Annotated in this window: 59 protein-coding genes, 1 tRNA gene and 1 riboswitch (2 of these 61 cut by a window edge); of the genes, 30 read left to right on the top strand and 30 right to left on the bottom strand. The window is 70.3% G+C overall.

Annotated features, from left to right (window positions below; genetic code table 11):
• The 5 genes in view from ABGB01_RS16370 to ABGB01_RS16350 are tightly spaced (at most 29 nt apart) and all read right to left on the bottom strand, a layout consistent with a single transcriptional unit that may run on beyond the window.
• Positions 1-609, bottom strand: partial view of a methyltransferase domain-containing protein gene (locus tag ABGB01_RS16370; protein ID WP_347774162.1) — the 5' portion only. The gene continues 3 nt to the left of window position 1, outside the view; the window shows 609 of its 612 coding nt (coding positions 1-609); its start codon is at positions 607-609; its stop codon lies beyond the left edge, outside the window.
• A complete protein-coding gene (locus tag ABGB01_RS16365) occupies positions 606-1,220 on the bottom strand; it encodes a TIGR04282 family arsenosugar biosynthesis glycosyltransferase (protein WP_347774161.1) in 615 nt (204 codons plus the stop codon). The genes ABGB01_RS16370 and ABGB01_RS16365 overlap by 4 nt, the downstream gene beginning before the upstream one ends.
• 29 nt (positions 1,221-1,249) lie before the next feature.
• Entirely contained in the window at positions 1,250-1,624 is a 375-nt protein-coding gene (locus ABGB01_RS16360) for a hypothetical protein (RefSeq protein ID WP_347774160.1), read from the bottom strand.
• Entirely contained in the window at positions 1,621-2,724 is a 1,104-nt protein-coding gene (locus tag ABGB01_RS16355) for a molybdopterin-dependent oxidoreductase (protein ID WP_347774159.1), read from the bottom strand. The genes ABGB01_RS16360 and ABGB01_RS16355 overlap by 4 nt, the downstream gene beginning before the upstream one ends.
• A complete protein-coding gene (locus tag ABGB01_RS16350) occupies positions 2,721-4,046 on the bottom strand; it encodes a glycosyltransferase 87 family protein (protein WP_347774158.1) in 1,326 nt (441 codons plus the stop codon). The genes ABGB01_RS16355 and ABGB01_RS16350 overlap by 4 nt, the downstream gene beginning before the upstream one ends.
• A 130-nt stretch (positions 4,047-4,176) precedes the next feature.
• Between ABGB01_RS16350 and ABGB01_RS16345 the strand changes: the two genes are divergently transcribed.
• Positions 4,177-5,157, top strand: a complete 981-nt coding sequence (locus ABGB01_RS16345; RefSeq protein WP_347774157.1) for an NAD-dependent epimerase/dehydratase family protein — start codon at positions 4,177-4,179, stop codon at positions 5,155-5,157.
• Positions 5,154-5,810 carry a glycosyltransferase family 2 protein gene (locus ABGB01_RS16340; protein WP_347774156.1) on the top strand — a complete coding sequence of 219 codons (657 nt, stop codon included), beginning with the start codon at positions 5,154-5,156 and terminating at the stop codon, positions 5,808-5,810. Before ABGB01_RS16345 ends, ABGB01_RS16340 begins: the two co-directional genes overlap by 4 nt.
• Positions 5,811-5,822: 12 nt before the next feature.
• Here ABGB01_RS16340 and ABGB01_RS16335 read toward each other — a convergent pair whose 3' ends face one another.
• From ABGB01_RS16335 to ABGB01_RS16325, 3 genes are all read right to left on the bottom strand, one after another.
• Positions 5,823-6,404: a hypothetical protein gene (locus ABGB01_RS16335; protein ID WP_347774154.1), complete on the bottom strand. Its 582-nt coding sequence runs from the start codon at positions 6,402-6,404 to the stop codon at positions 5,823-5,825.
• A 148-nt stretch (positions 6,405-6,552) separates the two neighbouring features.
• Positions 6,553-6,774 (bottom strand): hypothetical protein, encoded by a 222-nt coding sequence (locus ABGB01_RS16330; RefSeq protein ID WP_347774153.1) that lies wholly within the window; start codon positions 6,772-6,774, stop codon positions 6,553-6,555.
• A gap of 336 nt (positions 6,775-7,110) precedes the next feature.
• Positions 7,111-7,980 carry a hypothetical protein gene (locus ABGB01_RS16325; protein ID WP_347774152.1) on the bottom strand — a complete coding sequence of 290 codons (870 nt, stop codon included), beginning with the start codon at positions 7,978-7,980 and terminating at the stop codon, positions 7,111-7,113.
• 399 nt (positions 7,981-8,379) lie between these two features.
• Here ABGB01_RS16325 and ABGB01_RS16320 point away from each other — a divergent pair, with 399 nt between their 5' ends.
• Positions 8,380-10,041: a serine/threonine-protein kinase gene (locus ABGB01_RS16320; protein WP_347774151.1), complete on the top strand. Its 1,662-nt coding sequence runs from the start codon at positions 8,380-8,382 to the stop codon at positions 10,039-10,041.
• 79 nt (positions 10,042-10,120) lie between these two features.
• Here ABGB01_RS16320 and ABGB01_RS16315 read toward each other — a convergent pair whose 3' ends face one another.
• Positions 10,121-11,467: a hypothetical protein gene (locus ABGB01_RS16315; protein WP_347774149.1), complete on the bottom strand. Its 1,347-nt coding sequence runs from the start codon at positions 11,465-11,467 to the stop codon at positions 10,121-10,123.
• Between the two features lie 305 nt (positions 11,468-11,772).
• Between ABGB01_RS16315 and ABGB01_RS16310 the strand changes: the two genes are divergently transcribed.
• From ABGB01_RS16310 to ABGB01_RS16295, 4 genes are all read left to right on the top strand, one after another.
• Positions 11,773-13,590, top strand: coding sequence for an NAD(P)/FAD-dependent oxidoreductase (locus ABGB01_RS16310; RefSeq protein WP_347774147.1), 1,818 nt, complete (start codon positions 11,773-11,775; stop codon positions 13,588-13,590).
• A 14-nt stretch (positions 13,591-13,604) separates the two neighbouring features.
• Positions 13,605-14,036 (top strand): hypothetical protein, encoded by a 432-nt coding sequence (locus ABGB01_RS16305; RefSeq protein ID WP_347774146.1) that lies wholly within the window; start codon positions 13,605-13,607, stop codon positions 14,034-14,036.
• Positions 14,037-14,106: 70 nt separating this feature from the next.
• Complete coding sequence (locus ABGB01_RS16300) at positions 14,107-15,264, top strand: histidine kinase (RefSeq protein WP_347774145.1); 1,158 nt, start codon at positions 14,107-14,109, stop codon at positions 15,262-15,264.
• Positions 15,255-15,896: a response regulator transcription factor gene (locus ABGB01_RS16295; protein ID WP_347774143.1), complete on the top strand. Its 642-nt coding sequence runs from the start codon at positions 15,255-15,257 to the stop codon at positions 15,894-15,896. The genes ABGB01_RS16300 and ABGB01_RS16295 overlap by 10 nt, the downstream gene beginning before the upstream one ends.
• A 67-nt stretch (positions 15,897-15,963) precedes the next feature.
• On the opposite strand, the gene ABGB01_RS16290 is transcribed toward ABGB01_RS16295, so the two are convergent.
• Complete coding sequence (locus tag ABGB01_RS16290; RefSeq protein ID WP_347645908.1) at positions 15,964-16,395, bottom strand: VOC family protein; 432 nt, start codon at positions 16,393-16,395, stop codon at positions 15,964-15,966.
• 31 nt (positions 16,396-16,426) lie between these two features.
• On the opposite strand from ABGB01_RS16290, the gene ABGB01_RS16285 reads away from it, so the two are divergent.
• From ABGB01_RS16285 to ABGB01_RS16270, 4 genes are all read left to right on the top strand, one after another.
• Positions 16,427-17,224, top strand: a complete 798-nt coding sequence (locus tag ABGB01_RS16285) for an MBL fold metallo-hydrolase (protein ID WP_347774142.1) — start codon at positions 16,427-16,429, stop codon at positions 17,222-17,224.
• Between the two features lie 68 nt (positions 17,225-17,292).
• Positions 17,293-17,865, top strand: coding sequence for a PadR family transcriptional regulator (locus ABGB01_RS16280; RefSeq protein ID WP_347774141.1), 573 nt, complete (start codon positions 17,293-17,295; stop codon positions 17,863-17,865).
• A gap of 110 nt (positions 17,866-17,975) precedes the next feature.
• Complete coding sequence (locus ABGB01_RS16275; RefSeq protein WP_347774140.1) at positions 17,976-18,353, top strand: SgcJ/EcaC family oxidoreductase; 378 nt, start codon at positions 17,976-17,978, stop codon at positions 18,351-18,353.
• 82 nt (positions 18,354-18,435) lie between these two features.
• Positions 18,436-19,389 (top strand): GNAT family N-acetyltransferase, encoded by a 954-nt coding sequence (locus ABGB01_RS16270; RefSeq protein WP_347774139.1) that lies wholly within the window; start codon positions 18,436-18,438, stop codon positions 19,387-19,389.
• Here the strand turns inward: ABGB01_RS16270 and ABGB01_RS16265 are convergent.
• Both ABGB01_RS16265 and ABGB01_RS16260 read right to left on the bottom strand, forming a co-directional pair.
• Entirely contained in the window at positions 19,368-20,894 is a 1,527-nt protein-coding gene (locus tag ABGB01_RS16265) for a HAMP domain-containing sensor histidine kinase (protein ID WP_347774138.1), read from the bottom strand. The two genes, ABGB01_RS16270 and ABGB01_RS16265, sit on opposite strands and share 22 nt — an antisense overlap.
• Positions 20,891-21,562, bottom strand: a complete 672-nt coding sequence (locus tag ABGB01_RS16260) for a response regulator transcription factor (RefSeq protein ID WP_347774137.1) — start codon at positions 21,560-21,562, stop codon at positions 20,891-20,893. The genes ABGB01_RS16265 and ABGB01_RS16260 overlap by 4 nt, the downstream gene beginning before the upstream one ends.
• Before the next feature lie 124 nt (positions 21,563-21,686).
• Here ABGB01_RS16260 and ABGB01_RS16255 point away from each other — a divergent pair, with 124 nt between their 5' ends.
• Positions 21,687-22,121 (top strand): hypothetical protein, encoded by a 435-nt coding sequence (locus ABGB01_RS16255; protein WP_347774136.1) that lies wholly within the window; start codon positions 21,687-21,689, stop codon positions 22,119-22,121.
• Between the two features lie 110 nt (positions 22,122-22,231).
• Here ABGB01_RS16255 and ABGB01_RS16250 read toward each other — a convergent pair whose 3' ends face one another.
• Positions 22,232-22,669, bottom strand: a complete 438-nt coding sequence (locus ABGB01_RS16250) for a hypothetical protein (protein WP_347774135.1) — start codon at positions 22,667-22,669, stop codon at positions 22,232-22,234.
• A gap of 221 nt (positions 22,670-22,890) precedes the next feature.
• Here ABGB01_RS16250 and ABGB01_RS16245 point away from each other — a divergent pair, with 221 nt between their 5' ends.
• The gene (locus ABGB01_RS16245) at positions 22,891-23,430 is read left to right on the top strand and encodes a peptidylprolyl isomerase (protein ID WP_347774134.1); all 540 of its coding nucleotides are present in this window, start codon (positions 22,891-22,893) and stop codon (positions 23,428-23,430) included.
• Between the two features lie 237 nt (positions 23,431-23,667).
• On the top strand, positions 23,668-24,531 hold the full coding sequence (locus tag ABGB01_RS16240; protein ID WP_347774133.1) for a rhomboid family intramembrane serine protease: 864 nt from the start codon (positions 23,668-23,670) through the stop codon (positions 24,529-24,531).
• 35 nt (positions 24,532-24,566) lie between these two features.
• On the opposite strand, the gene ABGB01_RS16235 is transcribed toward ABGB01_RS16240, so the two are convergent.
• Positions 24,567-24,812: a cell division protein CrgA gene (locus ABGB01_RS16235; RefSeq protein WP_132505902.1), complete on the bottom strand. Its 246-nt coding sequence runs from the start codon at positions 24,810-24,812 to the stop codon at positions 24,567-24,569.
• A 157-nt stretch (positions 24,813-24,969) separates the two neighbouring features.
• Between ABGB01_RS16235 and ABGB01_RS16230 the strand changes: the two genes are divergently transcribed.
• From ABGB01_RS16230 to ABGB01_RS16220, 3 genes are read left to right on the top strand one after another with little or no spacing between them, the layout of a single operon-like run.
• Positions 24,970-25,587, top strand: a complete 618-nt coding sequence (locus tag ABGB01_RS16230) for a class E sortase (protein WP_347774131.1) — start codon at positions 24,970-24,972, stop codon at positions 25,585-25,587.
• Between the two features lies 1 nt (position 25,588).
• Positions 25,589-25,747, top strand: coding sequence for a hypothetical protein (locus tag ABGB01_RS16225; RefSeq protein WP_347774130.1), 159 nt, complete (start codon positions 25,589-25,591; stop codon positions 25,745-25,747).
• Entirely contained in the window at positions 25,744-26,316 is a 573-nt protein-coding gene (locus ABGB01_RS16220; RefSeq protein WP_347774128.1) for a gamma-glutamyl-gamma-aminobutyrate hydrolase family protein, read from the top strand. Before ABGB01_RS16225 ends, ABGB01_RS16220 begins: the two co-directional genes overlap by 4 nt.
• A gap of 141 nt (positions 26,317-26,457) precedes the next feature.
• On the opposite strand, the gene pknB is transcribed toward ABGB01_RS16220, so the two are convergent.
• The 7 genes from pknB to ABGB01_RS16185 form a co-directional block, all read right to left on the bottom strand.
• Positions 26,458-28,323, bottom strand: coding sequence for a Stk1 family PASTA domain-containing Ser/Thr kinase (pknB, locus tag ABGB01_RS16215; protein ID WP_347774127.1), 1,866 nt, complete (start codon positions 28,321-28,323; stop codon positions 26,458-26,460).
• An 83-nt stretch (positions 28,324-28,406) separates the two neighbouring features.
• Entirely contained in the window at positions 28,407-29,765 is a 1,359-nt protein-coding gene (locus tag ABGB01_RS16210) for a protein kinase (RefSeq protein ID WP_347774125.1), read from the bottom strand.
• Between the two features lie 21 nt (positions 29,766-29,786).
• Entirely contained in the window at positions 29,787-31,247 is a 1,461-nt protein-coding gene (locus ABGB01_RS16205) for a penicillin-binding protein 2 (RefSeq protein WP_347774123.1), read from the bottom strand.
• Positions 31,244-32,638: an FtsW/RodA/SpoVE family cell cycle protein gene (locus tag ABGB01_RS16200; RefSeq protein WP_347774122.1), complete on the bottom strand. Its 1,395-nt coding sequence runs from the start codon at positions 32,636-32,638 to the stop codon at positions 31,244-31,246. Before ABGB01_RS16200 ends, ABGB01_RS16205 begins: the two co-directional genes overlap by 4 nt.
• Positions 32,639-33,937 (bottom strand): Stp1/IreP family PP2C-type Ser/Thr phosphatase, encoded by a 1,299-nt coding sequence (locus ABGB01_RS16195; RefSeq protein ID WP_347774120.1) that lies wholly within the window; start codon positions 33,935-33,937, stop codon positions 32,639-32,641. It lies immediately after the preceding gene.
• Positions 33,934-34,404, bottom strand: a complete 471-nt coding sequence (locus tag ABGB01_RS16190; RefSeq protein ID WP_132590700.1) for an FHA domain-containing protein — start codon at positions 34,402-34,404, stop codon at positions 33,934-33,936. The genes ABGB01_RS16195 and ABGB01_RS16190 overlap by 4 nt, the downstream gene beginning before the upstream one ends.
• Positions 34,405-34,421: 17 nt before the next feature.
• Positions 34,422-35,162: a DUF3662 and FHA domain-containing protein gene (locus tag ABGB01_RS16185; protein ID WP_132630681.1), complete on the bottom strand. Its 741-nt coding sequence runs from the start codon at positions 35,160-35,162 to the stop codon at positions 34,422-34,424.
• Between the two features lie 199 nt (positions 35,163-35,361).
• On the opposite strand from ABGB01_RS16185, the gene ABGB01_RS16180 reads away from it, so the two are divergent.
• Positions 35,362-35,444, top strand: a tRNA-Leu gene (locus tag ABGB01_RS16180).
• Positions 35,445-35,988: 544 nt separating this feature from the next.
• On the opposite strand, the gene ABGB01_RS16175 is transcribed toward ABGB01_RS16180, so the two are convergent.
• Both ABGB01_RS16175 and ABGB01_RS16170 read right to left on the bottom strand, forming a co-directional pair.
• Positions 35,989-37,005: a hemolysin family protein gene (locus tag ABGB01_RS16175; protein ID WP_347774119.1), complete on the bottom strand. Its 1,017-nt coding sequence runs from the start codon at positions 37,003-37,005 to the stop codon at positions 35,989-35,991.
• On the bottom strand, positions 37,002-38,348 hold the full coding sequence (locus ABGB01_RS16170) for a hemolysin family protein (RefSeq protein WP_347774118.1): 1,347 nt from the start codon (positions 38,346-38,348) through the stop codon (positions 37,002-37,004). Before ABGB01_RS16170 ends, ABGB01_RS16175 begins: the two co-directional genes overlap by 4 nt.
• A 290-nt stretch (positions 38,349-38,638) precedes the next feature.
• Here ABGB01_RS16170 and ABGB01_RS16165 point away from each other — a divergent pair, with 290 nt between their 5' ends.
• Positions 38,639-39,904, top strand: a complete 1,266-nt coding sequence (locus ABGB01_RS16165; RefSeq protein WP_347774116.1) for an LCP family protein — start codon at positions 38,639-38,641, stop codon at positions 39,902-39,904.
• Positions 39,905-39,909: 5 nt separating this feature from the next.
• Here ABGB01_RS16165 and ABGB01_RS16160 read toward each other — a convergent pair whose 3' ends face one another.
• Positions 39,910-40,569 (bottom strand): GPP34 family phosphoprotein, encoded by a 660-nt coding sequence (locus ABGB01_RS16160; RefSeq protein ID WP_347774115.1) that lies wholly within the window; start codon positions 40,567-40,569, stop codon positions 39,910-39,912.
• A 23-nt stretch (positions 40,570-40,592) separates the two neighbouring features.
• Here ABGB01_RS16160 and ABGB01_RS16155 point away from each other — a divergent pair, with 23 nt between their 5' ends.
• The gene (locus ABGB01_RS16155) at positions 40,593-41,198 is read left to right on the top strand and encodes a transcriptional regulator (protein WP_347774114.1); all 606 of its coding nucleotides are present in this window, start codon (positions 40,593-40,595) and stop codon (positions 41,196-41,198) included.
• Positions 41,199-41,244: 46 nt separating this feature from the next.
• Complete coding sequence (locus ABGB01_RS16150; RefSeq protein WP_347774113.1) at positions 41,245-42,123, top strand: DNA-formamidopyrimidine glycosylase family protein; 879 nt, start codon at positions 41,245-41,247, stop codon at positions 42,121-42,123.
• 130 nt (positions 42,124-42,253) lie between these two features.
• On the opposite strand, the gene ABGB01_RS16145 is transcribed toward ABGB01_RS16150, so the two are convergent.
• Positions 42,254-43,771, bottom strand: coding sequence for an MFS transporter (locus ABGB01_RS16145; protein ID WP_347774111.1), 1,518 nt, complete (start codon positions 43,769-43,771; stop codon positions 42,254-42,256).
• Positions 43,772-43,846: 75 nt separating this feature from the next.
• Here ABGB01_RS16145 and ABGB01_RS16140 point away from each other — a divergent pair, with 75 nt between their 5' ends.
• The 3 genes from ABGB01_RS16140 (at position 43,847) to ABGB01_RS16130 (ending at position 46,850) form a co-directional block, all read left to right on the top strand.
• Positions 43,847-44,281: a helix-turn-helix domain-containing protein gene (locus tag ABGB01_RS16140; protein ID WP_347774110.1), complete on the top strand. Its 435-nt coding sequence runs from the start codon at positions 43,847-43,849 to the stop codon at positions 44,279-44,281.
• Between the two features lie 410 nt (positions 44,282-44,691).
• Entirely contained in the window at positions 44,692-45,015 is a 324-nt protein-coding gene (locus ABGB01_RS16135; protein WP_347617580.1) for a rhodanese-like domain-containing protein, read from the top strand.
• A gap of 397 nt (positions 45,016-45,412) precedes the next feature.
• Positions 45,413-45,525: riboswitch (TPP riboswitch) on the top strand.
• On the top strand, positions 45,516-46,850 hold the full coding sequence (locus ABGB01_RS16130) for a cytosine permease (protein WP_347774109.1): 1,335 nt from the start codon (positions 45,516-45,518) through the stop codon (positions 46,848-46,850). Its footprint overlaps the riboswitch before it by 10 nt.
• Here ABGB01_RS16130 and ABGB01_RS16125 read toward each other — a convergent pair.
• Positions 46,813-47,388 (bottom strand): methylated-DNA--[protein]-cysteine S-methyltransferase, encoded by a 576-nt coding sequence (locus ABGB01_RS16125; RefSeq protein ID WP_347774108.1) that lies wholly within the window; start codon positions 47,386-47,388, stop codon positions 46,813-46,815. The genes ABGB01_RS16130 and ABGB01_RS16125 overlap by 38 nt on opposite strands.
• A gap of 96 nt (positions 47,389-47,484) precedes the next feature.
• Here ABGB01_RS16125 and ABGB01_RS16120 point away from each other — a divergent pair, with 96 nt between their 5' ends.
• Positions 47,485-49,365 (top strand): PAS domain-containing sensor histidine kinase, encoded by a 1,881-nt coding sequence (locus tag ABGB01_RS16120; protein ID WP_347774107.1) that lies wholly within the window; start codon positions 47,485-47,487, stop codon positions 49,363-49,365.
• Positions 49,366-49,484: 119 nt separating this feature from the next.
• On the top strand, positions 49,485-49,922 hold the full coding sequence (locus ABGB01_RS16115) for an ATP-binding protein (RefSeq protein WP_347774105.1): 438 nt from the start codon (positions 49,485-49,487) through the stop codon (positions 49,920-49,922).
• On the opposite strand, the gene yidC is transcribed toward ABGB01_RS16115, so the two are convergent.
• The 3 genes from yidC to ABGB01_RS16100 form a co-directional block, all read right to left on the bottom strand.
• A complete protein-coding gene (yidC, locus tag ABGB01_RS16110; protein WP_347774104.1) occupies positions 49,906-50,547 on the bottom strand; it encodes a membrane protein insertase YidC in 642 nt (213 codons plus the stop codon). The genes ABGB01_RS16115 and yidC overlap by 17 nt on opposite strands.
• A gap of 81 nt (positions 50,548-50,628) precedes the next feature.
• On the bottom strand, positions 50,629-50,829 hold the full coding sequence (locus tag ABGB01_RS16105; RefSeq protein ID WP_347774103.1) for a DUF6412 domain-containing protein: 201 nt from the start codon (positions 50,827-50,829) through the stop codon (positions 50,629-50,631).
• A 4-nt stretch (positions 50,830-50,833) separates the two neighbouring features.
• Positions 50,834-51,007 (bottom strand): hypothetical protein, encoded by a 174-nt coding sequence (locus ABGB01_RS16100; protein ID WP_161714338.1) that lies wholly within the window; start codon positions 51,005-51,007, stop codon positions 50,834-50,836.
• Between the two features lie 94 nt (positions 51,008-51,101).
• Between ABGB01_RS16100 and ABGB01_RS16095 the strand changes: the two genes are divergently transcribed.
• Both ABGB01_RS16095 and ABGB01_RS16090 read left to right on the top strand, forming a co-directional pair.
• Positions 51,102-51,800 (top strand): response regulator transcription factor, encoded by a 699-nt coding sequence (locus tag ABGB01_RS16095; protein WP_347617574.1) that lies wholly within the window; start codon positions 51,102-51,104, stop codon positions 51,798-51,800.
• Positions 51,800-52,933, top strand: coding sequence for an ATP-binding protein (locus tag ABGB01_RS16090; protein WP_347774101.1), 1,134 nt, complete (start codon positions 51,800-51,802; stop codon positions 52,931-52,933). The genes ABGB01_RS16095 and ABGB01_RS16090 overlap by 1 nt, the downstream gene beginning before the upstream one ends.
• Before the next feature lie 12 nt (positions 52,934-52,945).
• On the opposite strand, the gene ABGB01_RS16085 is transcribed toward ABGB01_RS16090, so the two are convergent.
• On the bottom strand, positions 52,946-53,395 hold the full coding sequence (locus ABGB01_RS16085) for a hypothetical protein (protein ID WP_347774100.1): 450 nt from the start codon (positions 53,393-53,395) through the stop codon (positions 52,946-52,948).
• 144 nt (positions 53,396-53,539) lie between these two features.
• Between ABGB01_RS16085 and ABGB01_RS16080 the strand changes: the two genes are divergently transcribed.
• On the top strand, positions 53,540-53,887 hold the full coding sequence (locus ABGB01_RS16080; protein WP_132328427.1) for an STAS domain-containing protein: 348 nt from the start codon (positions 53,540-53,542) through the stop codon (positions 53,885-53,887).
• A 30-nt stretch (positions 53,888-53,917) separates the two neighbouring features.
• Positions 53,918-53,920, top strand: partial view of a glycosyltransferase gene (locus ABGB01_RS16075; protein ID WP_347774099.1) — the beginning only. It continues 726 nt past the right edge of the window; 3 of the gene's 729 nt are visible here — the first part of the coding sequence; it begins with the start codon at positions 53,918-53,920; its stop codon lies off the right edge, out of view.

Here is a 53,920-nt window from a genome sequence, read left to right as displayed (position 1 = left end):
GTGCAGGCGTGCCAGCCAGCGGCCGTGCGCGGTCCAGCAGTCGGCGTCCGCGAAGCCGGCGGCCAGCCCGATCCGCCGGACGTCACTTGCGGAAACCGTCGCCCAGCCGAACCATTCCCCGGCCAGCGGCCCACGGCGCAGCCGGAGCCGGTCCACCCGGCTGCGTGTTCCTGGCGGCGCGACCTCGGCCACGATCGTGCCGCCCGGCCGCAGGAGCTGCCTGACCCTGTGCAGCAGCACTTCGGGGTTGCCGCCGATGCCGATGTTGCCGTCGGCGAGCAACGCCGTCGCATAGCGGCCGCTGCCTGGAACGTCGTCGAAGACGTCCCTGAGCAACGCGAAGCCTCCGGCGCGGCGGGTCAGGGCGACGGCGCGCGGTGTGATGTCGATGCCGAGCGCGCGGATCCCGCGCCGGGTCAACGCCGCCGTGAGACGTCCGGGACCGGAGCCGACGTCCAGCGTGGGGCTGGAGCAGCGGCTCAGGAGCTCCTCGTCTCCGTCGATCGGCTCGAACCAGCGGGCGGTCTCCAGCGTGGAGCGGGTGCCGTCCACGTATTCGAGCTCGGCGTTCTCCCCCGCGAGGGCGTCGGCGTACAGTTCCCCGATCATCGGCTCAGCTCCCGCAGCGCGGCGGCGAAACAGGACGCGGGCGCCCCGGCGGCGACGGCGGCGGCGTCCGCCGCGGTGTCGACGTCGGTCAGCTCGGGCAGGTGGTGTACGGCCAGCCCGGCGCGATCGAGCCGGTCCAGCTGGAGCTTGCCGGTCTCCGGATGTGACATGGGCACCCCCAGGAGCAGCTCGGGCTCAGGCCGTCGCAGGCCGAGCAGCCAGAAGCCGCCGTCGGCGGCCGGGCCGTACACCGCGTCGTGCTGCTCCAGAGCCTGCCCGGCCTCGCGCAGCAGCGCGGGGGTGACCTGCGGGGTGTCCATGCCGATCAGTACGACGGGGTCCGGCCGCAGCCGATGGGCGTCGGCGAAGGCCGCCGCAAGGCGCTCGTCCAGGCCGGCGCCGCGCTGCGGGATCACCACGAACCCGGCGGGCAGCCACCGGCCCGGCAGCCCGTCGAGGGCGAGCACGCGCTGGGTGGCCGGCGCCGCGGCGACGGCGCGCACGCTGTCGCGGAGCGCGGCCTGGGCGAGTGCGGCGGCCTCGGCCGGGCTGTACGGCGGGGTGAGGCGGGTCTTGACCTTCCCCGGCAGCGGTTCCTTGGCGATGACCACGATCTGGAACGGGTGATGGCTCAGGGTGCTCAGTCCTTCCTGGAAGCCGACAGCAGGTGATCCCCCACCGCGAGCAGGGTGATGGCTGCGAGGACGATGACGAGGTTGACGCCGTACGACAGCGGGAGGATCGACGGGTTGTCAGCCCGACGGCCCAGCGCCAGCACGGTGGGGAGGGTGGCGAGCACCAGGGTCGCCGCCAGGATCAGGGCGGTCCGCAGGGACCGGGGCCACCGGCCGATCACCGTGCCGGCCGCCGCCACACCCGGGGCGAGCAGGGCGTCGTGGACGACGAGCACCCCGCCGAACCACAGAGCCCACCCGATCAGCACGCCCTCCAGCGCGAGCCCGGCCAGTCCCAGGACGATCAGGGCGCCGCCGGCCGCGTAGCCGACCCATTTCATGTCACCTTCACTTCCTTGACCCACTTGGTCTGCAGGGCGCCCGGCCGATTCGGTGCGATCAGGCGCACCGGAAAGCCGTGGTCGGCGCTCAGCGTCTCCCCGTTGATCCGCAGGGCCAGCAGCGTCAGCGGATCGCTCCAGTGAGGCGGGCGGATCTCGCTGCTGCGATACCCTCCCGCCCGCTCCAGGGACTCGACGACGACGAAGGCGTCCGGGGAGGCGCCGGCGGAAAGGAGCAGGTCACGCAGCCGTACGCCGGTCCACTCGCACTCCACGCTCCAGCCCTCCACGCACGCGATCGGCAGGCGTACGGTGTGCTGGGGCAGCCGTAGCAGGTCGGCGTAGCCGAGCGACGCGGGCGTGCGTACGGCGCCCGTGACCAGCAGCCGGTAGTCGTCGGGGACGGTGGCCACGCCGGCCGCGGCCGCCGACCTGTTGACGGGCGCGCCCTGAGGGCCGACGCGGGGATCGCGCGGGGCCAGGACGGCCAGCCGGGCCAGCGGGGTGACCGCCTCGCCCGCGGTGACCAGGGCGGTCAGGCCGCAGGCCGCGGCGACGGTGAACAACAGGCGTCTGCGTTCCTGGCTCTCCACGCGGGTCCACAGGTTCCGCCTGACCTTCGCCCACTCGTTGGCCACGTGGATCAGCAGCGCGCCGTAGACGACGTACGCCGTCCAGTAGTGCGCCTGGAGGAAGCCGAACGGATACGGGTAGACGTAGGCGATGTTCAGTGTCCCGGTGACGAGCTGGAACAACGCGCCCGCCACCAGGAGCAGCACGCACAGGCGTTCGACGGCGTGGCCGGCGGAGCGGAACGGCGGCCACTGCCACAACTTCGGTTGGACCGCCCAGAGCTTGGCCAGCAGCAGCGGGACCGTGGCGATCCCGCCGATGACGTGCAGCCCCTGGGTGACCCGGTAGAGGTTGACCGGCCGGGAAGGCCACAGCAGCCAGGCGGGCGGGTGCTGCATGAAATGGCTGAACAACCCGGTGACGAACGCGACGGTGAAGCTCACGCCCAGCCAGATACCCAGCTTGGCGGCCATCTGCTCGGAGCGCAGTCCGCTGGTGAACTTGGCGGAGATGGTGCTGAGGTTCATGGGCGTACCTCCGCGGGACGAGGCCTCCGTACGGCCCAGCCGATCAGCACGGCCAGTACGGCGGCGGCGTAGAAGGGGGCGCCGAGGTTGTCGGGGTCGGCCGGGCCCGCGGTGTAGGCGACCGCGCCCGCCAGGGCGGCGCCCAGCCATTCCCCCCGCCCGTCCATGGCGACCAGGGCGACGACCAGCAGCGCGTACCAGGAGTACCCGGGGGTGAACAGCAGCAGGAGCGAGCCGCTGACCAGCAGCGCGCCCTGCCAGGGACGGGTGGTGTCGCCGTACCGCAGGACGAGGAGGGCCACCAGGACGAGCAGCGCGATCGCGGCATAAGGGGCCCAGGAGTCCGGGAGGAGCAGCCGCAGGACGGCGTAGCGGTTGCCGTGGCCGGCTCCGTCGTAGCGCTCCTCCTCGAGGTAGCCAGGCAGGTATCCCAGGACGGCGGTGCCCGAGGCCAGCACGTAGGGGAGGTAGGACAGCGCCACCACGAGCACGGCGGGCACCATGGTGACGAGGAGGCGCCGCCACGCCACGCCGTTCGCCAGCACGCCGGACAGGGCGCCGGGCAGCGCCGTAGCGGGCAGCAGCTTGGCCGCCACGGCCGCGCCGAGCAGCGTGCCGCGGGCACGTCCGGCGCCGGCCGCGCCGACCGCGCCGAACGCCAGCACCACCAGCAGCACGCCGAGCATGTCGACGTGCGCGTTGTTCACGGCCTCAATCGGCACCGCGGGACACCACGCCCAGTAGGCCGCCCGCCGCGCGCCCGCCGTCCGGCACAGCGCCACCAGCGCGAGCACGGCCATCACCCAGCCGCCGAGCTGGAGGACCTTGTGCCGGGAGCCCTCCGGCGAGAGCCAGTGGACCAGCAGGAAGTACCCCTGCGCGACCGGCGGGTAGATCGTGGGCTCGGCGGGGCGGTTGATCCTGGTGCAGCCGTCGCCGGGCAGGGGCCACAGGCGGGGCGCGTCGCAGGCGGGCGGGAAGAGCCAGTCGTCGCGTAACCCGGCCAGCGCGGGGTCGGCCGGCGGGTGGTCGTAGGGGGAGATGCCCGCGGCCTGCACCCGGCCGTCCCAGGCGTACCGGAAGGAGTCGGTGCTGCTGCTCGGCGGGGCCGCCAGCCCGGTCGCCGCCAGCAGGATCCCGCCGGCGACGACCAGCGCGCCGAGCCGCCGCTCCGGCACCCGCCTGACCAGCCACAGGGCGGCCGCGAAAAGCGCCCAGGCCGCCAGGGTCCAGCCCAGGCCGGGCGGCCCGGCGACCATCCTGAGCAGGACGGCCGCCAGGGCGGCGAGGGTGCCGCAGGCGAGGAGCAGGCTTCGGTTCACGAGCGGCAGCCTCGCATCCCCGAGCCGCTCCCGGACTCCGGCGGCGACGTCTGTTCGCCGTCCGTAAGAGCCCTTACGAACCGCTTACGTCTCTTCGGCGCGGCCGGGGTTACGGGCTAGCGTCGGCGGCGTGAGAGTGATGGTCACCGGCTCGGCCGGTTTCATCGGCGGGCACGTGGCCGAGACGCTGGAGGCGGCGGGTCACGAGGTCGCCGGCCTGGATCTGCGCGACGGCGCCGACGTGCGTGACGCGGCGATCCTGGACACGCTGCTGCCGGGCGTCGACGTCGTCGTGCACCAGGCCGCCAAGGTGGGGCTCGGCGTGGACGTCTCCGACCTGCCCGGCTACGCCTCGGTCAACGTGTACGGCACCGCCGTCCTGCTGGCCGCCATGGCCAGGCACGGGATCGGCCGCCTGGTGCTCGCCTCCTCCATGGTGATCTACGGCGAGGGCGACTACGAGTGCGTACGGCACGGCCGGTTCCGGCCGGGGCCGCGTACCGTGCCGGACCTGGAGCGGCGCCGGTTCGAGCCGGCCTGCCCGCAGTGCGGCGAGCCGGTGCGCTGCGCCTCCATCGGCGAGGACGCCGCACCCGATCCGCGCAACGCCTACGCCACCAGCAAGCTCGCCCAGGAACACCTGAGCGCCAACTGGGCAAGGGAGACGGGCGGGAGCGCCGTGGCGCTCAGATACCACAACGTGTACGGCCCGCGCATGCCCCGCGACACCCCCTACGCGGGAGTGGCCGCGATCTTCCGCTCCGAGCTGGCGGCGGGCCGCGCTCCGAAGGTGTTCGAGGACGGCCGCCAGCTCCGGGATTTCGTGCACGTGCGCGACGTCGCCCGTGCGAACCTGGCGGCGGTCATGGCCCCGTCGCAGCCCGGTGCGCTGAGGGCGTACAACATCGCCAGCGGCGCCCCGCACACCGTGGGCGAGATGGCGGACGCGCTGGCCGCCGAGCAGGGCGGGCCAAGCCCGGAGATCACCGGAGGCTACCGGTTGGGCGACGTCCGCCACATCGTGGCCTCACCCGAACGGGCCGGCCTCGAACTCGGCTTCCGTGCCGAGATCGGCTTCGACGCCGGTATGAAGGAGTTCGCCCGGTCATGACAGTGGATGTGATCCTGCCCTGCCTGAACGAGGAGGCCGCGCTCGGCTGGGTCCTCGGACGCATGCCCGCCGGCTATCGCCCTGTCGTGGTCGACAACGGCTCGACCGACCGCTCGGCCGAGGTCGCCCGCGAGCTCGGCGCCCACGTCGTGCACGAGCCGCGGCGCGGCTTCGGCGCCGCCTGCCACGCCGGCCTGCTGGCCGCGACCGCCGACGTCGTCTGCTTCATGGACGCCGACGCCTCACTCGACCCTCGCCAGCTCCCCGCGGTGGTGGCGCCGGTCACCGGCGGCCACGCCGACCTGGTGCTCGGCGCCCGCCGGCCGCGCACGGTGGGCGTCTGGCCCTGGCATGCCCGGCTCGGCAACGCCGTCCTCGCCCGCATTCTGCGCCGCCGCACCGGGGCCCCGCTGCACGACCTCGGGCCGATGCGGGCCGCCGGGCGCGAGCGGCTCCTTGCGCTCGGGCTGGCCGACCGCCGGTTCGGCTATCCGTGCGAGATGGTCCTGCGTGCCGCCGCCGCCGGCTGGCGGATCACCGAGACAGAGGTCGACTACCTGCCCAGGACGGGACGCTCCAAGGTGACCGGGACCGTTCGCGGCACCCTGCAGGCCGTCTCCGACATGCGGCGCGTCATGGCCGAACTCGGGTGATCCCGCAGTGCTTCACAGCTTGCCGTCGAGGAACACGACGCGGTGGCCGGCCAGGCGGGCGGTGATCCCGTCGACGAAGCCGGTGCGGAGCGGCGGCCAGCCCCAGAACGTGAAGCCCAGGTGGCCGAACGCGAAATAGTCGTCGGCCCACCGCCAGCCGGTCGGTTCGACCGGCCGGCCGCAGGACGGGCAGGGGATGACGACGTCGCGCCCCTCGTCCCAGTCGTGCACGACGTCGCGGAAGGGCTCCCACGCCTGGTGGTCGAGCGTGAAGTCGTCGCCCATGAGCTCGACCGTCGCCGAGCAGTGCGGGCAGGTCACCGCCGTCGGGTCGCCCTGCCCCGCGTCGAAGACGGTGCGTCCGACCTTGATTGCCAGGCCGCCCTGCCACGGCCCGCTCCAGCCGGAGGCGTCCACCACCTCGCCGGCGCGCGGGCCCGACGCGTGGCCGAGCTCGGCGCCCAGAACGCAGTCGGTGCGCTCGGCGGCGACCACGCCGGACGAGACCAGCCAGCTCAGCACGCCCTCCGCCAGCGCGCCCGCCTCCTCGGGCGACGCCTCGACGTCCACGATCGTCTGGAACCAATCTCCCACGTGGCTTCCCTCCTGCTCGTCCTGCCAGCTAAACGACGTGAAGCGTACGGCCATCCACCGACATTTCGCTTCGTTTCGCCGGCGATGGAAGCGCCGGCCCGCGTGCCTTCTCCGGCGACCTGGAGGAGCCGTCCCGGGCCCACTGGCGTCAGCGGCGTATTGTGACCCCCTCGTCCGCGTGCCCGGGGGCGGTGAACGCGGCCCTGTGCTCGGCGACGAACTCGGCGAACGACCGGGGCGGGCGCCCGGTCACGTCGGGAACGGTGCTGGTCACGCGGTCCTCCGCGCCGCGCCGGATGTCCTCGTCGAGGGCGGCGAGCAGGGCGGCGTACCTGGGGGACAGGCCGGTGGCGGCGAACCGCTCGGCCATCGCGGCGGCCTCGACGGGCCGGTGCCGTACGGGCCTGGGCCGCGTCCGACCGTGAGCTCGCTCTCCGGCAGTGGCCGCTCCTGCTGTCGGCCCTGCGTCCCGCGGTCGGCTGACCTGCGGCCCGCCCGGCGATCAAGGAAAGGACGTCCCTGATCGCCGGGAGAGGGGGATGGCCGCCGCGGCGTCGGGGGGATCGGCGCGCCGCACCCCGCTCGTCCCGCACGCCGGTCACGCGCAGTCGGCAGGTCGGGCTCCGGCGAGGTGGCGTCGGGCGCGCGCTGAGGATCACGGGGGCCGCGGCTTCACCGGGATCCTCGGGCCCTCACGGGCGAGTCGTCAGCCCTTGCTCCAGATCGCCGCGAAGGTGCTGCCCGCGGTGTCCAGGACGACAGGCTTGTAGCCCAGGGCCTTCATCTTGGTGTTCTGCAGGGTGTAGGTCACGCGGGACAGCTGCAGGTTCTCCTTCAGGCCGCTCGTGGGGCCCTTGCTCCACACAGTGGTGTAGAGCTGGCCGGGCTCGATGGCCATGAGGACGGGGCGCAGGCCCTGCCTGGCCATCGCCAGGAGCTCCTTGCCGCGCTCCTCCACGGTCTGGCCGAGGCTCACCTTGACGGCTCCGGTGGCCGCGCCGGCGACCCAGACGGCCGCGTAGAGCGGCTTCTCGACGGTGCCGTAGACGTCGACCGAGGCGAGGCCGAGGCCGGCGGCGCTGAGCTGGGCGTTGAGCTTCTGGAAGGCGTCCTTGGTCAGGTCGACCTTGGCCTCGGCCTTACCGGAGGCCTTCTTCTCGAAGACCGCCGCGAAAATCGCGCCAGGGCCCGAGCCGGTGCCGCTGATGATGGTGGGCACGTAGCCCAGCTTCAGCTGCTCGGTGATGCGCTTCTGCAGGTCGATGGCCGTCAGACCCTGCAGGACGTTGACCTTGCGGGTGACGTCCTTGACCCAGAGAGACGCGTACTGGGGGTTGGCCGCGTTCGTCACGCTCAGCGCCTGCGGCACGTAGCCGCTCTTCAGCAGCTGCTTGACGCGCTTCAGCTGTGCCAGAGGGTTGAGGCCCTGGATGGGAAGCACGTCGTCCAGCGGCAGGTTCCGCTGGACCGTCGTCGTCGCGGGCTGCGCGGCGGCAGGGGACGCAACAGCCAGCAGGGGAGCGGTGGCCGCCGCCAGAACGGTGCTGATGGCGATGATCCTTCGGGCGCTCCGCATGATCCTCCTCGGGTAAAGGGTGTCCCTTATTTTCGGGCAAGAAGGGACCATAACAGAGGATGAGGGAAATTTGACCATGCGTCACGGCGATCGTGATGCGGCTGTGTCAGATCGTTCACGCCTAGAATGCGATTCGATAACGGGGTGGAAAAGGGCGGCATCTTCGCAGGTCGGAGCAGGTGTCATGAGCAAGATCATCGATGTAATGGCACGGTCTAATCAGCGAACCTGGTGCTCCGAATTTGTTGTCTCGCTCAATTCTCGATTTCTTCGTAAATCGGACATTTCGGTCCCAGTGGTGTGGGCGTGCCGGCCACCTTGATCATCACCCTGGTCGGGGCTCGCGGAATCAAGCGATCTGCTACCTGTCGCCAAGGATCTCTCGGAACAATCACCACTGTGAGTCACGAACCCCAGCACATCGGCCCATACGCCATCGTTCGCCCGCTGGGGGAGGGCGGGATGGGCATCGTGTACCTCGCCCGCGATCGCGAGTCGAAGCTCGTCGCGCTCAAGACACTCCGCCCCGGCCTGGGCGCCGACGCCGACTTCAGGCGCCGGTTCACCGGGGAGATCGAGGCGGCGCGGAAAGTGGCACGCTTCTGTACGGCGCCCGTGCTGGACGCGGGCATCGACGGCGACGTCCCCTACCTCGTCACCGACTACGTCGAGGGCCCCGACCTGGCCGGCGAGATCAAGAAGAAGGGGCCCATGACGGGGGCCGACCTGGAGGCGCTCGCGGTGGGCGTGGCGACCGCGCTCACCGCCATCCACCAGGCCGGGGTTGTGCACCGCGATCTCAAACCCGCCAACATCCTGCTCAGCTCCGTGGGACCGCGCGTGATCGACTTCGGCATCGCCCAGCTGGTGGAGCCGGACGCGACCCGGTCCGCGTCGATCGTGGGCACTCCCGCGTACATGTCGCCGGAGCAGGCCACCGGCGAGCAGGTCACGGCGGCCGGCGACGTGTTCGCCTGGGGCGGCGTGGTGGCGTACGCGGCCACCGGGCGGGCGCCGTTCGGCACGGGCGGCGCGCCGGAGGTGCTGTTCAGAGTGGTTCACTACGCACCCGACCTGCGCGGCATGGACGAGCGGCTGCGGCCGCTGGTGGAGCAGGCGCTGGCCAAGGAGCCGGAGCGGCGGCCGACGGCCCAGCAGCTCCTCGACCGCCTGCTCGGCCGCGAGGCGATCACGGCGGCCACGGCGACGCACCTGGTGAGCGATTCCTGGTCGGCCCGCCTGCTCGACGGCCCTGACCCCTCGTCCGGGCTTCCTGATGGCTCGGACCTCTCGTCTGGGTTGCCTGGCGGCTCGGATCCGTCGTCCGAGAGGCTCGGAGACTCCGACCTCTCGCCCGACGCGGACCCGGTGTCGGCTCCGAGCCGGTTCGGTTGGCCATCCTCGCGCCGGTTCTGGCCTGGCTCTCCGCTCCCGTCCCTGCAGGGTTGGGAGCGGCCGCCGCGCAGGTGGTGGGGCCGGCCGGCGGCGGCGATCGGCGCCGTGCTGCTGGCGTCGGCGGGTACGGCAGCCGTACTGTGGCAGACGTCGCAAACCGGCCCACCCGCGGATGACCGGGTGACCGCCGCGGGCTCCCTGCCGATCGCCGCCAATGCCACACCGCCGGTCACCCGCCCGCCTCGTGATCCGGACGCCCTCGCGCAACGCGACGCGTCGATGAAGAACGCGTCAGGGGAGCGGGTGCCGCTCTCCCTCACGATCAAATCGCTCCACCGGTGGGGCGGCGAGATCCGCTTCGAAGGCACGCTCACGAACCTCAGCTCCACCGGCGCGAGCGCCGACTTCCATTCGATGCTGGGCAGACCGGCGTGGAACCTCCAGGACGTCACCCTGACCCCGTCCGGCACGACCAAGCGGCTCTTCCCCCTCGTGGAGGGCGAGTTCTGCTCGTGCACGCAGTGGTGGAGCCACGCCAACGCGATCGACCCGAACGAGTCCGTCACCCTTCACGCGATCTTCCCCGACGTGCCGGGAGGGAAGGCCGAGAAAGCCGACCTCGACCTGCTGGATCTGGGCACCTTCAAGAACCTCCCCATCGACTAGCGGACCCGAGGGCCTTCCTGCTCAGCCGGAAGCTGAACGCCGCCACCGTGCCCGCCCGTACGTCTACGCTTGGGCCGCCTCAGGCCCGAGCGTGACCGGCGGGCTCGGGTTCGGCGGCGGCCGGGTCCTGGCGCGACGGTGAGCGGGCGCCGAGGGTCAGCCCCACGGCCAGGCACACCAGGGGGATCGCCGGGATCACATATCTGACGTCGTAGGCGGCCAGGAAGGGCGGCGAGGCGACCAGCGCGAGCGCCGCGACCCCGGGCAGGAGCGCGTCCCACCGCCGCCGCACCACCGCCGCGACCAGGGCGCCGCCGAGGGCCAGCATGAGCAGCGGGAAGGGCACGTAACCGAACCGCTGGTACGCGCGCAGCCACCCCGCGACCGGTTCCACCACCCGGGTCGCGGCCGGCCCCGCTTCGTACGACTCCGCCACGTCGCGCACCGACTCGTTGATCGGCCGCTCCGACTCGGGGAGCTTGTAGGGGGTCTTCTCGTCCACGGCCGTGCGCTCCCAGCGCAGCAACTGCCCGAGGTCGGTCACCGCCGCGGCCAGATAGTCGCCGGGCTGGGCCAGGATCGCCATCCTGGCGAACTCGCCGGCGAGCTGGTTGCGGTTGGCCTTGCCCGGCACCTTGAGCAGCGGCGAGAAGTCCTCCCAGAGCCAGTGCGGCGGGTAGGGCCGCTGCTCCACCGGCATATTGGGGCAGAGCACGGCCAGCCGCTCGGGAGGCTTGATCACGCCGCAGTCGGCGAAGCTCATGGTCCGCGACCACAGGAAGTTGCCGTCGGCCTCGGTCAGCCCGAACTTGCCCTTCTCCACCTTCGTCCACGTCGCGTACGCGCCCAGCGGGATCGCGCCGGCGACCAGCAGCGCCACCAGCGGGCGCCAGCCGTACCGGCGGATCAGCAGGTAGGCGGCGACCAGGATGAGCAGCGGCAGCCCGACGGTCCTGGTGATGCCGGCCAGGCCGAGCAGCAGCCCGCCGACGGCTGCCGTGGCCGGGCTGACGCGCCAGACGATGAGCACGACCGCGGCGGTGACCAGCACGATGAAGATCGCGTCCGCCATGATCATGTGCTCGAGGAGCAGCATGAACTCGTCGTACAGCAGCGGCGTGACCAGCAGCGCGGCCCCCCAGCCCGGCAGGCCGCGCCGCCGCAGCAGCGCGTAGACCGCCACGGCGAGCCCCAGCACCAGCAGGTGTTGCAGGACCGTCACCAGGGTCAGGCTGTGTGCGGGGCGAAGCAGCGCCAGGAGCAGCGAATATCCGGACGGCCGTGTGGTGCCCGGCGCCAGCTCCTCGCTCAGGAACGCGAACGAGTCGCCGTAGAAGAGCAGGGCCGGCGGGAACCCGAGCAGGGTGAGCACGCGGAGACCGATCGCGGGCAGCATGGCGATGACCAGTGCGCGATGAGCCAACATGAATCCGCTTCCTCGTGAGCCGGGGCCCCCACAATAGTGGGTGTTCCGGTCACCGAGCGGGGGCCGGGACTCCTGCGGGCGCCCCGGCTACACACGCCTGCGGGTGCAAGGAAGGCCGTGCACGGCTCGGACCAGTCCGCGCTCGCTCAGCTCGCGAATCGCGCGGCGAGTGGTCGTCTAAGGGAACCTTCGTAACGCAGCGGGACGCCTGAGCGCGATCGGGAACTCGGCTTGCCGGAGGGTTTTTCCGAATGTCATTCTGGAATTGGTGACCCAGCGTCCTGACCACTCGTCGCGGAGGATGCATGACCAACCGCCCGATCATCGACAAAGAGGCGCTTCGCCTGAAATATCGGGAAGAGCGTGACAAGCGGCTGCGTCCGGACGGCAACGACCAGTACCTCCGCCTCACCGGCCGCTTCGCGCACTACCTCGACGACCCCTACACCCCGGTCACCGAACGCCCGCCGAAGACCGATCACGTGACGGTCGCCGTCATCGGCGGCGGCTTCGCCGGGCTCGTCACCGGCGCGCGGTTGAAGGAGGCCGGAGTCGAGGACGTGCGCGTCGTCGAGAAGGGCGGCGACTTCGGCGGCACGTGGTACTGGAACCGCTACCCGGGCGCGCAGTGCGACACGGCCTCGTACGTGTACATGCCGCTGCTCGAGGAGACCGGGCACATGCCGACGGAGAAGTACGCGCACGCGCCCGAGATCCTCGAACACTGCCGCCGCATCGGCAAACACTTCGGCCTGTACGACAACGCCCTCCTCCACACCGAGGTCAAGAGCCTCGAATGGGAGGCGGCCCGCTCCCGCTGGCGCATCAGCACGAACCGGGGCGACCACTTCACCGCCCGGTTCGTCACCATGGGCATCGGGCCGCTGCACGTGCCCAAACTCCCCGGCATCCCGGGCATCCAGACGTTCCGCGGGCACGCGTTCCACACGAGCCGCTGGGACTACGCCTACACCGGCGGCGACCCGTCGGGGGCGCCCCTGGACCGGCTGGCCGGCAAGCGCGTAGCCGTGATCGGCACCGGCGCGACGGCCGTACAGTGCGTGCCGCACCTGGCGCGGGCCTGCGCGGAGCTGTACGTCTTCCAGCGCACGCCCTCATCGGTCGACGTGCGGGACAACCGGCCGACCGACCCCGAGTGGTTCGCCCGGGTCGCGACCCCCGGATGGCAGCGGCGCTGGCTGGAGAACTTCACCGCCAACCAGACCGGCGCGCAGGCCGACGAGGACCTGGTCATGGACGGCTGGACCGATCTCGCCCGCCGCGTGCGCTCCCGCATCCAGGCGCTCCCGCCGGCGAAGCGTACGACGGAGCACATGCTGGCCGCGTTCGAGGACTCCGACTTCGAGAAGATGGAGGAGATCCGCGCCCGCGTCGACTCCGTCGTCACCGACAGGGAGACCGCGCAGAAGCTCAAGGCGTGGTACCGCCAGCTCTGCAAGCGTCCCTGCTTTCACGACGAATACCTGCAGGCCTTCAACGTCCCCGGCACCCACCTCGTCGACACCGACGGCAAGGGCGTGGAACGCATCACCGAGAAGGGGGTCGTGGCCGCGGGCAGGGAGTACGAAGTCGACTGCGTCATCTACGCCTCCGGCTTCGAGGTGGGCACCGACTACACCCGCCGCGCGGGCTACGAGGTGACGGGACGCGACGGGGTCAGGCTGTCGGACCGCTGGGCGGAGGGCATGCGCACGCTGCACGGCATCCACGTGCACGGCTTCCCCAACGTCTTCCTCGTCCAGCCGACGCAGGGCGCGAACCTCATCTCCAACATCCCGCACAACCTCATGGAGGCGGGCAGGACCATCGCGCTCACCATCCGGCACGCCCTCGACCACGGTCACGGCGAGGTCGAGGTCACCAAGGAGGCCGAGGACGCCTGGATCGAGCTGCTGCTGTCGGGCGGCGGCGGGATCCTCGGCTCCCCCGACTGCACGCCCGGCTACTACAACAATGAGGGCCAGGACCTCCGCCTGCGCAGCCGGCTCAACGCCGGCTATCCGCACGGGGCCATGGCGTACTTCGGCTACATCGACCGCTGGCGTACGTCGGGCGCGTTCGAGGGGCTGGACTTCCGGTACGGGGCCGGTCCCGAGGGCTAGTACCTTCGTCCGGCATGAGCTACGACCTCTATTTCGCCCGTCGCGCGCCCGGCCAGTCCTGGGAGGAGGCGCTGGAGGAGCCGCGATCGCCCGACCTGGCGGCCTGGGAGCGCATCGTCGGGCGGGCCCGCGAGATCCTCGGCGAGGTGCGGATCATCGAATATCCGCCCAACTGGGAGATGGACCACGAGGGCACCGGCATCTCCGTGAACCACTGGGAGGGCGGCTGGGAGATGAGCGCCCCCTACTGGACGCACGGCGAGGACGCACGGCGGACCGTCGACGTGCTCTACGAGATGGCGCGGGCCGTCGAACGCGAGTCAGGCCTCGAGTGCTACGACCCGCAGGTCGGCCTGCCGCTCGCGGAGATCGCCGACACGGCGCGGGCGGTGGAGGCGTTCGACGCGGTGGCCGGCCGTTTCGGCCGGCGGACGGAGGCGACCTGACCCAGGGGCCCTCGCGAAAGGTACACCCTGGACTACTGCCCGGCCCTCCGGTCCTGGTTACCGTCGTAAGGTGCTGAACAGGACCGCGCTGGAGGCGTTGACCCGTCGCCCGCTGCCCTTCCTCAGGTCGGCCTGGCCGTGGCGGAGTGTGGCGTACCTGCTGGCCAGCGCCGTCCCCGGCGCGGCCTTCTTGCTCGCCGCCATCGCCGTGACGCTCATCGAGTCGCCCCAGGGCTTCGCCGTGGGCGCGGCGGTCGTCGTGGGAGCCGTACTGCCCGTCGCCTGGTTCGAGCCGCGGCGGTTGCGGCTGGTCGACGACGTGCCCGTACCCGCGACGCCGGACCGGCGCAGGCGTGAGCTGGGGCTCGCGGTCATGACGCTGCTCGCGATGTGGTGGATCGACCTGATCATTGTGCTCTTCACCGTCGTGGGTCCCGTGCTGCTCATCCTCACCCCGGCCGTGCAGCCGAACGTGGCGACGTCCGTCGGGGTCGCGGCCCTCGTGGTGGGCGTGCTGCTGCTGCCCGTCGCCGCGTACACGGCCACCGCCTGGGGCGGCGCGCGAGGGGCCATGGCGCGGGCGGTGCTCGCGCCGCAGGGGTCCGAGCTGAACGAGGTGCTCAGGTCGCGGGCGCGGCTGGTGGACGCGTTCGAGATGGAGCGCCGCAGGATCGAGCGGGACCTGCACGACGGCGCGCAGCAGCGGCTGGTGTCCCTGTCGATGACGCTCGGCCTGGCCAAGCTGGACCTGCCGGAGGACTCGCCCACCGGACGGTTGATCGGGCTGGCCCACGACGAGGCCAAGCAGGCGCTGGCCGAGCTGCGCGAGCTGATCAGGGGCGTGCACTCGCAGGTGCTCACCGACCGAGGGCTGGGCGCGGCCGCGCAGGACGTCGCGGGACGCTCGCCGGTGCCGGTGGACGTCGACGTCCAGCTGCCGGGACGGTTGCCCACCGCCGTGGAGGTCACCGCCTACTACGTGGTCAGCGAGGCCCTGGCGAACCTCGCCAAGCACGCCCAGGCCACCAGGGGCGCCGTCACCGGCCGGATGGAGCGCGGCACGCTGGTCGTCGAGGTGCGCGACGACGGCGTGGGCGGCGCCGATCCGGCCAGGGGAACGGGGCTGAGCGGCCTGGCCGACCGGCTGGCCGTCGTGGGCGGGAGACTGTCCGTGTCCAGCCCGGCAGGAGGGCCGACCCTGGTACGAGTGGAGATTCCGTGCGCATAGTGATCGCCGAGGACGCCGTCCTGCTCAGGGAGGGCCTGGCCGGGCTGCTCCAACGGTTCGGCCACACCGTGGCCGCCTCGGTCGGCGACGCGCCCGCCCTGCTGTCCGCCGTCGCCGAGCACCGCCCCGACGCCGTGGTGACCGACGTGCGCATGCCGCCCGGCTTCTCCGACGAGGGCCTGCGGGCCGCCCTGCACCTGCGCGGCCTCCATCCCGACCTGGCCGTGCTGGTGCTCAGCCAGTACGTCGAGCAGACGTACGCCGCCGAGCTGCTCGAGTCCGGCGGCGGCGCGGGCGTCGGCTACCTGCTGAAGGACCGCATCGGCGACGTACGCGAGTTCGTCGACGCGCTCGACAGGGTGGCCGCGGGCGGCACGGTCGTCGACCCCGAGGTGGTGCGGCAGCTGCTGCGACGGCGGCGCGACCCGCTGGGCAGGCTCACCCCGCGCGAGCAGGAGGTGCTCGGCCTGATCGCCGAAGGGCGCTCCAACGCCTCCATCGCGAAGGAGCTGGTCGTCACCGACGCGGCCGTGGCCAAGCACATCGCCAACATCTTCGCCAAGCTCGACCTGCCGCCCGCCGCCGACGGGCACCGCAGGGTGCTGGCGGTGCTGGCGTACCTGCGGGGTTGACCGGACGCTGCGGGACTCGCGTACGTGCGGGGTCGACCGGACGGTGCGGAGCTCGCGTGCGTGCGGGTCAGGTGATGCAGAGCTCGTTGCCCTCGGGGTCGGCGATGGTGATCCACCAGTTGGGCCCCTGGCGGCCGCGGTGCAGCACCTTCGCCCCCTTCGCGGTCAGCCGCTCGACCACGGGCTCGATGTTGTCGGCGCCCACGCGTACGTCGAGGTGCACGCGGTTCTTGGCCGTCTTGGGCTCCGCCACGAGCTGGAACAGCACGCGAGGCGCGCGTTCGAGCCCGTCGGGGTGCCTGATGGCCGCGCCCGCCTTCCACACCAGCGCGCCGTTGTGCGTGGTGGTGTCGTCGTCGGTGGCGTGCCCCTTCTCGATCATGGCGCGGATGAACGCCTCGTTCGAGGGTTCCACCTGCCAGCCGAGCGCGTCGGCCCACCAGTCGGCGAGTGGATGGGGGTCGCCCGTGTCGATGACGACTTGGAAGTCATATGCCATGAGTCCAATGCTAAAAGTAGGGTTCGTGGGCATGAGTGAGCAGTGGCAGGAGGTCGGTGACCGGGTCTACGTCCGGCGCCACCGGTCGTTCGACATGAACGTGGGTCTGGTCGTGGGTGACGGGCACTGCCTGGTGCTCGACACGCGTACGTCGTACCGGGAGGCGACGGACCTGATCGCGGCGATCAGGACGATCACCTCCGCGCCGTGGACGGTGGTCAACAGCCACTCCCACTTCGACCACTGCTTCGGCAACGCCCTCTTCCGCCCCGCCGAGATCTGGGGCCACGTCAGGTGCGCGGAGGAGCTGGAGCTGTACGGCGAGCAGCAGCGCGCCGCTGTCATAGGCGGCTCGCCGGAGCTGCGCGACGACCTGGAGGAGCTCACCATCGTGCCCCCGGACCAGACGTTCAGCGCCGCGGCCGGTCTCGACATCGGCGGCCGTATGGTGCACCTGCGGCATTTCGGGCTCGGGCACAGCAGTAACGACGTCGTCGTGCAGGTTCCCGACGCGGGGGTGATGTTCGCCGGTGACCTGGTGGAGGAGGGCGCGCCTCCGGCGTTCAGCGACTCCTACCCGCTCGACTGGCCGCTGACCGTGGGGAAGATGCTGGAGGAGATGCCCGAGCCGGTGGTCGTGCCGGGGCACGGCGCGGTGGTGGACCGGGCGTACGCGCTGGCTCAGCGCGAGGAGCTGGCCCTGGTGGCCGAGCTGGCCGAGCGGGCCCACGTCGAGGGCCTGCGCGACCTGATCAGGCTCTTCCCCTATCCGGAGGACGTGTCGAGGCAGGCGATCGACCGCGCCTTCATACAGCTCGACGCGGCCTGAGGGGCCGGCGGTCGACACGGGCGGCATCGTCGCGCTATATTGCATTTTGCAATATGGAAGGAGGCGGCATGGCGCGACGGCACGACCTGGTCGGCCTCACCGTGCTGGCCATGCTCACGGTGCGCGCCGCTCATCCGTACGAGCTGCACCGGTTCATCATCGACACGCACAAGGACTTCATCACCGGCCTGCCACGCAGCCTCTACCACGCCGTCGAGCGCCTGGCGAAGGACGAGCTGATCGTGCCCGCGGGCACCGGCCGCGAGGGCCGCAGGCCGGAGCGCACCGTCTACGAGATCACCGACGAGGGCCGTGAGGAGCTGGCCACCCGGCTGCGCCGGCTGCTGGAGACGCCCGACCCCAACCGGCTCACGTTCGTCGCGGCGGTCTCCCTCATGGGCTGCCTCCCGCTGGCGGACGCACAGCGCGCGCTGCGCACCCGCGGGGCCGCGATCGAGGGCGTCCTGGCCGGGCTGGACGCCCACATGCGCGCGCTCGACGCCGGCGGCCTGCCGCGCGTCCTCATGCTCGAGATCGAGTACGAGCAGGCGCTCTACACCGCCGAGCTCGGCTGGATCACCGGGCTGCTCGACCGCCTCGACAAGGGGGAGCTCGACTGGGCCCCCACGATCGAGATGTGAAAGGCCGCCGGAGTGCGCCAACACCCCGGCGGCCGTAAACCCGAACAAGGCGCCTGCCCTGCCCGAACTCGCATTCACAGGATAGGCGCCGCGACAGAAGGAGCAGTGCCATGTCCGCAGAAGTCACCCACCTGCTCGCCCGCATGACGGAGACCTGGAACGCCGGGGACGCCAGGGCGTACGCCGAGTTGTTCACGCAGGACGCCGAGTACATCACCTTCTTCGGCCTGCACCTGCGCGGCAGGCAGGCTATCGAGGACACGCACAGGCAGCTGTTCGAGACCCCGATCAAGCTCGCACCCGCCGACGAGGCGCCGCTGGTCAAAGCGCTGTCCGACGACGTCGCCCTGGTGATCTCGGGCGGCGGCTCCACCGTGGACGGCCAGGCCGACCCGAGCCGCGCCTCCATCATCACCCTCACCGCCCTGCGCACGCCTGAGGGCTGGCGTTTCGCCTCGTTCCAGAACACCCGGGTGCAGCGGCCGTGAAGAAGCTGGTCACCGCCCGCGGGCCTGGCCCGCATCGGAGAGAAGTTGGGGTGCCCGACCCGGCTCACCTAGGCTCCCCGGTATGGAATGGGGACCGCTGACACGGGAGGACGCCCGGCCCTTGGCCGAGCTATGGGCCGCCATCGAGGCCGAGGACATGACCGGCGCCGTCTACAGCGCCGACGACGTGGCGGAGCGGCTCTCCTCCCGCCTGCTCGACATGACCGAGGGCACGCTGGCGGCCAGGGACGGCGACCGGATCGTCGCCTTCGGCTGCCTCCCGGCCCGGCAGTCCGCCGGCGACGTGCACCTGATGCACCTGTGGGGCGGCGTGCACCCGGCCTACCGCAGGCGCGGGCTGGGCCGGCGGGTCATCGACTGGAGCCTGCGGGCGGCGCCCAAGGTGAGCGCGGAGGCTCATCCCGGTCTGCCCGTGCAGGTCACGCTCGACGTCTTCGACGGCATGCCCGGCACGCGGGTGCTCGCGGAGAACACCGGGTTCACCGCCGAGCGCTTCTTCGCCCGCATGGAGCGGTCCCTGACCGGCGACCTGCCCTCCGCGCGCCCGCCCGAGGGTGTGTCGATCGCCGCCTGGTCGCCTGAGCTCGACGACGACGCCCGCCACGTGCGCAACGAGTCGTTCCGCGACCACTGGGGCAGCGTGCCGCACACGCCCGAGAGCTGGCGCCACAGCCTGACCGGCTCCCGCAACTTCGTTCCCGAGGCCACGTTCGTCGCCCTGGCCGGCGACCAGCCGGTGGGCGTGCTGGTCACCCACTTCTTCGACCACAAGTTCGCCCTGACCGGTGAGCGCCAGGCCTGGATCCAGATCGTCGGCACGCTGAAGGAGTGGCGCGGCAAGGGCGTGGCGAGCGCGCTGATCGCCCACGCCCTGTCCGCCTTCGCCGCCCAGGGCTACACCAGCACCGGGCTCGGCGTCGACGCCCACAACCCCACGGGAGCGGTCCGCGTCTACACCGGGTCGGGCTTTGCCGTCACGCGTCGCTGCACCAGCTACATCCGCTCTCTCCCCTGACCTCCGCCGGCGGCCTCGGCCGGGCTCAGCGGAAATCTCGCGATAAATCCGGACTCTTCGTACACAAGGGTCCCGTCGTGCAGGGCGGCGATGTCGCGGGCGATCGGCAGCCCGAGCCCGGCCCCGCCCGCGTCACGGGCGCGGGCCTCGTCCAGCCGGGTGAACCGGTCGAAGACCGCCTCCCGGTGCTCCGGCGGGATCCCGGGCCCGTCGTCGGCCACTTCGAGCACCGCCTGATCACCTTCGGCGCGCACCCCCACCCGCACGGTGGAGGCGGCGTGCCGGACCGCGTTGTCCACCAGGTTGGTCACCAGGCGGTCGAGATGCGCCCGCGAGCCCTTCATCACCACGTCGGGCTCGACGTCGAGCTCCACCCGCACGTCGGGCCGCCGCCTGACCCGCAGCGACTCCTCGGCCGCCACCTGCCCCAGGTCCAGCTCCGTCGTGCGCGGCGGCTCACCCGCGTCCAGCTTGGCCAGCATGAGCAGGTCGGCGGCCAGGGACTGCAGGCGTTCGACGTCGGCCAGCGCCTCCTGGGTGAGCTCGCTCCGCTCGGCCAGCTCCAGCCGGGCGCGCAGGGTGGCGATCGGGCTGCGCAACTCGTGGGCCGCGTCGGCGACGAACCTCTTGTGGGTGCCGACCGCCGTCTCCAGCCGGTCGAGCGTCGCGTTGACGGTGGTGGCCAGCGCGGCGATCTCGTCCTTGGAATCGGGTACGGGCACCCGCTGGTGCAGGTCCCTGGCCGTGATGTCGGACACCTTCGCCCTGATCGCGGCCACGGGCGCCAGCGCGCGGCCCACCGAGAACCAGGTCATCGCGGCCACCACCGCCAGCACGGCGGGCACGCCGGGCAGCAGGGCGCCGTACAGCGTGTTCAGGGCGTCCTCGGCGCTCGCCAGGGAAACCCTTGACCACACCATCGCGGGGCCGGCCTCCGTGCTCACCTCGACGCCGGCGATGGCGTACTCGCCGGGCTCGGCCCATTCGACGGTCGCGGCGGGCGCGGGTTTCGCCTTGGTCAGCATGACGTCGGGGTCGGCGATCCTGACCGCCGCGCCGTCGCTCCCGTAGATCAGCTCTCTTGTGCTCTCCGCGCCCGCCGGTCGTTCGCCGCTCGGCTCCGCCTTGCCCACGGGGCGGGGCGGCCCGGCGGGCGGGTCTGCGGGCGGCTCGGTGGCCTTCTGCACGGGGCGGAACCGGGTGAGGGACCCGGTGGCCGGCGGTGTGACCCTCTGCGCGGGTACGACCGACAAGGTCTGCGCGTACGGCACCGCCTCCACGGCCTTCCTGACCGCCGCGGCGTCGGCGCTGCGTTCCAGGCTGCCCCGCAGCACCGCCACCAGCCCCAGGGCGACGACGCCGAGCGCGAGCGCCACCACGAGCGTCGCCGCGGCGGTCGCCCGCAGCCGCACGGACGACAGCCCCGAGGCCGAGCGCTCCGAGGACTTCGAAGAGGACGGCCGCGAAGACGGCAGCCCCGGGAACGGAAGCTTCAGCCGTTTCATGCCGCCTCCAGCCGGTAGCCGGCCCCGCGTACCGTCACGAGCGTCGTCCGGCCGAACGGCATGTCGATCTTGCGTCGCAGGGCGCTGATGTAGACCTCGACAATGTTCGGGTCGCCGTCGTAGGAGAAGTCCCACGCCTGGGCCAGCAGCTCGCTCTTGGACACCACCTCGCCGGCCCGCCGCGCCAGCGCGTGCAGCACCGCGAACTCCTTCGGCGTCAGCGCGATCCCCGCCGCGCCCCGGTGGCAGCGCAGCCCGGCCGGGTCGATCACCAGGTCGCCCACGCTGATCGACACGGGCCGCTCCCGCCCGCCCCGCCGTACCAGCGCGCGCAGCCTGGCCAGCAGCACCACGTAGGAGAACGGCTTGGCCAGGTAGTCGTCGGCGCCGTTGTCGAGCGCCTCGGCCTCGTCGTAGATGCCGTCCTTGGCGGTGAGCATCATGATCGGCGTCCAGTCGCCCGCCTCGCGCAGCTTGGAGCAGACGGCGTAGCCGTTCATCCTGGGCAACATCACGTCGAGCACGATCACGTCGTACATGTTCTCGGTGGCCATCCAGAGCCCGTCGCGCCCGTCGTGCGCCACGTCCACCGCGAAGCCCTCACCGGCCAGGCCGCCCTTCACCAGGTCGGCCAGCCGCTCCTCGTCCTCCACCAGTAGCACTCGCACACGCACAAGAGTGCCGCAGCGCACCTAAAGCCAACCTGAAGATCGTTTCGGGTCTCTTCAGGGTCGCTTCAGGTACGCGCGAGCACGCTCGGAGGTGTTCGATCGACATCGAGTAAGGAGAACAATGTTCAAGCGACGTCTCGCGGTCCTCGCCGCGGTCGCCACCCTGGCCGTGACCGGGCTGGCCGGCTCGGCCCTGGCCGACGAGCCCGCCCGCCCCGCCGCCGGCACGAAGGTGATCTGCACGACGAGCGACGGCAAGACCATCGAGATGCTCAAGGCCCGGCCCATGAAGGGATTCAAGGCGACCCGCCCCGACGGCGAGCTCAGGAAGGCCGAGCCCAGCAAGACGGTGGTCCTCCGGGACGGCGACCCCGCCGCGAAGGTGAAGCCGCTGCCGCTCCCCGAGGGCGAGGCGGAACGGGCCAAGCGGGTCGAGGACGGTCACGCGGTGGCGGCGCCCGCCCTGCCGGCCGAGGGAGTGCTGATCAGAGACCACGCCGACGCACCCAAGGGCGTGGCCAAGGCCATCGAGATCAAGTGCGAGAAGGTCGACTAACCGGGTCACACCGCTGACGACGGTTGCGGACCCGCGCCGCGAACGTCGATGCGCCCCCTGCACAACGGAAGCGCGCCCCCGGTCGACAGGGGGCGCGCTTCCCAGCGAACTCAGGACATCTTGCGAGACGCCTCATCCGCCTTGGTGGACGCCTTCGCGGCCATCCGGTCCGCCGACTCCGCGGTCGTGCTCGCATTCTCGTTGACCCAGCGTGAGGCATCGGAAGCGGAGTCCTTCATGTGCTCGGTCCACTGCTGGGCGTTCCGGCGGTAGAACATGTAGCCGATCGACCCCACCGTGAGGCCGGTCAGCAGCATGAGCATCGGCCATCGCCGCGACCGCTGGGGCTTGGGGTCGATCTTCCTGGCCGCCGTGGTCAGCATGTGGCTGACCTTGGGGGCGAGTTGCTCTTCGAACCCGTGTGCCGCGGACTCCAGCCGCGGCGCCGCCCAGTAGCGGGCGTCCTCGATGCGCCGGGCGGTGACCACTTTGGCCTGGTCCGCCATCGGCGCCATACGGTGGCCCGTACGGACGGCCTGGGCCCTCATACGGCCCATCCATGTGGCGGGAATCTCCACTACCACGCGGCGTTTTTTCATTGTCAGGGACACGACAACCTCCCCTGTCGTTGGGTGCCCGAGCCTGACCTTCCCTGGACAAGGCGGCTCAATCATGGCCGTCCGTGGGAGGATGGCCCGGACAGGCCGTACGGCCATAGTCCTCAGAACATGACGAATCAACCCTGTACATAGAGGGGGGCAGCTGTCTCGTGGCTGAGAAGCTGATCGCTAACCTGCAGACCAATCGCGGCACCATCAAAATAGAGCTCTTCCCCAACAAGGCCCCGAAAACGGTGCGAAACTTCGTCGAGCTCGCCGAGGGCACGCGCGAGTGGACCCACCCGGGCACCGGCGAGAAGGGCGTCGGCCCCTACTACGACGGCACGATCTTCCACCGGGTGATCTCCGGCTTCATGATCCAGGGCGGTGACCCGCTGGGCCAGGGCGTCGGCGGCCCCGGCTACGAGTTCGACGACGAGATCCACCCCGAGCTCCTCTTCGACCGCCCCTACCTGCTGGCCATGGCCAACGCGGGCATCCGCTTCGGCAAGGGCACCAACGGCTCGCAGTTCTTCGTGACGGTCCACGCGCCGTTGCGGCACCTCAACGGCAAGCACACGATCTTCGGCGAGGTCGTCGAGGGCCACGACGTCGTCGACGCCATCTCGAAGACCCGTACCGGCGCCAACGACCGCCCCGTGGAGGACGTCGTCCTGGAGTCGGTCACCATCGACCGCGTCCCCGCCTGACCAAGCATCACGCTCCGGCGCTCCGAGGTCGCCCGATCCGCGGCGGCCTCGGAGGGGTCCCGCCGCCGGCTGCAGGCCCGCACACCTCAGGCCCGCGGCCGCATCCCCGCGTCAGCCTCAGACCCGAGGCCGCACGGCATGCCCGCACAAGCCTCAGACCCGAGGCCGCACGGCATGCCCGCACAAGCCTCAGGCGGCGGTCACGCGGCATCCCCGCACAAGCCATAGGCTTCGGTCATGACCAGCCAGCCGCCGAGCCCGCCCCCGCAGCCCGAGCAGCCCGCTGAGGCGGTGCCCACCTGCTACCGGCACCCCGACAAGGAGACCTGGGTACGCTGCCAGAGGTGCGAGCGTCCCATCTGCCCCGACTGCATGCGTGACGCTGCGGTCGGCTTCCAGTGCCCCGAGTGCGTGGCCGAGGGCAACAAGGGCATCCGCCAGGCCAAGTCCACCTTCGGCGGCGGCATCGTGCGCACGCCGATCGTGACGTACACGATCCTCGTCATCAACGTCCTGGTCTTCGGCGCCCAATATCTCACCGAGGGGGTCACCGGTCAGCTGGCCATGTGGCCCGCCGGCGTGGCCCTGGGAGACCAGTATCACCGCCTGCTCACGGCAGCGTTCGTGCACAGCGGCTTGTTCCACATCCTGTTCAACTGCTGGGCGCTCTATGTCATCGGCCCCTATCTGGAGCGCGCCTTCGGCCATGCACGCTTCGTCGCCCTCTACCTGGTCAGCGCGCTCGGCGGCTCGGTGCTCGGCCTCTGGGTCGACCCGATCACCCAGCCCACGGTCGGCGCGTCCGGAGCCATCTTCGGCCTGTTCGGGGCGGTGTTCGTGGTGGGCCGCAAGCTCAACATGGACGTGCGCGGCATCGCCGTGCTCATCGTGATCAACCTGGTCATCACCTTCGTCTTCCCCAACATCAGCTGGACAGGACACATCGGCGGACTGATCACGGGCTCGCTGCTGGCGGGGGCGCTGGCCTACGCCCCCAAGAACAACAGGACCCTGTGGCAGGTGCTGGCGATCGGCGGAGCGCTGATCCTGCTGGCCGTGCTCGTTCTGGTCAGGGTGTCGGCCATCCTGGCCATGAGCTGAGCTTCCCCAGGCTGTGGAAAAGACTGTGGAAAGAACTAACGCCAGCGGGTGGAAAGCACCACACCGAAGATGATGAAAACAAACCCGATCAGCAGATTCCAGTTCTGGAGGTCGCCGATGAAGGGCGTCTGCGGCGCGACGTAATAGACGGCGATCCACAGGATGCCGATGATCCACGCCGTGACCATGGTGGGCGCCAGCCAGCGGGGGCTGACCTTGACCTGCTGGGACCTCTGCGGCGGGGTGTAAACCGCCTTCTTGCGAGCCTTCGACTTGGGCACTGGGTAACTCCTGCTGAGGGCCTGGGCTTCCGGATCGTCCACAGGCCTTTCGGTAAGCGTAGTTCAAGCACAGTAGTGCGAGCGTGCCAAGGATAGTCGCCACGCGCATGACATGGCGATCCCTGGAGCCCGCATCGTCCAGGAATACCCTGATCGCATGCGGGCCATGCTCCGGGCCGTGGGGGAGACGAGCATCACCGCGGGCCTCATCCTCATGTTGTTCTGCGCCTACCTGCTCTGGGGCACCGGCGCCTACACCCAGAGGCAGCAGCTGCTGCTCCAGCGCGAGCTGGCCGCCGACCGGGCGGCACAGGAGCGCCTGCGCACGGTCACGCCGGGCCAGGCCCTCGCCGTGCTGCGCATCCCCAGGCTGGGCCGCGACTACGAGTACGCCATCGTCGAAGGCGTCGGCGCCACCCACCTGAAACGCGGCCCGGGACACTACCCCGACAGCGCCATGCCCGGCCAGATCGGCAACTTCGTGGTGTCGGGACACCGCACCACGTACGCGGCCCCGTTCAACGAGATCGACGAGCTCGAACGCGACGACGAGATCGTCGTGGAGGCCCGCGAGGCCCGCTACACCTACCGCGTCACCTCCCAGGACATCGTGCGGCCCGACGAGGTCGACGTGCTCGCTCCCGTGCCCGGCAAGCCCGGCATCCGCCCCGTGCGCGCCTTCATCACCCTGACCACCTGCCACCCCGAATACTCCGCCGCCGAGCGCCTCATCGTGTACGGCGTGCTCAAGGAGACCGAACCGAGAGAGGAGTGACATGTACGCCTGGCTCTGGCGCAAGCTGCCCGGCAGCCCGCGCACCAGGGTGCTGACGGCCCTGGTGCTGGTCGCGGCGGCGGTGGCCGTACTCTGGTTCGTGGTGTTCCCGCTCTTCGAGCCCGTGGTGAGGCTGGACGAGGTGACCGTCAGAAGATGACCCGTGTGCTGGTGGTGGACAACCACGACAGCTTCGTCCACACCATCGTGCAATACCTGCGCGAGCTGGGCGCCGACTGCGACGTGCGGCCGCGCGACGAGGTGGCCGTGAGCGACGCCGACGGCTTCGACGGCGTCCTCGTCAGCCCTGGCCCCGGCACGCCCGAGGCGGCCGGCGTGAGCGTCCCTCTGGTCCATCACGCGGTCGCGCGAAACCTGCCGCTGCTCGGCGTCTGCCTCGGCCACCAGGCCATCGCCATCGCCTGCGGCGCCACCGTGGCCCGCGCGCCCGAGCTCTTCCACGGGCAGACCAGCGCCGTCGTCCACGACGGCAAGGGCGTGTTCGAGACGCTGCCCTCCCCCGTGCGGATGACCCGCTACCACTCGCTCGCCGTGCTGCCCGGCACGGTGCCCGACGTGCTCGACGTGAGCGCCCGCACCGGCGACGGCGTCATCATGGGCCTGCGCCACCGTCTGGCGCCCGTCGAAGGCATCCAGTTCCACCCCGAGTCCGTGTTGTCGGAGCACGGGCACCGGCTGCTCGGCAATTGGCTGCGCCGGATCCTGTAACAAACCTCTCGCGGCGAGCGACAGACAAGTGAGCGTCCCCGCCGTTGCCCCCGAGCGGCGGGGGCGTTCTTGTGTGCGCGCGGCGAAAGCGAAAGGGCCGTCCACCCCCGAAGGGGTGAACGGCCCTGTCACGTGCGAGGCTCAGTTGAAGCCGCCGTCGCCGATCGGGTTGTCGTCGGCCGGCGGCTCGTCCTCTGTCGGGAAGTCGTCGGTCGGCGGGTCATCCGTCGGGACATCATCCGTCGGGAAGTCGTCCGTGGGCGGCGCCTCGTCGGTGACCGAGGGACCGGTGGACACCACGATCGTGATCGTCGTGCCCTGCGGCAGCTTGGTGCCCTCGCCCGGGTTCTGCTGGATGACCGTGCCCTCGGGCTGCTCGTTGGGCTGCTCGGAGACCTTGACCTTGAACCCGGCGCCCTTGATCTGCGAGCTCGCGTCCTCCTTGGTGAGCCCGATCACGCTGGGCACCTCGGCGAGGTCCTTCGGCACGTAGAGAGTGACGGTGCCGCCCTTCTCCAGCGACTCGCCGGCCTTCGGCCTGGTGTCGATGACCGTGCCCTGCTCCTTGGTGGAGTTTCTGGTCTTGACCGTGCCGCGCAGCCCCGCCGCCTCCAGGGCCGCCATGGCGTCGGCCTGCGACTGGCCGACGAGGCCGTCGGGCACCTTCACCCGCTCGGTGCCCTTGGACACGAACAGCTGGACGCTGGAGCCCTTGTCGACCTTGGTGCCGGCCGCGGGCTCCGTCTTGATCACGGTGTCTTTCTCGACGTCGGAGCTGAACTCCCGCACCACCTGGACGGTGAGCCCCAGGCCCTTGAGCTGTTGCTCGGCGAACGTGCCCTTCTGCGTGGTGAGCTCGGGAATCGCCACCTGGGTCTCGGCCGGTGTGTCCTTGGAGCCGAACACCAGGTAGCCGGCCGTGATGAACCCGCCGATGATCAGCAACGGAATGATGATCCACATCGCGGTCTTGACCGCGTTGCCGCCACCGCCGCCGGAAGCCCTGCGCCGGCCGCCCCGGCCGCCGCCGTCGCCCTCGTCATATTCGTAGGGCGGGATCGCGCCGCTGCGCTGCGTGGCCGGCCCGCCGGACGTCTGGGGTGAGGCCATCATGCGCGTGCCCTGGCCGTAGTCGCCGGTCATCGCCATCGTCTGGGCGTCGACCGGCATGCCGGACATCGCCCGCTGGATGTCGGCCCGCATCTCGCCCGCGCTCTGATAGCGGTGCGCCGGGTCCTTCGCCATGGCCTTCAGCACGATCGCGTCGGCCCACGGCGGGATCTCGCGGTCGATCTGGGAGGGGGGGATCGGCTCCTCGCGCACGTGCTGGTAGGCGATCGCGACAGGCGAGTCGCCGGTGAACGGCGGCTGGCCCGTCAGCAGCTCGTAGAGCACGCAGCCGGTGGAGTAGATGTCGCTGCGGGCGTCGACCCGCTCGCCCCGCGCCTGCTCGGGCGAGAGGTATTGGGCGGTGCCGATCACCTGCGCCGTCTGCGTCATGGTGGCCGCGGAGTCGGCCATGGCTCGCGCGATGCCGAAGTCCATCACCTTGACGTCGCCCGCCCGCGTGATCATCACGTTGGCCGGCTTGATGTCGCGGTGCACGATGCCGCCGCGATGGCTGTAGTCGAGGGCCCGCAGGATGCCGTCGACCAGCTCGACCGCGCGCTCGGGGAGCAACCGCCGATCCTGGCGCAGCAGGTCGCGCAACGTCCGGCCGTCGACGTATTCCATCACGATGTACGGCACAGGGGTGCCGTCGGTGACGTCTTCGCCGGTGTCGTAGACGGCGACCACGGCAGGGTGGTTGAGCGAGGCCGCCGACTGCGCCTCACGGCGGAACCGGGCCTGGAAGGTGTGGTCGCGAGCCAGGTCGGACCGGAGCGTCTTGATCGCGACTATGCGGTCCAGCCGGATGTCTCGGGCGCGATACACCTCGGCCATGCCGCCACGCCCGACGACACCGTCGAGCTCGTAACGACCTCCGAGTAGCCGAGGCTGAGTCATTTCCTGCACTGTCCCTTACCGTTCATCTTGGGTACCGGCCTGCTCGGGGGGCCGCCGGTGTCCATCATCGACCCCATTGCGCGTCACGTCTGCTCCTTGGGTGGGTTTGTCTCACCCGGGTCCGGCGAGGCGGTGGGTGTCGGGGTAGTGGGTGTGGTGGTGGGCGTCGGGGTTGGCGTGGGCGTAGGGGTCCGCGTCGTCCGTGTCGGGGTCGGTTTCGGCGTCGGCTTCTTGCTGGGAGTTGCCGACCTGCTTACCGTAGCCGACCGAGAGGGTATAGGCCGCTGCGACTTCACCGGAAGCGCCGGTGGCCGCTTGGTGCGCTTCTTCTTCGTGGGCTCGGCCTGCGTCGGCGTCGGCGGCGGCGACTCGCGCGGCTCGGCCACGTCAGGCGTCGGCGCGGGCGGCGGGCGGTTGGCGAAGGTGACGGCGCTGAGCCCGACCGCGGCCACGCAGCCCGCCGTGGCGACCACGACCAGCGTCCTGGCGCCCTTACGGCGCCTGCGGGCCGGCGGGGCATGGGGCTCGGTGGCCGGGGCGATATGGTCGGTCGCCTGCTGGTCCTCGGGCGAGGGCTCGCGTACGCGGAAGCCGCCCGGGTCGGTCAGCATGCTGAGGTCGGCGCCGGACTGGGCGCCCGCCAGCGACTCGCGCAGCGCGTGGGCCCGCTCGGCCAGCTCGAGCGCCGTGGCCGGGCGCTGGCCCGGCTCCTTCGCCAGCAGCGCCATGACGAGCGCGCGCACCTGCGAGGGAACGTCCACGCCGAGCGGCTGCGGTTGCTCGTTGAGGTGCTGCAGGGCGATCGCCACCTGAGTGTCGCCGCGGAACGGCGTGCGCCCCGCCAGGCACTCGTAGGCCACCACGCCGAGCGAGTAGAGGTCGGTGGCGGGCGTGAGCGGGAAACCCTGCGCCTGCTCGGGGCTGACGTACTGGGCGGTGCCCACCACCGTGCCCGTCTGCGTCACCGGCGCCGCCTCCAGCGCCCGGGCGATGCCGAAGTCGGTCACCTTGATGGTGCCCTCGGGCGTGACCAGCAGGTTTCCTGGCTTGATGTCGCGGTGGATGATCCCGGAGGAGTGGGCGGCGTGCAGCGCCCTGGCGGTCTGGTGCACGACGTCGAGCGCCACCTCGGCCCCGAGCGCGCCGTTGCGCGCCAGGATGGCCGACAGCGGCTCGCCCTGCACCAGCTCCATCACCAGATAGGCGAGGTCGCTCTCCTCGCCGTAGTCGAAGATCTGGGCCACTCCAGGGTCGGCCAGCGCCGCGGTGAGCCGCGCCTCGTTGCGGAACCGCTCGAGGAAGGTGGGGTCGGCGTGGATGTGGCTGCGCAGGATCTTCACCGCGACCTCGCGCCCGAGCAGCTCGTCGCGGGCGCGCCAGACCTCTCCCATACCGCCGGTGGCGATACGGGAGATCAGGAGGTAGCGGTTACGGAGCCGCATGGTCCAGCAGGTTACCGTCTCTCACTTGTTCAGCACCGCCTCCATCACGGCCTTGCCGATCGGCGCGGCGGTGCCGCCGCCCGTCGCCTCCGCGCCGACGTTGGCCGCACCGGACTCGACGATGACCGCCAGGGCCACCTTGGGGTCCTCGGCCGGTGCGAAGGAGATGAACCAGGCGTGCGGAGGCTGGTTGTCGGACGTCTCCGCGGTGCCCGTCTTGCCCGCTACTTGGACGCCCGGCACCTGCGCCCGGTTGGCGGTGCCGTTGCTGACGACACTCACCATCATGTCGCGCAGCTTGGCCGCCGTCTCGGTGCTGACCGCCTCGCTCAGCTCTTCCTGCTCGGCCTCTTCGATCGAGTCGCCCTTGGCGTCGGTGACCTTCTTGACGAGGTACGGCTTCATCACCGTGCCCTCGTTGGCGATGCCCGCGGAGATCATGGCCATCTGCAGCGGCGTCATCTGGTTGCTGCGCTGCCCGATGGAGGCCATCGCGACGGCCGCTTCGTCCTCACGGGGGCCGAAGTCGCTCTGGGCCACGGGCATCGGGATCGCGAGCTGCTCGCCCATGCCGAACTTGGCCGACTGCTCCTGCACCTTGTCGTAGCCCAGGTCGATGCCCATCTTGCCGAACGGCGTGTTGCACGACCTCTCCAGCGCGAAGACCAGCGTGACCTGGCCGCTGCCGCAGGCGGCGCCGCCGTAGTTGGGCAGGCTGATGGTCGTGTTGGGCAGCGGGAGCCGCTGCGGCGCCTCCACGGTGGTCTGCGGCCCCCGTGAGGTGTCGTCCTCGAGATAGGCCGCCATGGTCACGACCTTGAACGTCGAGCCCGGCGGGTAGGTGCGGTCGATCGTACGGTTGAGCAGCGGCTGGTTCTTCTGCTTGGCCAGCTCGTCGTAGCGCGGGAACACCTTGCTCTTGTCGGTCAGCGACAGCTCGGCTGGGTCGTAGGTCGGCAGCGAGACCATCGCCAGGATCGCGCCCGTCTTCGGCTCGAGCGCGACGACGGCGCCGCGCTTGCCGCTCTGGCGCAGTGCGTCGTAGGCGGCCTTCTGCACCTTGGGGTCGATCGTGACCTCGACGTTGGCGCCCTTGGTGGGCTCGCCGGTGAACAGGTCGATGCTCCGCCTCAGCAGCAGGTCGGCGCTGGAGCCGTCGAGCAGTTTGTTCTGGGTGCCCTCGATGGCGCTCGCGCTCTCCGGCGAGAAGAAGCCGGTGACGTGCGCGTAGAGCTCGCCCTCGGGGTATTTCCTGACGAACTTGAACTGCTTGCTGTCGGTCTCGACGGACTGCGCGATCACCTTGCCGCCGGCGGTGATGCGGCCACGCTCGACGGCGTAACGGTCGTAGAAGTTACGGGTGTTACGGGCGTCGCTGCTCAAGCCTTCGGCTCTCACGGCCTGCAGGTAGTTCACGTTGACCATCAGAAGCGCGAACATGGCCAGGCAGGCCACGGCCGCGCGCTTGAGCGTGCTGTTCATCGCTGGAACACCTGCGTCATCCCTTCGTTCTGGATCGCCTGGGGCGGAGGCTTACGCGCCGCATCCGACATGCGTACCAATAGCGCGATAAGGATCCAGTTAGCCAGCAGCGCTGAGCCACCCTGCGACATGAAGGGGGTCACCAGGCCGGTCAGGGGAATCAGGTTGGTCACGCCGCCCACGATGATGAACACCTGCCAGGCGAGGATGAACGACAGGCCGCCCGCGAGCAGCTTGGAGAACGGGTCACGGGCCGCCAGCGCGGTGCGCAGGCCCCGCTGAACCACCAGGGCGTAGAGCATGAGCAGCGCCATCAGGCCGGTCAGGCCCAGCTCCTCGCCCGTCGCGGCGAAGATGAAGTCGGAGAAGGCCAGCGGGATCAACTCGGGGTGTCCCTGGCCGAGCCCCGTGCCGAGGATGCCACCCGAGCCCATGGCGAACAGCCCCTGCATGAGCTGCGCGCTGCCGCCGACGCGGTCGAAGAGCGCGGGGTCGCTCGGGTTGAGGAAGACCTCGAACCGTTGCTGGACGTGGTCGAAGACCAGGCCCGCCAGGATGGCGCCGCCCGCGAAGAGCAGGATGCCGATGATCACCCAGGAGACACGCTGCGTGGCGATGTAGAGCAGCGCGATGAATGTGCCGAACAGCAGCAGCGACGACCCCAGGTCCTTCTGCATCACCAGGACGCCGAGGCTGACGCCCCACGTGATGAGGACCGGACCCAGGTCACGCGCGCGCGGCAGGTCGATGAAGAGCAGCCGCCGCCCGGCGAGGGCGAGCACGTCGCGCTTGGCGACCAGATAGCCGGCGAAGAAGATGACCAGCGCCAGCTTGGCGAACTCGGCAGGCTGGAGCTGGCCCAGGCCGGGGATGCCGATCCAGATCCTGGCGCCGTTGATCTCCTGGCCGAGGAACGGGATCAACGGCGAGACCAGCAGGAGCAGGCCTAGGGCGCCCGCCGTGTAGGTCAGGCGCTGCAGTGCGCGGTGGTCACGCAAGAAGATCAGCGTGACGCTGAACAGCACGATGCCGACGAGTGTCCACATCAGCTGCGAGTTGGGCGAGGCCAGCCTGGCGGAGGGCAGGTTCGAGTCGGACTCGGAGAGCCGAAAGATCATCACCAGGCCGAGCCCGTTGATCAGCGTCACCAGCGGCAGGATCAGCGGGTCGGCCCACGGCGCGAACTTCGCCAGCACCGCGTAGGCGGCCAGCATCAGCCCGCCCAGGCTCAGGCCGTACGTCAGCATCCCCGACGGGATCGCGCCGTCCATCGCCAGGCCCACGTTGGCGTACGCCCCCATGACGGTCAGCACCGCGAGGGCGAGCATGACCAGCTGAGCCCCGCGGCGCTTGGCCGGCATCGGGACCGGTTCGGCGGCGACTTCGCTCATCTACTGCTGCTGTTTCGTCTTGGTCGCGCTCGCGGTCGGCGTGGGCGACGTGGTGGCGGACGGGGACGTTTCGCTCTGCTGGTCCTCGGAGAACTTCAACGCGTTGATCCTCGTGATGCCTTCGTCGACGGTGGTGACGGGGAAGGTGCTCTTGATGAGCTCCTGATCCGCCTCCGACAGCTGGGAGAGCTGCCGGCCAGTGGGCCGCGAGACCTCGAAGAGCTGGAAGGGGCCCACCTCGACCTTGATCCCCTGGAACACGACCACCTCGTCGCCCCTCGCACCGACGAAGAACTGGTCCTGGGTCCACTGGTATCCAAAGTAACCGCCGACACCGACGGCGAGCGTTCCGATGCCGAGCACGGTGACCAGCACGGGCCACAGACGACGGCGGCCCGACCGCCGGGACGCCTGCGCGACCGGCTCGTCGAAGTCACCGTCGTCCGCGATCACCGGCTGGGGTGCGGTCACCGCGCCGGCTCGCCCCGGCGGCTCGGCCTCCTGGGCGGCGCCCCGCAGGCGGTTCATGCCCGCGGCGCCCACGACGGCGGCGTCGGTCGGCACCTGCTGCCCATCGGTGATCTCGAGCACGTCGGCCAGCACACACGTGATGTTGTCGGGCCCGCCGCCTCGGTTCGCCAGATCGATGAGCTGGCGAACCACCTCTTCCGGATCATCGATGTTGGTGAGCGTGGCGTGCATCGTCTCCGCGCTCACCACGCCTGACAGGCCGTCGGAACACAGGAGGTAGCGGTCGCCCACCTGCGCCTCGCGGAGCGTGAGGTCGGGATCGACCTCGCCGCTGCCGTCGAGCGCGCGCAGCAGGATCGACCGCTGCGGGTGCGTGGCCGCCTCCTCCGGCGTGATGCGCCCGTCGTCGACGAGCTGCTGGACCAGGGTGTGGTCATGGGTGATCTGGTAGAGCTCCCCGCGCCTGAGCAGGTAGGCGCGCGAGTCGCCGACGTGCACCAGGGCGACCTGGGTGCCGTGCCAGAGCATGGCCGTGAGAGTCGTGCCCATGCCTTTGAGGCTGGGATCCCGCCCCACCATCTCGTGCAGCTTGCGGTTGGCGTCGCGTACGGCTGCCTCGATGGCGTTGAGCAGGTCACCCCCCTGTTGAGCCTCTTCCAGAGAGGCCATGGCGTCGATGGCGACTGAGCTCGCCACCTCGCCGTGTGCGTGCCCGCCCATGCCGTCGGCGACGGCGAGCAGGCGGCCGCTAGCGTACGCCGAGTCCTCGTTCCCTTCGCGGAGGAGGCCGACGTCCGAGCGGGCGGCGTAGCGGAGTGCGATGGTCATTTGCGCAATTCAATGACTGTCTTGCCGACGCGGATCGGAACACCGAGCGGCACCGGGGTCGGGCGGGTGACTTTCGAGCGGTCGAGATACGTGCCGTTCGTCGAACCGAGATCTTCCACGATCCACTGACCGTCCTGAGGGAAGAGCCGGGCATGCCGGCTGGATGCGTAGTCGTCGCTGACTACCAGCGTGGCGTCGTTCGCCCGGCCAATGGTGATGGGCGTCTCCGTGAGGTTAATGGTGGTGCCTTGCAGGGGGCCACCGGTAACGACGAGCTGGCGTGGCTCACCCTTCTTGCTCTTGGGCTTGGCCACGGGTTTGGCGGGTTTCACGCCTTTGCGTGGGCCCGCGGGAGCCGTGCGTGAACCGAACAAGTCAGTCCGGATCACGCCGACTGCGGCAATGACGAAGAACCACAGCACCGCCAGGAAGGCGAGCCGGATCAGCAGCAGCGTGAGCTCGGACATGGACCGTCTGTCTACCTCTAATCGCGCCGGAACACCAGAGTCGTGCGCCCCAACGTCACTCGCGTGCCGTTCTGGAGCTCGATCCTGCGTACCGGCTGGCCGTTGACAAAAGTGCCGTTCGTCGACCCGAGATCGACGAGAGCCACGAGCTGGCCCTCGACACGCAGCTCCGCGTGATGACGCGAAACGCCCGGATCGACCAGACGAAGATCGCAGTCCGTACCCCTGCCTAGCAAGGTCACCGGAGTGGTGAGCTCGTAGGAACGGTCGCCCTGCGGGTCGTCCTGGGTGGAGACGAGCAGCCTGGGCCGCCCCTGGAACGCGTGCGGCCTCGACGGAGGCAGGTCGCTCGCCGGGTGGCGAATCTCGTCCTGCTCCACCGTGGCGCCGCGGATGACGCCTGACCTGATGCGGAACAGTCCGACAGCCAGATCGCCGGCCGTCTCGAAACGCACCCGGACCGGTCCCACGAAGGAGTAGCCCTGCTCCTTGGCGTACTCCCTGGCGAGGTTGGCCAGCTCGTGGCTGATGCTGTCGGCGTAGACCTCAAGCCGCTCGCTGTCGGTCGTGGACAGCTCAACCACGAAATCGTTGGGCACGAGTGTGCGGCCTTGGGCGACGATCGCCGCACGCTCATCCATCTCCCGCTGAACCGCGCTGGCGACCTCGACCGGCTGAAGGTCAGATTTGAACGCCCGCGCAAAGGCTCCCTCAACCAAGCCTTCGAGCCTTCGCTCGAAGCGCTGAAGGACTCCCACCGGGTACCTCCCTTCCTCCGTGCATATGATCGCGGCCCCCAGACGCTCGTGGCGCCCGGTCTCCGCTCGTTCCACTTCACGGCGTCCCTGGCGCTCGTCAGCTGTCGCGCCCAGCTCCTCCGCTCCCGTGTCTTATGCGATCGTATCCGGGTTCAGTACCAGTGGCTGTTCCGTGCTACTGTTCTTTCCGCACCCAAAAGGGCGGGTGGCGGAACGGCAGACGCGCACGGTTCAGGTCCGTGTGTCCGAAAGGACGTGAGGGTTCAAATCCCTCCTCGCCCACTCGTTGACAGGGGATCCTTGGTCGCAAGCCTTTCAGGCGTTGCTCCCTCGGGTCCCCTCGCCGTGTCTCCCGGGGGATAACCCCCGGACCCCCAGGCAGGGTCGCTGGCGCTCCCGGGGGAGACCCCCGGGCCCCCATCACAACCCCGTTGTGGTTGGTGTTCGGCCACGCCCTCTTGTGGTGGTGTTCGGCCGGCCCTCTTGTGGGTGGTGTTCGACCAGGCCCTTTTGTGGGTGGTCTCCGGCCGGTCCCCTCGTGGGTGGTGTCCGAACTTCCCTTTGTGGGTGGTGTTCGGCCGGTCCCCTCGTGGGGTCCGGCCAACCGTTCTCGGGTTGTGTCCGGGCAGCGCCTTTGTGGGTGTCCGGTGGTGCTCCTGGGTTCTTTTGTGCAGACCCACATTGGCGAAGCTTGTTGCGGATCGCAAGGGCCGGGGTCTTCCTTTTCAAGAATCTGTCAGTGATGGGGGTTCTCGGGACTGTACGCCTTGGTGGTTGCAAGATGCTTTCTGGTCGCTTGACCGTTGCTGTGTGTTTTAGTTCACAGTCACGCTGCTTTGGTCCTGGTGTCCAGGAGCTCCCCCACCAGGTCCGTGAGGCTCACCATTCCGATGACCGCGTCCTGCTGGTCCGTGACCAGGGCGAGGTGGGCTCTGGCCTCCTGGAGGGCCGTCACCGCCTCGGGGATCTGGGTGGTGCTGCGGAGCCTCGGCACCTTCCTGGCCAGCTCGCGTGCCGTCTTGCCGGGGTTGAGCAGGGCGTCCCTGGCGTGCAGGGCGCCTTCTATGGCCGCCTCGTTCTCCACCAGGAGGCGCAGGTGGTTCGTGGCCGCCGCTGTCTGCTTGATCTCCGAGGTGCCGGCCGTGGGGGCGACCTTGGCCGCTCGGGCGATGGGGGTCATCAGGCGTTCGATGCCCTCGTCGTCGAGGCGCAGGGCGCGCGTCAGGAGGTCGTGTTCCTCCCTGTCCAGCAGGCCCATGCGGCCCGACTCGCCCACCAGCATGGCGAGCTGGCGCGGGGTCCTGGTCGTCGCCAGCTCGTCTCTCGGCTTGACGCCGAAGAGGCGGAGTATGACGTTCGTCAGGCCGTTGAGCGCCGAGAGCAGAGGACGCATCAGCCACGTGAAGCCGCGGAACGGCAGGGTCAGCAGGAGCGCCGCGCGCTCCGGGTGGGTCAGCGCCCAGGACTTGGGGGCCATCTCGCCGATGACCATGTGGAGGAACGTCACCAGGGCCAGGGAGAGGGTCAGGGCGATCGGGAGGCGCAGGCCCTCAGGGACGCCCACCATGGCGAAGACGGGCTCCAGATAGTGCTCGATCGCCGGCTCGGTCACCTGGCCCAGGCCCAGCGTGCACAGGGTGATGCCGAGCTGGGCGCCGGCCAGCATGAGAGAGAGCTGGCGGCCGCCGCGCACCGCCGACTTGGCGGTGAGCCTGACCAGGCGGTTGCCGCCCGAGGCCATCTCCTCGAGGCGGTGACGGCGCGAGGAGACGAAGGCGAACTCGGCGGCCACGAACAGCGCGTTGAAGGCCAGCAGCGCCAGGCTCAGAATGATCATGCTCATCGGGCGGCCTCCGCGTGTCGCGCAGGAGCCAGGCGCACCCACTCGGGCACCCTGCGGTTGAGTGACATGACCGTGAGCTCCGCCAGGTGCTCCTCGACGTCCTCGGTGAACGGGTCGGTGTCAGGCTTGATCGGGACGGTCACCGTGTCGCCCTGGTCGGGCATCCTGCCCAGCCTGGCGAGCACGAGCCCGGCGAGCGTGTCGTAGTCGTCGCTCTCCGGCAGCGCCACACCGGTGGCCCGCTCGACCTCGTCGAGCCTGAGACTGCCCGGCACCTCCCAGACGCCGCCCGGGTGTTCGAGGGCGCCGACCGGCTCCGGGTCGTTCTCGTCGACGAGCTCGCCGACCAGCTCTTCCGCCAGGTCCTCGACGGTGATCACGCCGGCCAGGCCGCCGTACTCGTCGATGACGCAGGCGACGTCGTCCTTGGCCACCCGCATTCTCTCCAGTACGGCGGGCAGCGGCACCGAGGCCGGCACCAGCAGCGCGGGGCGGGTGATCGTGGAGATCGGGCCCTCCTCCAGGCCGGAGGTGAGCAGCTCGCGCACGCCCGTCACACCGACGACGTCGCCGTCCTCGGCGAGGACCGGGTAGCGGGAGTGCCCGCACTCGCGCATGGCGTCGAGCAGGTCGGAGATGGGCTGCGCGTCGCGCAGCGCGACCACGCGGGGCCGCGGGACCATGATCTCCTCCGCGTTGCGGTCGCCGAACTCCAGCGCCCTTTCGAGCAGCTCCGACAGCTTGGGAGGCAGCTCGCCCGCCTGGGTCGACTCCGCGATGATGCGCGAGAGCTCCTCGGGCGTCACGCCGTGCTCGACCTCCTCCACGGGTTCGATGCCGACCCGCCTGAGCAGCCCGGTGGCGGCCGAGTCGAAGAACCGGATCACCGGCCCCACCACCGTGAGATAGACCAGCGTCGAGCGGGCCAGGAACTTGGCCACCACCTCCGGCCTGGCGATGCCGAGGTTCTTCGGGGCCAGCTCGCCGAGCACCATCTGCACCACGGTCGCCACGAACACGCCCGTTGCCACGGAGACGCCGGTCATCATGCCCTCGGGAAGCCCCCAGTCGGACAACCACGGGCGTACGATCACGGCGATCGCCGGCTCGGCCAGGAAACCGACCAGCAGCGCGGTGACCGTGATGCCGAGCTGCGCGCCTGAGAGCATGAAGGAGAGGCGGGACGTCACCTGGAGGGCCCTCTCGGCGGCGGTGTCACCGGCGGAGGCCTGCTCGCGGAGGATGCCGCGGTCGGCGGCGACGAAGGCGAACTCCTGGGCGACGAAATAGCCGGTCGCCGCCGTGAGGAGGATGAGGGACAGCAGCCCGAGATAAGCGCTCACCGCAGTGAGCCTTCAGGGGAACCCGTGCCTGAGCACGGGCAAAGACTCCACGAGTCCGGAGCGGACACGATCATCCCTTCGATAGAGGTCGTCCATAACCGTAACGATGCCGATGGCCTCTATGTTTCCTGAGCCCGCGCGAGGACTCGTCGCCGGTTTGGCGGCGGCCCGGCTCCACCGTTACGGTCGGCTGGTCTGTGTACTTTTCCGTGGGAATTCCTTGACCGAACGCCTTCACTGCCAGGGGTTGGACGTAGCGTCTATGTACGAAGCGAAGGGGAGAAGGCGAAGTGTCTGAGGACGACCGTACGCGGGCCATGCGCTCGCCGGGCGACGGCCGCCCGCTGCCACCGCGGCCCAACGACGTCCCGCGCTCGGGGGGCGCCCCCGCGCACCGGTTCCCGGCGGGCGGGCCGGGCGCGCCAACCCACAAGCTTCCCGCCGCCTCCCAGATCCCCGAGCCGCCGCCGGGCCCGCCCGGCTCCGAGCCGCGCCGGTCGAGCGGGCGCGTGTACGGCAGGCAGCGCTCCGGCGGCGGAGGCGGTCCCGTCAGGCCGTTGAGGTCGAGGGGCGGGCAGGAGCCGAGGGAACCCCGCAAGAGGCCCTCGGGCAGGACGATCGCGAAGATCGTCGCGGGGCTCCTGGTCGCGCTGCTGGTCGCGGCCGTGGGCATGTTCTTCTGGATCGACTCGAGGCTGGCCGGCATCGACGACGTGCTCACCGATTACGAGGACCGCCCCGCTGACGGTCCCGGCACCAACTGGCTGCTCGTCGGCTCCGACAGCCGCAAGGGGCTGTCGAAGGCCCAGCGCAGGAAGCTGGCCACCGGGCGCGCCGTCGGGCAGCGTACGGACTCGATGATGTTGTTGCACATCCCCGACACCGACGACCCGCCGACGCTGGTCAGCCTGCCGCGCGACCTGGCCGTCACCATCTACGGCAAGCAGCGCGACAAGCTCAACGCCGCCTACAACGGCGGGCCGCAGCTGCTGGTCCGCACCATCGAGACGGTCACCGACCTGCGCGTCGACAACTACATGGAGATCGGGTTCGCCGGGTTCGTCGACATCGTGGACGCGGTTGGCGGGGTCGAGATGAACGTGACGGCCGCCGTGAACGACCCCAAGGCGGGGCTCAAGCTGAAGAAGGGCAAGCAGGTGCTCAACGGCGCCCAGGCCCTGGGCTACGTACGCACCCGCAAGGGCGGCGCGTTGCCCGACTACGAGCGCACCAAGCGGCAGCGTCAGTTCCTCGCGGCGGTCGTGAAGAAGGCGGCCAGCCCTGGGGTGCTCATCAACCCGTTCACCTCGATCCCGCTGGCGATGAGCGCCACGGACGCGGTCACGGTCGACTCCGGCACCGGCGCCTTCGACCTGCTCTCGCTGGGGCTCGCCATGGGCGACAGCCCGGTGACGACGGTGGTGCCGTTCGGCGGCAACGAGACCCTGCCCAACGGCGGCGTGGCCGTCAAGTCGGACCGGCAGAAGGCGCTGGCGCTGTTCAACGCGCTGAAGGAGGACAAGCCGGTGCCGAAGAGCGTGCTCGACGCCCGCTGATGCCGTCAGCCGCCGCTGCCGCTGCTCGCGGCGGCGGTGGTCGCGGCGCTGATGGCGGCCATCGTGGCCGCGTTGATGGCGGCGATGGTCTTGGCGACGGCGTCGGCCGTCCACGCGCCCTCGGAGATCTCCTTGATCCGCTGCTTGTTCGCGTCAGGGAAGGCCTTGCGGTCGAGCTTGGCCGCGTGCGCGATCGCGATCAGCACCGCCGTGCGGGGGTCGGGGGTGGCGCCCGCGAGCACGGCCGACACCCGCTCGCGCACGTCCGCCTCGACGCCGGGGTGCGCCTCCGGCCAACGGGTGACGGGGAAGATGCCGAGGGCCCTGCCGCGCTCCTCCGCCAGCACGCCCGACTCCGCCAGCTTGGTCAGCAGGCGCGTGCGCAGCTTGCCCGTCTTCAGCCGCTGCACCCACCAGGCGGGTTTCCTGGCCTTGCTCTCGGTGGCGATGCGGGTCAGCGCGGCGTCCAACTCCGCGTCGCCGAGCGGGCTCGGGTCGGTGACCGCCACCTTCTTGTCGGACAACTCGAGCCGCCCGGCCACGGCCAGCTCGGCGAGGAGCGCGCCGGCGAGCGCGGAATCGAGTCGCGTGGAGTCGATGAGCGGGGTGCCCTTGTCGTCCCGGTAGGCCAGCAGGAGGAACTCTTCGGCGATCGTCACAGTCATCTTCCGACACTAACCTCCCAGCCATGAGCATTTCGGAGAAGTTGCACGCCATCGGCCGTCCCTTGCTGCAGGCGCAGCTCGACCATCCCACGGTGATCGGGATCGGCCGCGGTGACCTGGCGGAACCGGTGTTCAGGTCGTGGCTGGAGCAGGACTACCTGTTCCTGCTGGACTATGTGCGGGTGTTCGCGCGGCTGGCCTGGCAGGCGCCCGACCCGCACCTGGGCGACCTGGTCGACCTGGCGCACGCGACGTACCACGACGAGCTGAACCTGCACAGGTCGTTGTCGGCGGACTTCGGGGCCGACCTGGAGGGCGCGGTGAAGGGGCCGGCGTGTGCGGCGTACACGGGGTTCCTGCTGGAGTCGGCGGCGTCGTACGGGGAAGGGCTGGCGGCGCTTTACCCGTGTATGTGGGGATATTCGACCCTCGGGCAGATATTGGCGGAGAATCCGCCTACTGAGCCGAGATATCGGGCCTGGGTGGACACGTACGCCGACCCCGGGTTCGCCGCGCTCGCCGTACGCATCGCCCAGATGATCGACGAGGCCGACCCGGACCCGGCGCGGGCGGAGGCGAAGTTCAGGGAGGGCATGGCGCACGAGCTGGCCTTCTGGAGCGTGCCGTAGCATCCACAGGCTGTGGACGGCGTGGCGCGGACCGTACCCTGGTGACATGCCGGAACTTCCCGAAGTGGAGTCACTCACCCAATTCCTGCGCGAGCGGGCGGTGGGCCGCACGATTGTGGGGGTCGACGTGGTCGGCTTCCAGGCGCTCAAGACGTTCGACCCGCCGGCCACGGCGCTCGGCGGGCTGAGCATCACCGGCGTGGCGAGGCACGGCAAGTTCCTCGACCTCGACTGCGACGGCCTGCACCTGGTCATCCACCTGGCCAGGGCGGGGTGGCTGCGCTGGCGCGACGACCTGTCGGGCGCCAAGCCCGTCCGCCCCGGCAAGGGGCCGCTCGCGTTGCGGGTCCGGCTCGCGCCCGACGACGAGGGGGCGGCGCCCGGCTTCGAGCTGACGGAGGCGGGCACCCAGAAGCGACTCGCCGTCTATGTCACGCGAGATCCGGGCGAGGTCCCCGGCATCGCCGCGCTCGGCCCCGACCCCCTCGACCCGTCCTTCACGGTCGCCGCGCTCAAGCGCATCGTGGGCGGCAACCGCACCCAGATCAAGGGGCTCCTGCGCGACCAGAAGATCATCGCGGGCATCGGCAACGCCTATTCCGACGAGGTGCTCCACGCGGCCAGGATGTCCCCGTTCAAGATCGCCGCGACGCTCACGGACGCGCAGATCGCCGACCTGCACGAGGCCATCGTCACGACGCTCGGCGAAGCGGTCGAGCGGGCGCACGGGCTGGCCGCGAAGGACCTCAAGGCGGAGAAGAAATCGGGGCTGCGGGTGCACAACCGCGCGGGGCAGCCGTGCGACGTCTGCGGCGACACGATCCGCGAGGTGTCGTTCGCCGACTCGGCGCTGCAGTATTGCCCCACCTGCCAGACCGGCGGCAAGCCCCTCGCCGACAGGCGGCTTTCTCGTCTGTTGAAGTGATTCCCTCTCCTGTTACGGCGCAGCCGGCGTCACCGCACGCGCCGACGCCGGGTGTTCTGTTTGCTGGTTTGTTCTTTCGTTGTACGGCGCAGCCGGCGTCACCGCACCCGCCGACGCCGGCCGCCGTCTGTCATGGCCGGTCGTGAAGGCTCACGGGCTGCTCGCCGTGACGAGCGCCTCCTTGACCGTGTTCCGTGGTTCCCGCGCCTGCTTGGCCGTGCCCTGTGGGTTCTTCCGGCAGCCCGGCCACCAGGACGTTGGTTGTCCTGCGGGGCCGTCTGGTGAGCAGGGCCGTTGCCGCGACGGCGCTCGCCAGCAGCGCGGCCGCCAGCGGGACCGCCAGGGCCGTGCGGAAGGCGGTCATCCCGGCCTCCTGCGTGGTCGCGCTGCCGAGCGCGGCCACGTTGACCGCCGTGACCATCGACACGCCCAGCGCGGCGCCGAACTGGAACGACGAGTTGATCAGCCCGCCGGCCAGCCCTTGCTCGCGGGCCGCGATCCCGTCCGTGGCCGTGATCATGAGCGGGCCGTAGGCGAAGGCGAACATCAGGGCGATCAGCACCATCGACGGCACCATCGCAGCGTAGGTCCAGTCCAGCCCGGCGCCCAGGAAGAGCACGTAGGCCAGCAGGCCCGACAGCAGGCCGCCGAGGATGACCTTGGCGTTGCCGTACCGGTTGACCAGCCACGGGGTGAGCGTCGGCGCGATCACCACGTCGGCGGCGGCCGCCAGCAGGGCGAGCCCGGTCTGCATGGGTGACCAGCCGCGCAACTCCTGCAGGTAGAGCGTGACCAGGAACTGGAAGCCGAAGAAGGAGGCCGTGAGCAGGACGGCCATCACGTTGGCCCGGACCAGCGCCGCCGACCTGAAGATGCCGAGGCGGACCAGGGGGTGCGGGGAGCGGCGTTCGATGGCTGCGAACCCCGCCAGCAGGCCCAGGGCCGCGGCGAAGACCGCGAGCGTCAGCGGCAGGCCCTCGGACGGGTGCTCAAGGCGTACCACTCCATAGACCAGCAGCATCATCGCGCCCGTCACGCTCGCCGCGCCCGCCAGGTCGAAACCGCCGGCCGGGCGCTCCTCCGCGGGCGCCTTCTTGATCAGCAGGATCGCGGCGAGCAGGATCACCAGCGACATCAGCACCGGGGCGAAGAAGACCCAGCGCCAGCCGAACGTGGTGAGCACCCCGCCGAACACCAGGCCGAGCGCGAAGCCGGCGGCGCCGGTGCTGCCGTAGATGATCAGGGCGCGGTTGCGGTCGCGGCCCTCGGGGAAGCTCGTGGTGATCAGCGACAGCCCCGCGGGCGTCATGAAGCCGGCGGCCACTCCGGTGACGAACCTCGCCAACAGCAGCACCCAGCCGTCGTTCGCCACTCCGCCGAGCCCGGAGAAGGCCATGAACACCCCCAGCCAGAGCAGGAACATGCGCCGCCGGCCCAGCAGGTCGGCCGCCCGGCCGCCGAGCAGCACGAAGCCGCCGTAGCCCAGGACGTAGGCGCTCACCACCCCGCTGAGCATGCTCGTGGGCACGCCGAGATCGGCCCGGATGGCGGGGAGTGCGACGTTCAACATGGCGACGTCGATGCCTTCGAGAAAGATGGCCCCGCAAAGAACGATCAGTACGCCCCACGTACGAGCAGGGACAGGCATGACAACCCCCGGTTACCGAAAATCATGTTGGTTCCTTGTTGTAACCGTCCACATCATTGGCCATCATGAGACTTCATGGAAGAAGGCACTTCCGAGTCACTCGGTTACTCCGCAGGCACCATGGACGACGACTACGACGCGCGCCAGTGGGACACCCGTGAGGACTGCGAGGTGCGCCAGATCCTCGATCGCATCGCCGACAAGTGGTCGCTTCTCGTCATCGCCCTGCTCGACTGCAAGAGCCTGCGTTTCACCCAGCTCCGCCGGGAGATCGACGGCGTCAGCCAGCGCATGTTGAGCGTCACGCTGCGCCAGCTCGAACGCGATGGCCTGGTCAGCCGCACGGTCCACCCCGTCGTCCCGCCCAGGGTCGACTACGCGCTGACACCGCTCGGCCGTACGCTGCACGAGACCATCAAGTCCCTGGTCACCTGGACCGAGGCCCACCAGGAGGAGATCGCCCGCGCCCGCGCCGCGTACGACGCACGCGCTCAAGACCTCACTTCGTGAGGCGGGCTCGGTCGTCCGATGCCGTCGTCTTCCCCTGTCACTCCTTCGTCGTTCCTCCTCCGGGCGACGGCACTCCCTCGCGTGTTCTTGGCCTCACTTCGTGAGGCGGGCTCGGTCGTCCGATGCCGTCGTCTTCCCCCGTCACTCCTTCGTCGTTCCTCCTCCGGGCGACGGCACTCCCTCGCGTGTTCTTGGCCTCACTTCGTGAGGCGGGCTCGGTCGTCCGATGCCGTCGTCTTCCCTTGTCACTCCTTCGTCGTTCCTCCTCCAGGCGACGGCACTCCCTCGCGTGTTCTTGGCCTCACTTCGTGAGGCGGGCTCGGTCGTCCGATGCCGTCGTCTTCCCCCGTCACTCCTTCGTCGTTCCTCCTCCAGGCGACGGCACTCCCTCGCCGGGAGATGATGGAGTCATGACCGTTCCTGAGATCGAGCCGGGCGGCATCCCGGCAGACGCCTACCTTCTCGACGTCCGCGAGCAGGACGAATGGCGGGCGGGCCATGCCCGTGAGGCGGTGCACATTCCGATGACCCAGATCCAGGGCCGGGTCGACGAGGTGCCGAGCGACCGGACGGTCTACGTCGTCTGCCGGGTGGGCGGCCGGTCGCTGCAGGTGGCGGCCTGGCTCAACCAGCTCGGGCGCGACGCGGTCAACGTCGGGGGCGGCATGCAGTCGTGGGAGGCGGCCGGGCGTCCGCTGGTCAGCGAGACGGGGGAGCAGCCCTTCGTGGCCTGAGCCGGACGCCCTGCCACCGCGCGCCACAGGCGCTCCGGAGCAGGCCAGAGCGCCACCCATGAGTGCCATGGGTGGCACTTTCGACGCCTGTACGGCTACGGAGTGCCGTCAGCTTTCCCCCTTTTCGCCTCCCCGAGGCGATTGCTCTTTGCGCTGCTGGACACAACCGGCTTGCGGTTGAATGTCGCCGCAGGCCGGCAATTGATTGGCAGGATATGCAGGCTTGAGCGGGTTATGCGATGGTGTGAAGGGACACGAATCCCCCCTTTTCTGCCGTACGCCCGCCGGCCGTTCGCTCTCGCCGTGACGTGGGTCATGCCAGCCCGGGCTGGCCGAACGTGGATGGATGAGGCATCATGGGGCCCGCGGAACTTGGGCATTCCGGCTCCGCACCTACAAATCAATCCGCGGGAGCTTGAGGCAATCAGGCTGAGAGGGCGACTACGGCTGTCGCCGACCGCATGAACCTGTCCGGGTAATGCCGGCGTAGGGAGTGTGCGATGTCGCACGTCGCCGATGAAGTTCCGCTGACTCTCGACGGTCAGCCCCCCAAGACTCTGGGCGTGCTCGATCAGGGCGCGCTCTGGGCCAACCTCGGTGTCAGCCTCCTCGGCTTCTCAGGGGCGCTGCTCCTGCTCAACCCGACCGGCGACGCGCCGCTGAGCCTGGCCGCCGCACTGGTGGCGACGGTGGTCGGCAGCCTGGTCGGCACGGCCATGGTGGGCCTGTCCGCCATCCCCGGCACCCGCACGGGGCAGCCCGCGATGGTGCTGCTGCGCGGCCTGTTCGGGGCCAGGATCTCCTACGCGCCCACGGTGCTGAACATCGTGCAGATGCTCGGATGGGGCGCTTTCGAGCTGTGGGTGATCGCCAAGGCCGCCACCGCGATCTTCGGCGGGGTGGCGTACCCCGTGTGGGTGGTGCTGGCGGGCGTGCTGACCACCGCGCTCACGATCTGGCCGCTCGGCGCGATCCGCCTGCTGCGGCGGTACGTCACCGTCGGCGTGATCGTGTCGATGATCTGGTTCACCTGGTTCTTCCTGTCCGAGGCGCCCGCGCCCGCCGGCGGGTCGTGGACCGGGTTCGCCCCGGCCGTCGACTACGTGATCGCGCTGTCGGTGTCCTGGGTGCCGCTGGCCGCCGACTTCGCCCGGCACTCCCGCTCGGGACGGGCGGCGTTCACCGGGATCGTCGGCGGCTACACGATCGCCCAGGTGGCCTGCCTCGGGCTCGGCGTCTACGCCGTGGCCATCGCCGGCGCCGCCGCCGTGGAGGCCGACAACACGGCCGTGTTCACCCCGTTCGTGGCCGTTCCGCTGGGCGCGCTGTTCTTCGGCATCCTGGTGTTGCGCGAGACCGACCAGTCGTTCGCGAACGTCTACTCCACCACCATGTCGCTGCAGAACCTGATGCCGCGCGTCGACCGGCGGGTCATCTCCACCGCCATCGGCGTGTTCACGGTCGTGATCGCCCTGGTCGTCGACGTCACCTCGTACGGCGCGTTCCTGGGCGTGATCGGGGCGGTGTTCGTGCCGATGTTCGCGGTGCTGGCCGTCGACTATTTCGGGTTCGGCCGCTCCGACCACTGGAACACCGACGAGGACGCCCCCTCGCGCTGGTCGATGCTGGTGCCGTGGGCGCTCGGCTTCGCCGCCTACTGGCTGACCACCTCGACGCCCACCATCGCGGCGTGGGACGGGTTGTGGGCGTCGGCCCGCGACGCCATCGGCTTCACCAGGCAACCGTGGATGAACGGCGCGCTCGGCGCGGCGGTGGTGGCGGCCCTCGTGACCGCGCTCATCGGCGTGCTGCGGAGGCGCGCTGTTCGACGTTGAGCAGGTGCTGCTTGGCGCTCGCGCCACCCGCGTACTCGCCGAGCGCGCCGTCCTCGCGCACCACCCGGTGGCAGGGCACGATCACGCAGACGGGGTTGGAGGCCAGCGCGTTGCCGATCGCGCGCAGCGCGCGCGGCCTGCCGATGCTCTGGCCGATCTCCTCCAGCGTCGTGGTCGTGCCGTAGGGGACCGCCGTGGTCTTCTGCAGCACCGACCGGGCGAACGTGGTGGCCAGCGCCCAGTCGACCGGCGTGGCGAACGCGCGCAGCCGGCCGGAGAAGTAGGCGTCGAGCTCTCTGCGCACCGGGTCGAGCCGCCGCGCGTCGTTGCCGATGAACGTGCCCACATGCCGGCTGACCAGCTCGAAGACGTCGTTCTCCCTCTCGAAGCTGCAGGCCGCGATGCCCTTGCCGGTCACGGCCAGCACCAGCCTGCCCACGGCGCCGTCGTAGGTGCCGAACGCGATGTCGGGCGGCGTCTCGCCGCGGTAGGTGCTGGAGGTCACCCGCAACAGGGCATCGAGATCACCGCTCGCCATTCGCCCTCACCCTCCACACCCGCCGAGATCGCCGTGACCGCAGCGTATCGGACGGATCGCCCGACGCACCTACCAAGCCACGTGCACTATGGAGGTGTGGGGGACGAATGGGCCGGTAGTGACGACGAGATCGCACGCGCGGTGCTCGCCGGTTCGCCCAACGCCGTCGTGGCGCTCGACCGTGACCAGAGCGTGCTGGTCTGGAACGAGGCCGCCGAGCGGTTGTTCGGGTGGGCGGCCGAGGACATGCTCGGGCGGCGGGCGCCGATCGTGCCCGGCGAGCTGACCGCCGAGCTCAACGCCGTGCTGGAGCGCGTACGCACGGGAGAGTCGGTGTCGCTGCGCACCAAACGCCTGCGCAAGGACGGCGTCCTGCTCGACCTCCGGGTGGACATCAGCGCCCTGCGCCTGGGCAACGCCGTGGCCGGATACGTCTGCGTGCACCATCCGGCGTGGGCCGACGAGCTGGCCAGGCACCGCATGGCGCGCAGGGAACGCCTCGTGCGCAGGCTGACGGACGTGGTCGGCGACATCAACTCCGAGCTGGAGTTGTCGGCCGTGCTCGACCGGATCTCGGCCAGCCTCACGGAGCTCACCGGCGCGGACGCGGGCGGGTTCGTGCTGATCGAGGGCGACCGGTTGCGGCTGGTCAGCACCTACCAGTTGCCGGAGGCGATCAGGGGCACCACCACCGACCTGCGTACGAGCCTTGTGGACAAGTTGTTACGCACCGGCAAGACCGTCATGCTGGAGACGAACGGGCTCGACGAGCTGGTGTGGGCGCGGCTGGACGGCCTGCACACGATCACTCTGGGCCTGGCCGCCGTCGGCGGGCGCCCGTACGGAGCTCTCTACGCGCTCTTCGCCCGGCGTGTCCCCGGGCATCTCGAACTCGAACTGCTGGAACTGCTCGCCGGTCATGCGGGCATCGCCGTGGGCAACGCGGTCGCCTACCAGGAGGCGGTGCGGCAGCGGGCCCATGAGCGGGCCGTCTTCGACGCCAGTGCCGACGGCATCGCCGTGCTCGACGGGGCGGGCCGCGTGGTCCGCTGGAACCCGGCCGCCGCCGCTCTGACCGGGTTCTCGGCTGACGACGTCATCGGCGGGCCCCCGCCGTTCCCGCTGCCCGAGCCGGGTGAGAAGGTCACGTTCCAGTTGGAGACGGGCCCCTGGCTGGACGTGGTGAGCGCGCGGATCGAGGAGACCGGCGAGGTGGTCATCGACTTCCGCGACGTGACCGCGGCCAAGGAGCTCGAGGAGGCCAAGGACCTGTTCCTGGCCACGACCAGCCATGAGCTGCGCACTCCGATCACGATCGTGCGGGGGTTCGCCAGCACGCTGGACTCGCGCTGGGACAAGCTGAGCGACCCCGAGCGCCGTTCGGCCGTGCACACGATCGCCGAGCGGTCCAGGTCGCTCGGCCAGCTCATGGACCACCTGCTGCTGGGCTCCAGGGCGGGGGCGGACGAGCTCAAGGTCCGGTTCGAGGAGTTCGACCTGGCCGAGCGGATCCGGGCCGCCACGCTCGGGCTGCCCGTGTTGTCGGACAAGCACCGGGTCGAGGTGACGCTCCCTGACGGACTGCCGAACGTGCTGGGTGACGCGCTGGCCACGGACATCGTCCTGGGGCAACTGCTGGAGAACGCCTTCAAGTACTCGCCCGAGGGCGGGTTGATCGCCGTGGAGGCCTGGCCCGAGGCCGGCAACGTCGTCGTGGTCGTCGACGATGAGGGCGTCGGAATCGCCCCGCCTGACCGGGAGCGGATCTTTGAGCGCTTCGTCCAGGTGGACAGCGGCGACCGGAGAAGGTTTGGTGGAGTAGGGCTCGGGCTCTACATCGTCCGCAGCCTCGCGAGGGCACAAGGAGGCGACGTGAGCGCCCATCCGAGACCGGGAGGTGGCACCCGCATGCGGCTCGTTCTGCCCTATCGGATCCGACACACCGATGCGGTAACGAGGCGGTCACAGTTGCGCTGATCTATCGTCCAATGTGTACAAGCTGTGATCGAGATGCGGTTTCTGGAGTCGGCTAACGGGGCATTTCGGTCGTACCGGGGAGTGTTCCCATGGGGGGCACAGGGAACGGGGAGGTGGGTGTGTCAAGCGTGGTGCTGCTCCCGTACGCGCCGTCCAGCGTCGCCGTCGCCCGCCAGCGTCTGAGCACTGACCTGCAGGACGGCGGGGTTTTCTCCGCGGCGATCGACGACGCCGTGCTCGTGGTGAGCGAACTGCTGAGCAACGCGTTGCGGCACGCGCACCCGCTTCCTTCGGGCATGGTGCGGGTCGCCTGGCTGCGCAACGAGGACCACATCGAGGTGGCGGTGAGCGACGGAGGAGCGGCGACGGAGCCACGCGCCGGCCGCCCGACACTGTCCTCGCTCGGGGGCCGAGGGCTCGGCATCGTCGAATATGTGGCGGAAAGCTGGGGCGTCCGGCACGAGGGCGAGACCACGACGGTGTGGGCCATCCTGCCCGCTCCGCACAGCAACGGCTCGGTGAACGGGCAGGTGGCGACGCTCAGAGAGGCCGGCTAGCGAGCACGGCCCGCTCGCTCACGGCCCACGCCGTGGAGACGAGCAGATAGATTCCGGCCGCCAGCGGCAGCACGAGCGCGGCGAGCACGGAGCCGTACGGCAGCAGCGGCATGATCTTCTTCATCAGCTCCGGCTGCTCTTCGGTGATCTTGATCTGCCTCGCGGAGAACCACGCCACCGCTGCGACCAGGACGATGACCAAGAAGAAGACCAAAACCGGGGTGCTGACCAGACCGTAATTAGCGATCACGCCCGCCACCTGTTGCCCCAGCGGAGCCCCGAACAGGTCATGCCCGGCCAGCGCGGTCGGATGCGTGGCCACCCGGTACATCAGCCACATGAACGGAAGTTGCGCCAGCATCGGCATGATCCCGGCGAACGGCGAGCTGCCCTCCTTGGCGTAGAGGGCGGAAACCTCCTTGGCCAGCCGCTCGGGATTGCGCTGGTGGCGCTTCTGCAGCGCGCGCAGCCGGGGTGCCAGCCTCTCCTTGATCTTGGTGGTGCGAGCCTGGCGCACGTTGAGCGGCAGCAGCAGAAGGCGTACGGCCAGCGTGAAGAGCACGATGCCGAGCGCGGCATGGCCCCCGGACACGGTGATGACGAACGTGACAACAGAATCGATCATGAGCCCTGTTTCCGCGTGAGAGAGGAAGGGCTCACTCGGCCTGCGCCTGAGGAGCCCCGCTTGGAAGGAAGCGGGGCATGCCTAGGGCGCGCGTGGACGCGGGCGGCCGGCCGCGTCAGGGTCGCGCAGGCGCTGGAACGCCGTGCGCCGCGCGTAGGTCAGCGGGAAGCGTCGTGGCTCGCCGCCGAAGACGGGCAGCAACGTGGCCGCCCATGCGACCAGCAGCAGGACCGCCACCAGGGTGATCCCCGCCAGCCACGGGTCGAACAGGAGCTGCGTCACCGGCTCAGTGCGACCGTGAGGACTTGCCCATCACCGTGACCACGACGAAGACGAGCAGAGCGACCACACCGATGATCAGGGCGACCTTGAGCAGCCCCAGCACCATCGGCAGGAGGAAGTTGAACAACACGAAGAGACCCAGCAGGGTCCCGAGAACGAGCATCACGACTCTACCCATGAGGCCACCGTACGTCCTCATGGCATGATCCGCGACGCTTACGAAGTAATGACGTCCTTGCCACCTTCGTAAAGCCGGGCCGTACCGTGAAGTGGTGAACACCCGCATCCTGGTCGTGGACGACGATCCGACCGTCTCCGAGGTCGTTGCCCGCTATCTGGAGCGCGACGGGCACGAGGTCGAATGCGTGGGCGACGGCGTCGAGGCGCTGCGCAGGGCGCTGGCCCACCCGCCGGACCTGATGGTGCTCGACCTGATGTTGCCGAAGCTCGACGGGCTTCAGGTGTGCAGGAAGCTCAGGGAACGCTGGCCCGTACCGGTGATCATGCTGACCGCGCTCGGCGAGGAGATCGATCGGGTGGCCGGGCTCGAGACCGGGGCCGACGACTACGTGACCAAGCCGTTCAGCCCGCGCGAGTTGGCGCTGCGCGTCCAGTCGGTGCTGCGCCGCGCCCGCGGAGCCTCCGTCACGGGCGGCACCGGCGTGCTCCGTGACGGAGGCCTGGTGGTGGACGTGGGCGCCCACGAGGTGCACCTGGAGGGTGCGGAGGTGATGCTGACGGCGCGGGAGTTCGACCTGCTGGCCCACCTCATGCGCAACCCCCGCCAGGCGTTCAGCCGGTCCGCGCTGCTCAACCAGGTGTGGGGGTGGTCGTTCGGCGACTCGTCCACCGTGACCGTGCACGTGCGGCGGCTGCGCGAGAAGATCGAGCCCGACCCCACCAGGCCGCGCAGAATCGTGACGGTGTGGGGGGTCGGCTACCGGTACGAACCCCTGGAAGACGGGCCCTGATGCCTCGGACGACCGCCCTGACGCAGCCGGCGGTGGCCGTCGGCGACCTGGCCATGGTCGTCGCCGTGACCGCCGGGCTCGGGCTGCTGATCGCGTTCGCGGGCGTCGCGGTGATGTGGCGGCTGCGCACCCGGTCGATCGGCGTGATGCTGGCCGTGGTCGTGGTCGTCGCCGTGGCGGCCACGCTGGCGGGCGTCGTGGCGATCATCATGAAGATGATCATCGCGGGGGCGGTCAAGGACTTCGTGCTGAGCGTGGTGACCGTGGGCGGGCTCGTGGGGCTCGGGGTCGCGTTCGTGCTGGCCAAGCGGGTGGTCGGCGAGAGCAGGCGGCTGGTGGCCGCCGTGCTCCACCCGCCGTTCGTGGCGCCCGAGGGGCTGCCCGCCGAGCTCCAGACGATCGCCAACACCCTGGAGGAGGCGTACGCGCGCGAGCAGGCGCTCGAAGGGGCGCGGCGGGAGCTGGTCGCCTGGGTGAGTCACGACCTTCGCACGCCGCTGGCCGGGATGCGGGCCATGGCCGAGGCGCTGGAGGACGGCGTGGTCTCCGACCCCGAGACGGTCGCGCGCTACCACGGGCAGATCAAGCAGGAGGTGGAGCGGCTCTCCGCGATGGTGGACGACCTGTTCGAGCTGTCACGCATCCACGCGGGCGCCCTGCGGCTGTCGCGGGCCAGGATCGGGCTGGCCGACCTCGTCGCCGACACCCTGGCGGGGGCCGAACCGCTGGCCCGCGCCAAGGGCGTGGTGCTCACGGCCGAGGCGGCGGCCGTCGTGCCCGTGGAGGCCGACGCGGGGGCGCTGGGGCGGGCCCTGGGCAACCTGGTGGTCAACGCCATCCGGCACACGCCGTCTGACCAGACCGTGGTGCTGCGGGCCCGCGTGGACGACACGGGCATGGCTTGCCTGTCGGTGACCGACTGCTGCGGGGGGATCCCCGAGGAGGATCTGCCCCGGTTGTTCGAGGTGGCTTTCCGAGGGGAGGCCGCACGCACTCCTACGGCCGACGGCGGGGCGGGGCTCGGGCTGGCCATCGCGCAGGGGATCGTGGAGGCGCACGACGGGAGGATCGAGGTGGTCAACGACGGGCCGGGGTGCCGGTTCGAGATCCGGCTTCCCCTGGTCGCGGGCTGATCCCTCGGGTGCTCAGGCGCTTTCCGGAAGGTCGACGTTGGAGCGGGGCAGGCCGAATGACTCCGACATTGCCCGAAATGTCGGGCAAGGCCAGCGCCACATGCAGCTCCTGCACCGCAGGATCGGATGGGCCGTGTCACTCGTGATGCCCCCCGCGTCCCTCGGCTGGTGGAGGTCGAGCAGCCTGAGTCCGAGCTCGGAGAACCTGAGCAGGTCGGCGCGCGCGCCGGCGAGGAAGTCGAGGTCCTCGATCGCGAGCCGGGTGCGGATGGGGACATAGCCTTCGTGGTTCACCAGGCCGCGGAGGCGTCCTGCTTCGTCATCCCATGAGGTGGCCTTCTCTGTGCGGATGAGGATGGTCTCCAGTCGTTCGCGGAGCCCCTGACGCTGAGGATCTTCAGGATTGTCTGCGTTCATCGATCCGGGGGCCCGCCTGACGTGCCCCAGCCCCTCCTTCGCCATGACGCGGTTGCCAGTTCCGATGTCACGCTGTCAAGCTTCGCGTACTCTCCGTTTCCATGGAGCCCAAACGGAGGACAAAAACCTGTGGTCGCCCTATCGGCGTGACAACGTGACCGGAAGCCTCCGCGCCGCTAGCCTGCCCATGTGGAGCTCAAGGTCTCGACTCGATCACAGGCCGGGTGCGCGCTCGTCGCCATCACCGGAGAAATCGACCTGTACACGGCGCCCCACCTGCAGTCCGAGTTCACTCGGCTCCTGCAGGAAGGGCCTAGCCGGGTGGTCATCGACATGTCCGCCGTGGATTTCTGCGACTCCACGGGGATGAACGTGCTGCTCTCGGCACTCAAGCGCATGAAAGAGCAGGGAGGGGCGCTCGACGTGGCCGCGCCGCGTCCCGCCGTACGCAAGATCCTGCAGGTCACGGGGCTCGACTCGGTGTTCACCGTGTACGACGAGGTGCCGCAGGAGTTTCTCATAGCCGAGGGATCATGAAGGAAGCCGCGCGTGCGGAGGTGACGCCCGATG

The organism is Nonomuraea sp. B5E05, assembly GCF_039880665.1.
Classification (GTDB): Bacteria; Actinomycetota; Actinomycetes; order Streptosporangiales; family Streptosporangiaceae; genus Nonomuraea.
This window is presented reverse-complemented; position numbering and strand designations above follow the sequence as displayed.

What these genes read in the sequence shown, in the direction of transcription:
- ABGB01_RS16155 (WP_347774114.1), top strand. Translation starts at nt 40,593, where the DNA reads ATGAGCATTTCGGAGAAGTTGCACGCCATCGGCCGTCCCTTGCTGCAG.
- ABGB01_RS16145 (WP_347774111.1), bottom strand. Translation starts at nt 43,771, where the DNA reads ATGCCTGTCCCTGCTCGTACGTGGGGCGTACTGATCGTTCTTTGCGGG.
- ABGB01_RS16280 (WP_347774141.1), top strand. Translation starts at nt 17,293, where the DNA reads ATGGCGCGACGGCACGACCTGGTCGGCCTCACCGTGCTGGCCATGCTC.
- ABGB01_RS16315 (WP_347774149.1), bottom strand. Translation starts at nt 11,467, where the DNA reads ATGTTGGCTCATCGCGCACTGGTCATCGCCATGCTGCCCGCGATCGGT.
- ABGB01_RS16200 (WP_347774122.1), bottom strand. Translation starts at nt 32,638, where the DNA reads ATGAGCGAAGTCGCCGCCGAACCGGTCCCGATGCCGGCCAAGCGCCGC.
- ABGB01_RS16085 (WP_347774100.1), bottom strand. Translation starts at nt 53,395, where the DNA reads ATGGCGAAGGAGGGGCTGGGGCACGTCAGGCGGGCCCCCGGATCGATG.
- ABGB01_RS16240 (WP_347774133.1), top strand. Translation starts at nt 23,668, where the DNA reads ATGACCAGCCAGCCGCCGAGCCCGCCCCCGCAGCCCGAGCAGCCCGCT.
- ABGB01_RS16090 (WP_347774101.1), top strand. Translation starts at nt 51,800, where the DNA reads ATGCCTCGGACGACCGCCCTGACGCAGCCGGCGGTGGCCGTCGGCGAC.
- ABGB01_RS16125 (WP_347774108.1), bottom strand. Translation starts at nt 47,388, where the DNA reads ATGGCGAGCGGTGATCTCGATGCCCTGTTGCGGGTGACCTCCAGCACC.
- ABGB01_RS16360 (WP_347774160.1), bottom strand. Translation starts at nt 1,624, where the DNA reads ATGAAATGGGTCGGCTACGCGGCCGGCGGCGCCCTGATCGTCCTGGGA.
- ABGB01_RS16130 (WP_347774109.1), top strand. Translation starts at nt 45,516, where the DNA reads ATGTCGCACGTCGCCGATGAAGTTCCGCTGACTCTCGACGGTCAGCCC.
- ABGB01_RS16225 (WP_347774130.1), top strand. Translation starts at nt 25,589, where the DNA reads ATGTACGCCTGGCTCTGGCGCAAGCTGCCCGGCAGCCCGCGCACCAGG.
- ABGB01_RS16195 (WP_347774120.1), bottom strand. Translation starts at nt 33,937, where the DNA reads ATGACCATCGCACTCCGCTACGCCGCCCGCTCGGACGTCGGCCTCCTC.
- ABGB01_RS16135 (WP_347617580.1), top strand. Translation starts at nt 44,692, where the DNA reads ATGACCGTTCCTGAGATCGAGCCGGGCGGCATCCCGGCAGACGCCTAC.
- ABGB01_RS16220 (WP_347774128.1), top strand. Translation starts at nt 25,744, where the DNA reads ATGACCCGTGTGCTGGTGGTGGACAACCACGACAGCTTCGTCCACACC.
- ABGB01_RS16100 (WP_161714338.1), bottom strand. Translation starts at nt 51,007, where the DNA reads ATGGGTAGAGTCGTGATGCTCGTTCTCGGGACCCTGCTGGGTCTCTTC.
- ABGB01_RS16270 (WP_347774139.1), top strand. Translation starts at nt 18,436, where the DNA reads ATGGAATGGGGACCGCTGACACGGGAGGACGCCCGGCCCTTGGCCGAG.
- ABGB01_RS16325 (WP_347774152.1), bottom strand. Translation starts at nt 7,980, where the DNA reads ATGCGGAGCGCCCGAAGGATCATCGCCATCAGCACCGTTCTGGCGGCG.
- ABGB01_RS16190 (WP_132590700.1), bottom strand. Translation starts at nt 34,404, where the DNA reads ATGTCCGAGCTCACGCTGCTGCTGATCCGGCTCGCCTTCCTGGCGGTG.
- ABGB01_RS16355 (WP_347774159.1), bottom strand. Translation starts at nt 2,724, where the DNA reads ATGAACCTCAGCACCATCTCCGCCAAGTTCACCAGCGGACTGCGCTCC.
- ABGB01_RS16330 (WP_347774153.1), bottom strand. Translation starts at nt 6,774, where the DNA reads ATGGCCGAGCGGTTCGCCGCCACCGGCCTGTCCCCCAGGTACGCCGCC.
- ABGB01_RS16290 (WP_347645908.1), bottom strand. Translation starts at nt 16,395, where the DNA reads ATGGCATATGACTTCCAAGTCGTCATCGACACGGGCGACCCCCATCCA.
- ABGB01_RS16285 (WP_347774142.1), top strand. Translation starts at nt 16,427, where the DNA reads ATGAGTGAGCAGTGGCAGGAGGTCGGTGACCGGGTCTACGTCCGGCGC.
- ABGB01_RS16265 (WP_347774138.1), bottom strand. Translation starts at nt 20,894, where the DNA reads ATGAAACGGCTGAAGCTTCCGTTCCCGGGGCTGCCGTCTTCGCGGCCG.
- ABGB01_RS16140 (WP_347774110.1), top strand. Translation starts at nt 43,847, where the DNA reads ATGGAAGAAGGCACTTCCGAGTCACTCGGTTACTCCGCAGGCACCATG.
- ABGB01_RS16310 (WP_347774147.1), top strand. Translation starts at nt 11,773, where the DNA reads ATGACCAACCGCCCGATCATCGACAAAGAGGCGCTTCGCCTGAAATAT.
- ABGB01_RS16150 (WP_347774113.1), top strand. Translation starts at nt 41,245, where the DNA reads ATGCCGGAACTTCCCGAAGTGGAGTCACTCACCCAATTCCTGCGCGAG.
- ABGB01_RS16205 (WP_347774123.1), bottom strand. Translation starts at nt 31,247, where the DNA reads ATGAACAGCACGCTCAAGCGCGCGGCCGTGGCCTGCCTGGCCATGTTC.
- yidC (WP_347774104.1), bottom strand. Translation starts at nt 50,547, where the DNA reads ATGATCGATTCTGTTGTCACGTTCGTCATCACCGTGTCCGGGGGCCAT.
- ABGB01_RS16175 (WP_347774119.1), bottom strand. Translation starts at nt 37,005, where the DNA reads ATGAGCATGATCATTCTGAGCCTGGCGCTGCTGGCCTTCAACGCGCTG.
- ABGB01_RS16160 (WP_347774115.1), bottom strand. Translation starts at nt 40,569, where the DNA reads ATGACTGTGACGATCGCCGAAGAGTTCCTCCTGCTGGCCTACCGGGAC.
- ABGB01_RS16210 (WP_347774125.1), bottom strand. Translation starts at nt 29,765, where the DNA reads ATGCGGCTCCGTAACCGCTACCTCCTGATCTCCCGTATCGCCACCGGC.
- ABGB01_RS16340 (WP_347774156.1), top strand. Translation starts at nt 5,154, where the DNA reads ATGACAGTGGATGTGATCCTGCCCTGCCTGAACGAGGAGGCCGCGCTC.
- ABGB01_RS16250 (WP_347774135.1), bottom strand. Translation starts at nt 22,669, where the DNA reads ATGAGGGCCCAGGCCGTCCGTACGGGCCACCGTATGGCGCCGATGGCG.
- ABGB01_RS16305 (WP_347774146.1), top strand. Translation starts at nt 13,605, where the DNA reads ATGAGCTACGACCTCTATTTCGCCCGTCGCGCGCCCGGCCAGTCCTGG.
- ABGB01_RS16255 (WP_347774136.1), top strand. Translation starts at nt 21,687, where the DNA reads ATGTTCAAGCGACGTCTCGCGGTCCTCGCCGCGGTCGCCACCCTGGCC.
- ABGB01_RS16230 (WP_347774131.1), top strand. Translation starts at nt 24,970, where the DNA reads ATGCGGGCCATGCTCCGGGCCGTGGGGGAGACGAGCATCACCGCGGGC.
- ABGB01_RS16275 (WP_347774140.1), top strand. Translation starts at nt 17,976, where the DNA reads ATGTCCGCAGAAGTCACCCACCTGCTCGCCCGCATGACGGAGACCTGG.
- pknB (WP_347774127.1), bottom strand. Translation starts at nt 28,323, where the DNA reads ATGACTCAGCCTCGGCTACTCGGAGGTCGTTACGAGCTCGACGGTGTC.